50 protein-coding genes (1 of these 50 running past the window's edge) are annotated in these 57,671 nt (G+C 42.5%); 27 read left to right on the top strand and 23 right to left on the bottom strand.

Translation table 11 applies throughout. From position 1 onward, the window contains the following. Positions 1-305: the start of a Ppx/GppA phosphatase family protein gene (locus tag HWQ41_RS18180; protein ID WP_292765612.1), read on the bottom strand. It extends 1,348 nt beyond the left edge of the window; the window shows 305 of its 1,653 coding nt (coding positions 1-305); it begins with the start codon at positions 303-305; its stop codon lies beyond the left edge, outside the window. A gap of 336 nt (positions 306-641) precedes the next feature. On the opposite strand from HWQ41_RS18180, the gene HWQ41_RS18175 reads away from it, so the two are divergent. Together HWQ41_RS18175 and HWQ41_RS18170 are read left to right on the top strand one after the other, a co-directional pair. After that, entirely contained in the window at positions 642-1,523 is an 882-nt protein-coding gene (locus HWQ41_RS18175; RefSeq protein WP_292765643.1) for a 4-hydroxybenzoate solanesyltransferase, read from the top strand. A gap of 189 nt (positions 1,524-1,712) precedes the next feature. Beyond that, positions 1,713-2,477: a thioredoxin domain-containing protein gene (locus tag HWQ41_RS18170; protein WP_292765610.1), complete on the top strand. Its 765-nt coding sequence runs from the start codon at positions 1,713-1,715 to the stop codon at positions 2,475-2,477. Between the two features lie 192 nt (positions 2,478-2,669). Here the strand turns inward: HWQ41_RS18170 and HWQ41_RS18165 are convergent, their stop codons facing one another. The 3 genes from HWQ41_RS18165 to HWQ41_RS18155 form a co-directional block, all read right to left on the bottom strand. Then, entirely contained in the window at positions 2,670-3,335 is a 666-nt protein-coding gene (locus HWQ41_RS18165) for a glutathione S-transferase family protein (RefSeq protein WP_292765608.1), read from the bottom strand. A 68-nt stretch (positions 3,336-3,403) separates the two neighbouring features. After that, complete coding sequence (locus tag HWQ41_RS18160; protein WP_292765606.1) at positions 3,404-3,847, bottom strand: thioesterase family protein; 444 nt, start codon at positions 3,845-3,847, stop codon at positions 3,404-3,406. 59 nt (positions 3,848-3,906) lie between these two features. After that, positions 3,907-4,494: a TetR/AcrR family transcriptional regulator gene (locus HWQ41_RS18155; RefSeq protein ID WP_292765604.1), complete on the bottom strand. Its 588-nt coding sequence runs from the start codon at positions 4,492-4,494 to the stop codon at positions 3,907-3,909. An 827-nt stretch (positions 4,495-5,321) separates the two neighbouring features. Here HWQ41_RS18155 and HWQ41_RS18150 point away from each other — a divergent pair. Beyond that, entirely contained in the window at positions 5,322-6,119 is a 798-nt protein-coding gene (locus tag HWQ41_RS18150) for a sulfite exporter TauE/SafE family protein (RefSeq protein ID WP_292765601.1), read from the top strand. 43 nt (positions 6,120-6,162) lie between these two features. On the opposite strand, the gene HWQ41_RS18145 is transcribed toward HWQ41_RS18150, so the two are convergent. Further along, on the bottom strand, positions 6,163-6,825 hold the full coding sequence (locus tag HWQ41_RS18145) for a cadmium resistance transporter (protein WP_292765599.1): 663 nt from the start codon (positions 6,823-6,825) through the stop codon (positions 6,163-6,165). 349 nt (positions 6,826-7,174) lie between these two features. Between HWQ41_RS18145 and HWQ41_RS18140 the strand changes: the two genes are divergently transcribed. Next, a complete protein-coding gene (locus tag HWQ41_RS18140) occupies positions 7,175-7,885 on the top strand; it encodes a cadmium resistance transporter (RefSeq protein WP_292765597.1) in 711 nt (236 codons plus the stop codon). A 62-nt stretch (positions 7,886-7,947) separates the two neighbouring features. Here the strand turns inward: HWQ41_RS18140 and cysK are convergent, their stop codons facing one another. Together cysK and HWQ41_RS18130 are read right to left on the bottom strand one after the other, a co-directional pair. Next, on the bottom strand, positions 7,948-8,910 hold the full coding sequence (gene cysK, locus HWQ41_RS18135) for a cysteine synthase A (RefSeq protein WP_292765595.1): 963 nt from the start codon (positions 8,908-8,910) through the stop codon (positions 7,948-7,950). Between the two features lie 18 nt (positions 8,911-8,928). Beyond that, a complete protein-coding gene (locus HWQ41_RS18130) occupies positions 8,929-9,411 on the bottom strand; it encodes an Rrf2 family transcriptional regulator (protein ID WP_292765640.1) in 483 nt (160 codons plus the stop codon). Between the two features lie 162 nt (positions 9,412-9,573). On the opposite strand from HWQ41_RS18130, the gene cysE reads away from it, so the two are divergent. Then, positions 9,574-10,353 (top strand): serine O-acetyltransferase, encoded by a 780-nt coding sequence (gene cysE, locus HWQ41_RS18125; RefSeq protein WP_292765637.1) that lies wholly within the window; start codon positions 9,574-9,576, stop codon positions 10,351-10,353. A gap of 155 nt (positions 10,354-10,508) precedes the next feature. After that, positions 10,509-11,099 carry a Crp/Fnr family transcriptional regulator gene (locus tag HWQ41_RS18120; RefSeq protein ID WP_292765593.1) on the top strand — a complete coding sequence of 197 codons (591 nt, stop codon included), beginning with the start codon at positions 10,509-10,511 and terminating at the stop codon, positions 11,097-11,099. Positions 11,100-11,333: 234 nt separating this feature from the next. Here HWQ41_RS18120 and HWQ41_RS18115 read toward each other — a convergent pair whose 3' ends face one another. The 5 genes from HWQ41_RS18115 to lepB form a co-directional block, all read right to left on the bottom strand. Next, entirely contained in the window at positions 11,334-11,978 is a 645-nt protein-coding gene (locus HWQ41_RS18115) for an NIL domain-containing protein (RefSeq protein WP_292765591.1), read from the bottom strand. 316 nt (positions 11,979-12,294) lie between these two features. Beyond that, entirely contained in the window at positions 12,295-13,581 is a 1,287-nt protein-coding gene (locus tag HWQ41_RS18110; RefSeq protein ID WP_292765589.1) for a response regulator, read from the bottom strand. 268 nt (positions 13,582-13,849) lie between these two features. Then, positions 13,850-15,685 carry an EAL domain-containing protein gene (locus HWQ41_RS18105; RefSeq protein WP_292765587.1) on the bottom strand — a complete coding sequence of 612 codons (1,836 nt, stop codon included), beginning with the start codon at positions 15,683-15,685 and terminating at the stop codon, positions 13,850-13,852. After that, a complete protein-coding gene (locus tag HWQ41_RS18100; RefSeq protein WP_292765585.1) occupies positions 15,682-19,161 on the bottom strand; it encodes an ATP-binding protein in 3,480 nt (1,159 codons plus the stop codon). The genes HWQ41_RS18105 and HWQ41_RS18100 overlap by 4 nt, the downstream gene beginning before the upstream one ends. Before the next feature lie 868 nt (positions 19,162-20,029). Beyond that, entirely contained in the window at positions 20,030-20,671 is a 642-nt protein-coding gene (lepB, locus tag HWQ41_RS18095) for a signal peptidase I (RefSeq protein ID WP_292765583.1), read from the bottom strand. 265 nt (positions 20,672-20,936) lie between these two features. Here lepB and HWQ41_RS18090 point away from each other — a divergent pair, with 265 nt between their 5' ends. Both HWQ41_RS18090 and HWQ41_RS18085 read left to right on the top strand, forming a co-directional pair. Continuing rightward, positions 20,937-22,256 (top strand): dihydroorotase, encoded by a 1,320-nt coding sequence (locus HWQ41_RS18090; RefSeq protein ID WP_292765582.1) that lies wholly within the window; start codon positions 20,937-20,939, stop codon positions 22,254-22,256. Positions 22,257-22,703: 447 nt separating this feature from the next. Continuing rightward, positions 22,704-23,879 carry a patatin-like phospholipase family protein gene (locus HWQ41_RS18085; RefSeq protein WP_292765581.1) on the top strand — a complete coding sequence of 392 codons (1,176 nt, stop codon included), beginning with the start codon at positions 22,704-22,706 and terminating at the stop codon, positions 23,877-23,879. A gap of 840 nt (positions 23,880-24,719) precedes the next feature. On the opposite strand, the gene tsaE is transcribed toward HWQ41_RS18085, so the two are convergent. Further along, positions 24,720-25,175, bottom strand: a complete 456-nt coding sequence (tsaE, locus tag HWQ41_RS18080) for a tRNA (adenosine(37)-N6)-threonylcarbamoyltransferase complex ATPase subunit type 1 TsaE (protein ID WP_292765580.1) — start codon at positions 25,173-25,175, stop codon at positions 24,720-24,722. 47 nt (positions 25,176-25,222) lie between these two features. Then, the gene (locus HWQ41_RS18075; RefSeq protein ID WP_292765578.1) at positions 25,223-26,635 is read right to left on the bottom strand and encodes a gluconeogenesis factor YvcK family protein; all 1,413 of its coding nucleotides are present in this window, start codon (positions 26,633-26,635) and stop codon (positions 25,223-25,225) included. Between the two features lie 174 nt (positions 26,636-26,809). Between HWQ41_RS18075 and ruvC the strand changes: the two genes are divergently transcribed. Then, positions 26,810-27,301, top strand: coding sequence for a crossover junction endodeoxyribonuclease RuvC (gene ruvC, locus HWQ41_RS18070; RefSeq protein WP_292765576.1), 492 nt, complete (start codon positions 26,810-26,812; stop codon positions 27,299-27,301). Between the two features lie 92 nt (positions 27,302-27,393). Next, positions 27,394-28,389, top strand: a complete 996-nt coding sequence (locus HWQ41_RS18065) for an ankyrin repeat domain-containing protein (RefSeq protein ID WP_292765574.1) — start codon at positions 27,394-27,396, stop codon at positions 28,387-28,389. Between the two features lie 106 nt (positions 28,390-28,495). Here HWQ41_RS18065 and HWQ41_RS18060 read toward each other — a convergent pair whose 3' ends face one another. From HWQ41_RS18060 to HWQ41_RS18045, 4 genes are all read right to left on the bottom strand, one after another. Further along, entirely contained in the window at positions 28,496-29,755 is a 1,260-nt protein-coding gene (locus HWQ41_RS18060; protein ID WP_292765572.1) for a lactate racemase domain-containing protein, read from the bottom strand. Positions 29,756-29,757: 2 nt separating this feature from the next. Continuing rightward, on the bottom strand, positions 29,758-30,594 hold the full coding sequence (locus tag HWQ41_RS18055) for an SDR family oxidoreductase (RefSeq protein ID WP_292765569.1): 837 nt from the start codon (positions 30,592-30,594) through the stop codon (positions 29,758-29,760). 344 nt (positions 30,595-30,938) lie between these two features. Beyond that, a complete protein-coding gene (uxaC, locus tag HWQ41_RS18050; RefSeq protein ID WP_292765567.1) occupies positions 30,939-32,360 on the bottom strand; it encodes a glucuronate isomerase in 1,422 nt (473 codons plus the stop codon). 55 nt (positions 32,361-32,415) lie between these two features. Then, positions 32,416-33,456 (bottom strand): LacI family DNA-binding transcriptional regulator, encoded by a 1,041-nt coding sequence (locus HWQ41_RS18045; RefSeq protein WP_292765565.1) that lies wholly within the window; start codon positions 33,454-33,456, stop codon positions 32,416-32,418. A 185-nt stretch (positions 33,457-33,641) separates the two neighbouring features. Here HWQ41_RS18045 and HWQ41_RS18040 point away from each other — a divergent pair, with 185 nt between their 5' ends. The 11 genes from HWQ41_RS18040 (at position 33,642) to HWQ41_RS17990 (ending at position 47,285) form a co-directional block, all read left to right on the top strand. After that, on the top strand, positions 33,642-34,151 hold the full coding sequence (locus tag HWQ41_RS18040) for a gluconokinase (RefSeq protein WP_292765635.1): 510 nt from the start codon (positions 33,642-33,644) through the stop codon (positions 34,149-34,151). A 138-nt stretch (positions 34,152-34,289) separates the two neighbouring features. Further along, positions 34,290-34,613 (top strand): DUF1815 family protein, encoded by a 324-nt coding sequence (locus HWQ41_RS18035; RefSeq protein ID WP_292765562.1) that lies wholly within the window; start codon positions 34,290-34,292, stop codon positions 34,611-34,613. Between the two features lie 114 nt (positions 34,614-34,727). Continuing rightward, a complete protein-coding gene (locus HWQ41_RS18030) occupies positions 34,728-35,000 on the top strand; it encodes a hypothetical protein (protein WP_292765559.1) in 273 nt (90 codons plus the stop codon). 161 nt (positions 35,001-35,161) lie between these two features. Continuing rightward, positions 35,162-36,058, top strand: coding sequence for an inositol oxygenase family protein (locus HWQ41_RS18025; protein ID WP_292765556.1), 897 nt, complete (start codon positions 35,162-35,164; stop codon positions 36,056-36,058). A gap of 1,093 nt (positions 36,059-37,151) precedes the next feature. Then, the gene (locus HWQ41_RS18020; RefSeq protein WP_292765554.1) at positions 37,152-38,150 is read left to right on the top strand and encodes a substrate-binding domain-containing protein; all 999 of its coding nucleotides are present in this window, start codon (positions 37,152-37,154) and stop codon (positions 38,148-38,150) included. 211 nt (positions 38,151-38,361) lie between these two features. Next, the gene (locus HWQ41_RS18015; protein WP_292765551.1) at positions 38,362-39,387 is read left to right on the top strand and encodes an ABC transporter substrate-binding protein; all 1,026 of its coding nucleotides are present in this window, start codon (positions 38,362-38,364) and stop codon (positions 39,385-39,387) included. 434 nt (positions 39,388-39,821) lie between these two features. Further along, entirely contained in the window at positions 39,822-41,378 is a 1,557-nt protein-coding gene (locus tag HWQ41_RS18010; protein WP_292765549.1) for a sugar ABC transporter ATP-binding protein, read from the top strand. Continuing rightward, on the top strand, positions 41,375-42,373 hold the full coding sequence (locus HWQ41_RS18005; RefSeq protein WP_292765546.1) for a ribose ABC transporter permease: 999 nt from the start codon (positions 41,375-41,377) through the stop codon (positions 42,371-42,373). Before HWQ41_RS18010 ends, HWQ41_RS18005 begins: the two co-directional genes overlap by 4 nt. A gap of 143 nt (positions 42,374-42,516) precedes the next feature. Continuing rightward, entirely contained in the window at positions 42,517-43,917 is a 1,401-nt protein-coding gene (locus HWQ41_RS18000) for a sugar porter family MFS transporter (protein WP_292765544.1), read from the top strand. A 435-nt stretch (positions 43,918-44,352) separates the two neighbouring features. After that, positions 44,353-45,399 carry a Gfo/Idh/MocA family oxidoreductase gene (locus HWQ41_RS17995; protein ID WP_292765541.1) on the top strand — a complete coding sequence of 349 codons (1,047 nt, stop codon included), beginning with the start codon at positions 44,353-44,355 and terminating at the stop codon, positions 45,397-45,399. A 272-nt stretch (positions 45,400-45,671) separates the two neighbouring features. After that, positions 45,672-47,285 (top strand): iron uptake porin, encoded by a 1,614-nt coding sequence (locus HWQ41_RS17990; RefSeq protein WP_292765539.1) that lies wholly within the window; start codon positions 45,672-45,674, stop codon positions 47,283-47,285. 52 nt (positions 47,286-47,337) lie between these two features. Here HWQ41_RS17990 and HWQ41_RS17985 read toward each other — a convergent pair whose 3' ends face one another. Then, positions 47,338-47,514, bottom strand: a complete 177-nt coding sequence (locus tag HWQ41_RS17985) for a hypothetical protein (RefSeq protein ID WP_292765537.1) — start codon at positions 47,512-47,514, stop codon at positions 47,338-47,340. A gap of 460 nt (positions 47,515-47,974) precedes the next feature. Here HWQ41_RS17985 and modA point away from each other — a divergent pair, with 460 nt between their 5' ends. Then, positions 47,975-48,874 carry a molybdate ABC transporter substrate-binding protein gene (gene modA, locus HWQ41_RS17980; RefSeq protein ID WP_292765535.1) on the top strand — a complete coding sequence of 300 codons (900 nt, stop codon included), beginning with the start codon at positions 47,975-47,977 and terminating at the stop codon, positions 48,872-48,874. Here the strand turns inward: modA and HWQ41_RS17975 are convergent. The 3 genes from HWQ41_RS17975 to HWQ41_RS17965 form a co-directional block, all read right to left on the bottom strand. Beyond that, entirely contained in the window at positions 48,871-49,029 is a 159-nt protein-coding gene (locus tag HWQ41_RS17975; RefSeq protein WP_292765533.1) for a hypothetical protein, read from the bottom strand. The two genes, modA and HWQ41_RS17975, sit on opposite strands and share 4 nt — an antisense overlap. A 177-nt stretch (positions 49,030-49,206) precedes the next feature. Then, the gene (locus HWQ41_RS17970) at positions 49,207-49,986 is read right to left on the bottom strand and encodes an intradiol ring-cleavage dioxygenase (RefSeq protein WP_292765531.1); all 780 of its coding nucleotides are present in this window, start codon (positions 49,984-49,986) and stop codon (positions 49,207-49,209) included. 356 nt (positions 49,987-50,342) lie between these two features. Then, positions 50,343-50,879, bottom strand: a complete 537-nt coding sequence (locus HWQ41_RS17965) for a hypothetical protein (protein WP_292765529.1) — start codon at positions 50,877-50,879, stop codon at positions 50,343-50,345. 43 nt (positions 50,880-50,922) lie between these two features. On the opposite strand from HWQ41_RS17965, the gene HWQ41_RS17960 reads away from it, so the two are divergent. Next, positions 50,923-51,132 (top strand): hypothetical protein, encoded by a 210-nt coding sequence (locus HWQ41_RS17960; RefSeq protein ID WP_292765527.1) that lies wholly within the window; start codon positions 50,923-50,925, stop codon positions 51,130-51,132. Here HWQ41_RS17960 and HWQ41_RS17955 read toward each other — a convergent pair. Continuing rightward, positions 51,121-51,294, bottom strand: coding sequence for a hypothetical protein (locus tag HWQ41_RS17955; protein ID WP_292765525.1), 174 nt, complete (start codon positions 51,292-51,294; stop codon positions 51,121-51,123). The genes HWQ41_RS17960 and HWQ41_RS17955 overlap by 12 nt on opposite strands. A gap of 313 nt (positions 51,295-51,607) precedes the next feature. Here HWQ41_RS17955 and HWQ41_RS17950 point away from each other — a divergent pair, with 313 nt between their 5' ends. The 4 genes from HWQ41_RS17950 to HWQ41_RS17935 all read left to right on the top strand — a co-directional run. Further along, a complete protein-coding gene (locus HWQ41_RS17950) occupies positions 51,608-52,309 on the top strand; it encodes a response regulator transcription factor (protein WP_292765632.1) in 702 nt (233 codons plus the stop codon). Continuing rightward, positions 52,309-54,000 (top strand): ATP-binding protein, encoded by a 1,692-nt coding sequence (locus HWQ41_RS17945; protein ID WP_292765522.1) that lies wholly within the window; start codon positions 52,309-52,311, stop codon positions 53,998-54,000. The genes HWQ41_RS17950 and HWQ41_RS17945 overlap by 1 nt, the downstream gene beginning before the upstream one ends. A gap of 219 nt (positions 54,001-54,219) precedes the next feature. Next, the gene (locus HWQ41_RS17940; protein WP_292765520.1) at positions 54,220-54,693 is read left to right on the top strand and encodes an NADAR domain-containing protein; all 474 of its coding nucleotides are present in this window, start codon (positions 54,220-54,222) and stop codon (positions 54,691-54,693) included. Positions 54,694-55,257: 564 nt separating this feature from the next. Beyond that, a partial coding sequence (locus HWQ41_RS17935; RefSeq protein ID WP_292765518.1) for a GAF domain-containing protein occupies positions 55,258-57,671 on the top strand: 2,414 nt, incomplete at its 3' end.

Below are 57,671 nucleotides of genomic sequence, written 5' to 3'. Positions count from 1 at the left end.
CTAGTTGCCACAGCAATGATTGTTTCAGCATTGATAGTTTTGGCAACTTCTTGGAAGCGTCCTAAAGCAGCGATCGCCTTTTTAATTATCTCCGGTTTGAGTTCCCCTGTAGTTAGATTGCGATCGCCAAGTCTGACGGTTTCTTTTTCTCTAGCGATAATGCTGAAAGCCGGTAGTGTGGGGTCAATTTTGACTACTACCATGTGTAGAGAATTTGTTCCCAGGTCAATGGCAGCAATAATCCGATGTTGGTTAGGTGGTTGAGTTGGAACACTCTCCCAGCTAGCCGAAACTAAATTCAGCATCTAGTTTTCTCTCTTTATAAGAAATGATGGCAAACGGTGATATGTCGGGGTAGCTGGCACTGATATTTGTTGCAACACACTTGCTCTGAGATTGACCGTTGGTCGAGGGTAACTGAGCTAAGTATATTCACCCTAATGTTTATAACCCTAGTGACTATTTAAAGATATTTAAAGTTGCCACTTTAGGTTATGTTTTTACAAATAACAAATAACGTTATTCTATAGATATAAAGATGTGTGAATTAGGGCATGGGGCATGGCGCATAGGGCATAGGAGAAATACTAATTCCCAATGCCCAATGCCCAATGCCCAATGCCCAATGCCCAATTAATACTATGTTAACGACGCCAGAACGCCCCCAGTCACCAATTTGGCTTGTAATTATCCGGCTTTTGCGCTGGCATAAACCAGAAGGACGGTTAATTTTAATGATTCCTGCCCTTTGGGCTGTGTTTTTGGCAGCTTCTGGGAAACCGCCTTTACCTCTGGTTGGTGTGATTATATTGGGTACTCTAGCCACGAGTGCGGCTGGGTGTGTTGTCAACGATTTGTGGGATCGGGATATTGATCCAGAAGTGGAGAGAACACGCGATCGCCCTCTCGCTTCTCGCGCCCTGTCTGTGAAAGTTGGGATTGTAGTTGCGATCGTCTCGCTAGCATGTGCAGCAGTCCTGGCCTTTTATCTTAACCCCCTGAGTTTTTGGTTATGTGTGGCAGCAGTACCTGTAATTCTGCTTTATCCAGGTGCAAAGCGGGTGTTTGCCGTACCGCAACTGGTGCTTTCCATCGCTTGGGGTTTTGGCGTATTGATTAGCTGGAGTGCAGTCACACAAACAATTTCCCAACCAACTTGGTTACTTTGGGGTGCGACTGTATTATGGACATTGGGATTTGATACTCTTTATGCTATGAGCGACAAAGAAGACGATCGCCGCATTGGTATTAATTCTAGCGCTCTATTTTTTGGGAATTATGCCCCTGTAGCCATTGGAATTTTCTTTGCTGGCACAATCTTGTTATTGGCTTGGTTAGGTGTACTCATACATCTGCACTTAGCCTTCTGGATTAGCCTTGCAGTTGCTGCTATCGGATGGGTTTGGCAGTCTCTGCGATTAAGACAGCCAGACTTACCCAACCCTGTTTATGGTGAGATGTTCCGGCAAAACGTGTGGATTGGTTTTATTTTACTTGCTGGGATGATTCTTGGATCTTTTTAACAAGTAAAAAGTAATGTATATAACAATACAGTTCACTTAAGCATTTCTTCTTTTTCTTCCTTCTCTTCCTTTGCGTCCTTTGCGTCCTTGGCGGTTCGTTAAAAAATTGACTTTGATTAAAGAGTTAAGCCTTAACTGAACCGTATTGATGTATAGAATCCCCTTAAAGAAGTATTTATGAGTTTTTGTATGGGTGCATTCTTTGATTGGTTTAGTTGCTTATTTCAGTATCTGCGTACTTGGACAGCAATAGGTCTACTATGTTTGGTTGTCACCTGGTCATTTCCTGCACAAGCTGCCAGCACGATTGATCCGCAGTTGGAACAGCAAGTATTACAAATTATCCGGGAACACCCAGAGGTAATTATTGAATCTGTTCAAGCCTATCAGCAGCAACAACAACAGAAAGTAAACCAAGCACAGCAAGCATTTTTACAGGATTTAAAGACGAATCCTCAAATAGTGATTGGTGACTCTCCCACCATAGGTTCAATTAAATCAAAAACTGTGCTAATAGAATTTTCAGATTTTCAATGTCCCTATTGTGCTGAGGCGCATAAAACCTTGAAACAATTATTAGCAAAGTATCCAGATAAACTAAGATTAGTTTACAAGAATTTACCTCTGATTTCAATTCATGCTGAAGCATTGCCAGCTGCGACAGCAGCTTGGGCAGCATATCAGCAGGGCAAATTTTGGGAATATCATGATGCGCTATTTACTAATCAAAAGCAACTGGGTCAGGGGTTATATTTAGATATTGCTAAAAAACTGAATCTGGATTTGGGTAAATTTAAACGCGACCTGACTCTTGCCACTTCCGCAATTAAGAAAGATATCCAGCTAGCTGAGAAATTGGCTGTTTCTGGCACACCTTTCTTTATAATTAATAGTCCAACTTTTTCAGGAGTGGTGCAGCTAGCAGACATCAAAAGCATATTGGATGCTAAGTAAATTGGTGTAAAGAGTAGCTTATGAGGAGTGATGAGGAGAAATTTTCCTCACTCCTCATGTTCTTAAAGATATGACAAGTTCAGTAGTGATGCCAATTTTGGAGATTGTTATAGAGTGTACTTGATTCGTTAGCGATCGCAATTACTTCTTGATATCCCGCCTCAACACGCACAAACTCGCTAATTCTTCTTGCTATTTGTTCTTATTCGCTTTACTCCTACGCAACCTCACTAAAGCTCTAACTCGCCCTTTAAATGCTTCAAATTCTTCGCTGCTCAATTTGGTTTTCTGCCATACTGGACGTTGCATTAAGCGCTCAGACCATTCATTTAGCCTGGGGTAATCACTGAGATTAACACCTAAATTAGGTAATGAAAGTACACCTATTCCCGCAACGATATCTGCTAAAGTTAACTGTTGACTACCAAAAAAACTGCGATCGCCAAGCACTTGTGTAAAAAATTTCAGTAGCTTATCTATATGCTGCTTTGCTTGTGCAGCTTGTGGTGAATCTTCACTTTCATAAATTAGTGAAATCACTTGTGGAAATAATTCATTAGCAGTGAGTAATTGCACCATCCTCACCTTTGCTAATGCCTGAGGCTCAGAAGGTAACATTACAGGTGTAGGATATTTACTTTCTAAATAGTCCATAATTGCCAGTGATTCTACAACTCGAAAACCCTGATCTACCACAACCGGAATGTGATGAAAGGGATTAATTGTCGAAAACTCTGGTTGTAATTGATCGCCATCCAAATTAATCAAAACTGATTCAAAGGGTATCTCCTTTTCCAGTAAGGTCAGCCACACACGACGAGCATTTGGCGAGAGCGGATTGTAGTAAAATTTCAGCATGGTGAATCCTTGATAAATAAAACCGTTCAGTCTGAAAATAGTTAAAAAAATTTCAGCTTTTATCAAATTCAAATTTCCTGAGTCACTTGCTGACACTGGAAATATTTCTTTTGCAATTCTTCTGGAATTTTAATAGGACGACCATTGTGCAAACTAATAAAAGCACCTTTTTGTGTCGCCACTGCTGCTAACTCATTATTAGATAAAATTTCAGCTTGCACAGTCCACTTCAACCGTCCTAAATTACTCAGCCATAAACGTCCAATCACTTGATCAACAATCTTTATCGGACGTTTATATTCAATTTCCGTTCCAGCTAGAATCGGTGTATATCCTTGCTCAATTTGTTGATTGAGTTGCCAATGTTCATCTAAAAACTTTAAACGTAAATCCTCTAGCCATCTGATATAGACAATATTACTCACGATTCCCATAAAATCAATGTCGTATGTTCTTACAGGAATTGCCAATACTACTTCTAATGGTCTATGCAAGTTGTTATTTACTAGCATTATTTCTCTCGATCAATTATTTTTTAATACTGCTCAGTCTGTAAAATAGGAAAATAAATTTAAAGGTAAGTTTCCAAATATTGATTCAGGTGATTAATTACCCTGTGCATATGAATTGAATCTCCATAAAGCTTGCTCATCATTATGGCTCCTTCCAGCGTTGCAATTATGATGGTAGCGATTTCATCAGCACTTACTTCCGGGCGAATTTCACCCTTTTCAATTCCCGTTTCAATAATTCGACGAATTAGATGCAGCCAAGAGTCCATCGCCTGTTGAGCGTGTTCTCGCAACGCTGGATGAGCATCATCACTCTCCACAGCAGTATTCAGCAGTGGACACCCTCCCTTGATCGGTGGATTTTCTGCGAAGCTACTAAATACCCCAATAATTGCTTGCAGACGTTCTACTGCGTGGCGTTTGCTTCGTAATGCAAATCTAGTATGCTGTTTGATGCGAGCGATCGCAAAGTCAAAAGCCTGTAGTGCCAGATCATCTTTACTTTGGAAGTGATTGTAAATTCCTCCTTTCTGCAATCCAGTCACACGCATGATGTCTGACATTGATGAGCCTGCATACCCCTGTTGGTTAAACAGTTCGGCTGCTTGGTGGAGAATTCTGCTTTTTGTTTCTTCGCCTTTGGACATTACAGCGATTTCTTAGAGTGGGGAGTAGGGAGTTTATTAAATTGAAAATTGCTCTAAATAAAATATTACCGACCGAATGGCCTGATTTAGAGTATAATGATATGTGCTTGAAAGTCAAGGCTTTTTTAGAATTGTAATCACTTTCACGGCGTTGCCAATTGCAGTATAAATCCAGATGTAGAGACGCGATATATCTTTTCTACAAGGTTTTGAATTATCCCTATGGTTATTAACTTGTAGGTAAATTTTTTAACAACTAGTCCTCAGAAGTTTAACCGGCTGCGATGTATTATCCAGAGAATCTAGCGATATACAACGCGAATACGCTGGACGTTTAATCATGCTTACAAGTAAAATACGGTAAGTGCATCGCCTTACGGGCTTTTACATGTAAAACCGCAGAAAAACCCAGTTAGAAGTTGAGTTTAGCAGAGCAACTGACCCATAAGCAGTTATCAAAGTCTGTTTCAGCTAAATGCCAGTTGTCATGCTTCCAAAAACTTCCAGACAGGTTTTAAGTTGTCCAGGAATCCTCTGCCCTAACTTTTAGCTGGATAACCTTTGTGTCACTCATCCCTTGAGAAACACAATAACTTGCCATCACTAGCTCTGTCTACCACAGGGCTATAGTTTGGCTGAATTGCTGCTCTCTAGCAGTGAAGCTTTAGCTGACTTTCAGTTCTAGCTGCTCGTAGTTAAGTCAGTGAACAGTTATCAAGGCTTCGTTTGGGGATTTAAACCCTAACCGACGCTGCTCACTTATAGAAGTGGGAGACTCAACAGGACTCTGATAACTGATAACTGAATTGTTGAAACCCCCGAAGAGTATGCACTATTTATTACTACCGTTCTTAAGCTTTTTTGTTGGCATCATCGTTGGTTTGACAGGAATTGGCGGAGCCTCTCTCATCACCCCAATGTTGATTTTTGTTTTTCAGGTTCCGCCTTCCATCGCTGTGAGTTCTGATGTTGTGGCTGCCACATTGATGAAGATTGTTGGTAGCGTCAAGCATTGGGAACAGAAAACCCTTGATACAGAAGTTGTCAAATGGTTGGCATTTGGGAGTGTTCCAGGCTCACTATTCGGGGTGGGGATTTTGCACTTCATTAAACGTACAGGTGAGTATAACCTGGATAACATCTTACTCCGTTTGCTTGGCGGGATGATTTTGTTAGTCACAGTGTTAGCACTCGTGCAATTGTTGTTATTGACTTTTTTCCCCAAATTTAATTTACCCGAACTGCCAAAGTTAGACTTAGAAACTAATTTTGGTCGCTTCCTAACAATCACTTTGGGAGCAATTTTAGGCTGTTTGGTTGGTCTAACTAGCGTCTCATCAGGTTCAATGTTTGCCCTAGTGCTGATTGGGTTTTTCCGCCTTGATGCACGGAAGTTAGTGGGTACAGATATTTCACACGCAGCGATTTTACTGCTGTTTACAGCCCTGGGCCATCTCAGCCTGGGAACAGTTGATTGGAGTCTGGTATTGCCTATCTGGCTAGGCTCTGTTCCAGGGGTGTTACTAGGCGCTAAAATCTGCCAGGTAGCTCCACAACGCCCACTACGGTTTATCATTTACGCCATCTTGATGATGGTGAGTTGGAAATTAGTTCATCAGGTATGAGCAATTTGAGATTTTAAACCCTAAATCCAGCATCTAACATTGATTAACTTCTCACCCAAGGTAGTAGAGTGAATGTACCTCGTTCATACATAATGAACAGACCCAAGCCAATTAACACAAAAGGTACGACAGCTTGACCGTAGCGACTTAAAATATAAGCAATGGTAGGTTGACGGCTTAAAAAATAAGCGATCGCACACCAAACCCCGACCATGACAAAAAATATACCCAAAATTACTCCCAAGCTGGTAAGATCGTGACCAGCGAATAAAGGAATATATACACTAATATTGTCACCACCATTAGCGATCGTTACTGCTGCCACTTTATAGGTTTGGGGGTGCAAAACACTCAAAATAAAAGACAATATGGGGTTAGTAGGTGTGGACTGACTAAAATCACTGCTGACTGTCTGAACTGTGATAGTTTCTTCTTTTCTATATACTAATTGCTGAAGACCAATTGCTATTGGTAGTAGTCCTAGCAATCCTATCCATTCTCGCTGTACGACCAAGCCACCAAAAAACCCTGGTAAGCTAGCGATGATAATGGCTGTAAAACCCAGATATTGACCGAGTAAGATATGCCTGGGGCGAAAATTAACATTTACCTGTGAAAAAAATATTAACAAGATAATGATGTCATCTATGTTAGTGGCTATGAAGGCAATTATCCCTTCACTGAAGGTTGTCCCTAACTTACTCATGCTGCATTTTTATAACCTACGATTTATCACCATACCAAATTAACCTTATAGCAGTCCTATCTGATTTGTGAAAATCGCAAGGCTCAGATCCCGGACTTCTCTAAGAGGATGTTTAAAAAGTCATGATTGATGTATCAAATATTTTTACCCCACCCTAACCCTCCCCTTGGAAAGGGGAGGGAATTAAGTTTACGGTTTCCCCCCTTTATAAGGGGGGATTAAGGGGGGTAATAATTCGATTAAAATTACAACATACCACTTTTAAAACAACCTCTAAGAAGTCCGGGATCTCATTGTTCAGGAATGATTTAGGATTGCTACAAAACCATATCTATGTTTCTCTTAAAATATGAACGAGTTACTTACTGCAATTACTACAGGGGCGATCGCGTTCATTGCCACTAACATTGATGATATTGTCATTCTATTGTTGTTTTTTTCTCAAATAAATGCTAAATTTCGCCCCAGGCATATCATTGCTGGTCAGTTTCTCGGTTTTACGGTTCTGTTAATCCTTAGTCTTCCGGGTTTATTTGGTGGGTTAGTTTTATCAAAAAGCTGGATTGGATTACTTGGTTTACTACCAATGTCCATAGGTATCAGTAGCTTAGTGAATCGGGAAGAAGATTCATCAAAAGAAGTTGTAGCTGCAACAGAAGAAGGTGAAGCATCAACAATTCCTAGCTTTTTTTCTCCCCAAGTTTATAGTGTGGCAGCTGTTACAATTGCCAATGGTAGCGATAATATTAGTGTCTACGTGCCTTTATTTGCTAGCAGTAACTTAGAGACTTTTTTGGTAATTATTGGATTATTTTTTCTATTATTAGGAGTTTGGTGCTACGTTGCATACAAATTAATTAACAATAGAGTCATAGCTGATGTATTGACTCGCTATGTTAATAATCTTGTGCCTTTTGTTCTGATCGGATTAGGCGCTTTCATTGCATTAAAAAGTGAAGCTTTGAGCTTAATCAAGCTAGCTGCTAGTTGTGTCTGTTTAATTATTTTGGTGAAAAATAATGAAAGTGTCGATGAAATTGGCGAAAATTCTAATAGATAACAAAGCCAATTTTAGATTTTGATTTAGATGAAAAATCCAAAATCTAAAATTGGTATGCGGAATCAAACTTTACTTAACCACTCATTTTCCTCTGGGTCTTTGAATAGTGAGGTACTGAGGTAGCGTTCGCCGAAGCTAGGCTGGATCATCACGATGAGGCGACCGGCATTTTCTGGCCGTTGTGCCACTTGAATAGCCGCGTATAAAGCAGCGCCAGTAGAAATCCCCGATAGCAATCCTTCTTCTTTTGCGAGGCGACGGCTGTAAGCGATCGCTTGCTCATCTGCTACCTGAATCACTTCATCTACCAGTTCTGGACGGTAAATTGCTGGGATAAATCCCGCGCCGATACCTTGGATTTTGTGAGGCCCCGATTTCCCACCTATTAATACCGGACTGTTGCTTGGTTCAACTGCGATCGCTTGAAAACTCGGCTTCCGTCCTTTAATAACTTCTGCAACTCCCGTAATCGTCCCACCAGTACCCACTCCCGCCACGAGAATATCTACTTCTCCATCGGTATCATCCCAAATTTCTTCTGCCGTGGTTTCGGCGTGAACTTTCGGGTTAGCAGGGTTGCGGAACTGCTGCAACATATAAGCATTGGGCGTTTGAGCTAAAATCTGTTCTGCACGACCGATCGCTCCTCGCATCCCTTCTACCCCTGGCGTTAACTCTAGTTGAGCGCCATAAGCTTTGAGCATCAATCGTCTTTCCTGGCTCATTGTGTCAGGCATCGTTAGAATAAGATCATAACCTTTAGCGGCCGCCACCATCGCCAGCGCAATTCCTGTATTCCCAGAAGTCGGCTCTACTAAAACGGTTTTTCCGGGGTGAATCAAGCCTGCTTCTTCTGCCGCTTCCACCATACTCGCGCCAATCCGGTCTTTTACAGAAGATGCTGGGTTCATGCTTTCTAGCTTCACCACAATCCGAGCAACCGCTCCCGAAGCTTGGGGAATCTTATTTAATTGAACTAAAGGAGTTCGTCCGATTAACTCTGTGATATCTTTCGCTATCCGCATGTGAATACTCCGTCGTGTCTAAATATAATACATTGGACTCTGCTGGGCGCGAGTTTCTCTTTCCTCGCACAAGTCTTGGAGTGTATAACGACCCAAAACTTCAATTGAGGCAGCGTTTGCTTGCTCCCAAACTTCATAAACCAGAGTCTTTTCTAGAGTCGGAGAGTTAGAGGTATCTTTCTCTTTCCGCTCGCCTTCAACCAAAGTGACAATTTCAAGTATTGTAATCTGCCAAGGTTCACGAGCTAAAACGAAACCTCCTTTAGAGCCGCGTTGACTCTGCACCACACCAGCACGCCGGAGGTTGGTCAAAATTTGTTCCAGATAGCGCTCAGGTATGGGTTGCTTGGCAGTGATCTCGCTCATGGTTAGAGGAAGTTTTTTTCCGTGGTGGCTTGCCAGTTCTAAGAGTGCCAGCAGCGCGTATTCCACTTTGGAAGACAGATCCAAGAGAGCGTAGTTTTGGCTATTCAAGACTGTACTCAATATACTACGGTGAATTGAGGGACTTATCGCAGTTTATGCGAAATTAATTTTTTCCAAGTGTGGAATGTGATAGCATCCCAGTTATTGCCCACAAAATCACTATACCCTATCGACTTACCGTAGATTATTATCTTACACAATTCCCATGAATGACTTGATCTTTTAGTGGGAATTATCCTGAGTTTCTGTTTTCAGAGCCTCACTTACAAACGAAAATCCCAACAGAGTATGCTACTAACTGATTTGCGAACCATTTTTGAGCGTGACCCGGCAGCCCGTAACTGGCTAGAAGTATTGTTCTGTTACCCTGGACTTCATGCCCTAGTGTTTCATCGATTGGCACACTGGCTGCATAAAATGGGAATTCCCTTTATACCTCGATTTATCTCTCATATTAGTCGCTTTTTAACCGGGATTGAAATCCATCCTGGGGCATTAATTGGTCAGGGTGTTTTTATTGACCACGGTATGGGAGTAGTGATTGGTGAGACAGCGATAGTGGGTGATTATGCCCTAATTTATCAAGGTGTCACCCTTGGCGGGACTGGGAAAGAAACCGGCAAACGCCATCCTACTTTAGGCTCTCATGTAGTTGTAGGAACGGGTGCGAAGGTATTGGGAAATATTCAAATTGGCGATCGCGTCCGTATTGGAGCCGGTTCTGTGGTGCTGCGAGATGTGCCCAGTAACACTACTGTAGTTGGGATTCCAGGGCGCGTGACTCGTCAGAACAACTCGGCTACAAATGTTCTGGATCATGATAAAGTACGCGACGTAGAAGCTGAAGTAATCCGCGCTTTATTTGAACGCGTCAAGGCTCTAGAGAAGCAGTTCGAGCAGTTGCAAGATCAATCAAGTTTGTCTCCAACTGAGCTTGGCGACCAACCAACCGACAAACCTAAGAGCGAAAATTCTGATGGGATGATTGAAGATTTTCTAGATGGTGCCGGAATTTAGGGAATGGGCATTGGGAAAGAGGAGGCAGAAGTTCTTCAATTTTGAATTTTGAATTTTGAATTGATTTCTCCCCTCTTCAAAATACCCATAGGCTCTTAGAACCTGATATAAATATAATACTACGGTTAGTTTATCGGAGAAAAGTGTTACTTAATATGGTGTCTTTGTACACAAGCTTATCTAGCTCAAACAGTAATAATACTAAGCAAATTTTTGCCCGTAGGTCATTTCTGCCAGAGCATAAAAACGGCCTTTGGAAGATTGAAACGGGTTTTGTTCGGACTTTTACCTATCTGGAAGATGGTACAACCGTTGCTCTGGGATTGTGGGGCCCTGGAGATGTCGTTGGTAAGGCTTTGTCAAAATTAGAACCTTATCAGATGGAATGCTTAACTAAAGTGGAGGCGACAGTCTTACCTCTAGAGGAGTGGACTGAACTAACAGAAACTCTACTTGCCCATATCCAACAGGCTCAAGAATTGATGATCATTCGTAGCCATAGAAAAGTGGATACTATGCTCATCAAGCTGTTGGCATGGTTATCCAAAAAGTTTGGTTCGGAAGTTGAGAAGGGACGTTTAATAGATATGCGTTTGACTCATGAAGACCTGGCGGAAATGCTCGGTTCAACTCGTGTTACCATCACTCGTGTTCTTGGGCAGTTTGAGCAAGAAGGCTTGATTGATCGTCTTTCCCTGCACCGAATTGTGCTAAAAGAAGAAGAAATTTGGTACTACGAAATTTAGATTATTTCAGCAAAACTAGCGATCGCCGTTAGCATAATTAATAATTACCCTACAAATAAATTTGATGGGTCAATAAATGATGAATTATGAATGATGAATTATGAATTATCGTAAATTAAAGGGTTTAAGACCCCTACATCTATATGTAGCACCCATTTCAGTCGGGGTTTAAATCCCCGTCTGAAATGTCTTTAATTTTGAATTTTGAATTTTGAATTTTGAATTGTTAATTGGTTAGCGATCGCTATAAACGCTAGACAAATCCAGCCAAATCGGTAGCCCCAGTTTTTCTAAATAACTCAGGCTAGAGTAAAGTTGCTTTGTTCTCCCCCACAAATCCAAGTCAAACCAGCCGTCATCTTCCGTATCGGGTTGAAGTCTAGCACTGGTGATATTGACTGTTAATCCATAACGAGAAACTAACTCGGAAATCACTGGTTCTTCATAATAAGATTTTAAGACGCACAGTTGCAAGCGCAATCGATTGGTTTGACCTAGAGAAATCCATTGCTGGAATTGTTCTTGCCATTGATTTGTCAGCCATGCAGAGTCTTTGGGACTCAGTTTGCTAGCTGGATTTGGGAAAGGTAGAGAGTGCTGGTTGGGTTGAATGTGGTTAGCGATCGCTAGTTGCAGCAAATTCACTCCCAATCCTTGCAAGTAAGATAGGCTATTTGTCAGTTTTTGGGGATTTCCTGAAAGTTCCAAATCAAACCAGCCGTCGCTGTCACTGTCTGATGTCAGGGATGCAGCTTTGATATTGACGGTTAAACCATAACGAGATACCAGTCGGGAAATTACAGGTTGCCTGTGATACCGCTGAGGCACGAGAATTCGGCTGTGGACTGAAGCGGGTTCTACAGATTTTGTAAGAGACATCAGATTAATTCCCAATAGCGATGCCGTTCGCGGAGCGTCTCGTAGAGAAGGCGGGCTGCGCCTACGCAATTTTTGGGTTCGGCAGAGAATCTTGCTGATGCTATGCCCCTACAACTCAACTGTGCCTGGTTGAATGTCAGCCTCATAGAGATTTTCATATTTTTGGCTTTTATTAAACTACGGTAACTCTATCGATTTAAGGCATTTAATTGTTATGTAAAGGAGACTCTCACAAAGCTCGCAAAAAAACAATAAGTAAATTCACGTAAATCCGGCTCAATTTATGTGGAGTACTATGGGAACGAAATATTCTCACTTAAGGCTCAGTCTGCTCTATGGGAATTTCGATCGCAAACTCTGCTCCTTTGCCAACGGATGAGGTGCAGGTAATATTTCCTCGGTGTTTTTGCACGATAATCTGATAGCTAATAGATAATCCTAGCCCACTACCTTTGCCCACAGATTTTGTCGTAAAAAATGGGTCAAATAAACGCGAGCGCAACGACTCTTCTATACCAGGGCCATTATCAGCGATCGCAATTTTGACCATATTCAAGTCTGTCACCTCTGTGTGAATCAAAATTTGGGGAGTAGGAGATTGATTTCCCACTCCCTCTTCTATTGCATCAATAGCATTATTCAACAGATGCATAAATACTTGGTTTAGTTCACTCGTATAACAAGTGACTAGGGGCAAGTGACCATAATCTTTTACTACAACAATTGCGGGACGGTCTGCTGCTTCCCTGAGTCGATGTTGTAACATCACCAAAGTATTTTCGATGTCTTCATGGATATTTACCCGTTTCATCTCTGCTTCATCATGCCGAGAGAAGTGTTGTAGCGCCAGTACAATTTCTCGAATGCGATCAGATCCTCTATACATTGCACCTATCAGGTTTTGCAGATCCTTAATTATAAAATTCAGGTCTATATTTTTGGCTATTTGCTGAATTTTTGGTGTGGGTTTAGGATATTCCTGTTGATAGACCTCAATCATATTCACTAGGTCTTGCACATATTGACCAGCATATTGGAGATTCCCATAAATAAAACTGATCGGGTTATTAATCTCATGAGCCAGCCCAGCTACTAACTGCCCCAGCGCCACCATCTTTTCGTTCTGAATTTGTTTAACTTGAGAGGCTTTCAAGTTGTCAAGAGCTTGTTGGAGTAAAAAGTTTTTTTCTTGCAGTTTAACTTGGAGCAAACGTAAATTAATCTGATTTTCAATTCGCAACACAACCTCTGCCCCATGAAAAGGTTTTGCAATATAATCTACACCACCAACATCAAAGGCTTTTACCTTATCTACAACATCATCCAAGGCGCTAATAAAAATTACTGGGACTTCACAAGTTTTATCATCAGCTTTCAGTTGTTGACAAACTTGATAGCCATCCATATCTGGCATATTGATATCTAACAAAATCACATCGGGCAAAACCATTTGACACGCAGTCAGTGCCATTTTACCGTTTAAGGCTTTGCGAACTTCAAAGCCTTGTGCAGTCAACATTGCCGATAAAAGCCGCAAATTATCTGGGGTATCATCGACCACCAAAATATTTCTTTTATGATGGTTAGTTTGATTAAAATGCATTATTATCAAAAGTTATGCGTATAATTATTGAGGATAGTAAATGCTTCTTTGAAATCACCCTGAAATTTGTTGACCAATTTCACCGAAATACTTGTATTTATAGTTTAACTCTCACGGTGGCTGGAGAGTTTTACAGACTATCAAGGCTATTGGTCAGTTATGAGCTTTGCGAACCTGATAGCCTGCTTACAGCAGTAAAGTAGATAGCACACGCAGATTCTTTAGCCGAGCGTCAACCATGAAATTTTTCCCAGGTGCTATTTGATAGCTACCATTGAGGTGCTGCGGCAAGCAACTTAAGAACCAATTGTTGTTCTATGGGTTTAGAAAACAGATATCCTTGAGCAAAATTACAGTTTAAACTTCTCAATTGGGCTAACTGTTCTTGTGTTTCGACACCTTCAGCGATCGCACTCATCCCCATTGAGTTGGCAATGCCAATCATTGCTGGTACTAACCCCATATTCTCTTTGTTTTCCTGCATACGTTTGACGAAAGATTTATCAATTTTGAGTGCATTCAAAGGAAAGATGTGCAGGTAACTCAAAGAGGAATATCCTGTACCAAAGTCATCCATAATCAACTTGATTTTTCGCTGCTTTAGTTGTTGAAGAATTATTTTAATCGCATTAGTATTTTCCATAAGTACACTTTCTGTAATTTCTAATTCCAAGTATGCAGGATTTATTTTATTTTCATAAATTATTCGGTCAATTTGTTCTACCAAATTGATCTGTGAAAATAACCGTGCACTCAAATTGACACTCATAGTTAGAGGTTCTGGTGTCACTGGATGATGTTGCCAGATGCTTAATTGATGACAAGCTGACTGTAATACCCAAGTATTGATAGCATTAATCAAACCTGTTTCTTCGGCCACAGGAATAAATTCTGTGGGAGAAACCAGACCACGAATCGGATGTTGCCAGCGTACCAAAGCTTCAAATCCAGAAATTCTGCCTGTAGTTAGGGAAACAATTGGCTGATAATAAACGAGGAATTCTTGCCTTTCAACAGCCCTTCGCAGGTCATTTTCTAACTCTAAAAGCTGAATAGCTTCCTGATGCATCAGTGGATTGAAAACGTGATAGTTGGCTCTTCCTTGAGCCTTAGCCCGATACATTGCCGTATCAGCATCCCGCAGCAAATACTCTGGGCGATCATAATCTTTATTGCCCCAACTAATACCAATACTGGCATTCATAAATACTTCATATCTTGACAGTTTAAAAGCAAGTGATAGCTGTTGGATAATTCGTTCGGCAACTTGGATTGCTATGTTGATATCTGTGATATTTTCTAGGATAATTCCAAATTCGTCACCGCCCAATCGTGATAGAGTATCGATAGGTATCAGACATCCTTGCAGGCGACGAGCAATGGCTATCAGCAATTCATCTCCCACGGGATGACCAAGAGAATCATTGATAACCTTGAAGCGATCGCAGTCCAAAAAAAGTACCGCAAACTGATAACTAGATTCTTGCTTCGCCCGATTTAGAGCATTTTCTAGTCGCCTAATAAACAAAACTCGGTTTGGTAATCCAGTCAGTGAATCATGCAACGCTATATCTAGCAGTTTACTTTGCAATTTCTGGCGGGAAGTGATTTCTTGTTGGAGTTTTTGTAGAGTTTTTTCTAGCTCCCCAGTCCTCTGTTTTACGCGATCTTCCAGTTCCACATTTAGTTTCAATATTTCTAATCGCGCCGATCTCAATGCCAGTTGATTTTGCACGCGCACTAAAACTTCTTGAAACTCAAAAGGTTTGGTGATATAGTCTACACCACCTACCCTAAAGGCTTTAACTTTGTCAAAAACATCATCTAAAGCGCTAATAAAAATTACCGGAATATCGGCTGTTAGCTCCCAAGCTTTAAAGGTCTGACAAATTTCATAGCCATCTACTTCTGGCATCATAATATCAAGTAGAATCAAATCCGGTAATACTGTTTGAGTTGCTGTCAGTGCCATTTGCCAGTTCAAGGCTTTACGAACGTTATACCCTTCCCTTGTCAATATGGAGGATAAAACCCGGAGGTTGTCCGCCATATCGTCAATGATCAAAATATCTTTTTTATCAGGGTTTAAATGCTCGTAATTCATTCTAGGTTTGTTATAGTCAATTCCATGATTTTCTCAAACTGGTAGTTATTTGCTAAATCCCGGAGAAGTTGGAAAACTTGACCATTATCTGATGGAATTTGCTTGAGTAACTCTAAAATCAGTTCATCGCTACAGCTGGCTGCGGCATAGTGGATCTGTTGGAGCCACTCAGGTGACATTTGTGATAAATGGCTCAGGAGTTCGGCAACACTGACAAACATTTGTGTAGATTGATCGACAACTGCTGTCTTTGTGATTTCTACTTGGTTGGTATACTTTACACCCAGATGTTGGCTCAGTTTTTCCAATAATACTTCCTGTGTGAATGGCTTGCGAATAAAATCATCGCAGCCAATAGACAAAATTTTCTGGCGTTCTTCCTCAAAGGCGCTAGCAGTTAGGGCAATAATGATCGTGTGTGTATTAGAGCAACCCTGTGTTACCTCAGAGAAGTCGCAAAGGGGAGGCAGGGCTGTTGGCGTCCGCGTTTGCAAAGTGGACGTACCAAATGCATCATTTCCCATGACAGCAGTTGCTTCTCCGTAGGAGTACAACTTCGGGAACCTCCGCAACGTGGCTGCCCCATGCCCTATTTGTTTAGCTTTAATCATTCTTGTGGCTTCGTAACCGTCCATGATCGGCATTCGCATATCCATAAAAATCAAGTGTGGTTGCCAAGATTCCCAATTAGCGATCGCTTCCCTACCATCAGTAGCTTCCCTGACTTCAAAGCCTAGAGGTGTGAGAATTTTAACCAGCAACAGACGGCTTTCTTTGGAGTCGTCAACTACTAAGATGCGGTATGCTTTTTCAGTCGGTGCTAAGGCTAGAATTTGGGATTTAATTTGGTTTGTCGGGATTTCTCTGGGGCAAGTTAGAGCAATCTGAACATCAAAGGCAAATGTACTACCGACACCAGGCAGACTGCTGACAGTAATATCTCCTCCCATCAGTTGCACGTATTTACGGCTAATCGCTAAACCCAGTCCCGTCCCTTGTTGGGATTTTCTGCCGATTTCGGTTTGTTCAAAAGCCTCAAACAGCAAGTCAATTTCTTGTGGAGCAATACCACAGCCAGTGTCTTGTACCTCGAAGAAGAGATAAGGGGGATAAGAAGGATTTTGCTCCCCAGCCCCCAGTCTCACCCGTAACGTCACCCTCCCCGTACCAGTAAATTTGATGGCATTTCCCAAGAGATTGAGCAATATTTGACACAATTTATTTTCGTCCGCTTCTATGTATTTAGGAATGTATTGTGCATATTCAAACAGTAATTCTAAATTTTTAGATGCAGCACGCAAGTGCAACATCTCTTCTAAGTTCTTCAACACATGAATTAAGTCAAAGCTGCTGCGATTTAATCTGATTTTGCCAGCTTCGATTTTAGACATTTCTAGAATGTTGTTAATTAACTTGAGTAGATGTTCGCCAGCACGATTAATAATTGCCAAGTTTTCTTGATGTTCCCCAGATAGCGAATAATCTCGGCTCATGACTTGGCTGAAACCAAGAATGGCATTGAGTGGGGTACGCAGTTCGTGGCTCATATTAGCGAGGAATTCGCTTTTGGCAAGGTTGGCGGCGGCGCTTCGCGCCGCTTCACGAACGGCTGCTTGTTGTTCCTGTGCCGCAATTTTTTGCGATTGAATCAGTTCTTCTTGGGTACTTTGCAGTTGCTCGATAACTTGCTGGAACTCTTCAGTACGTTTTTTTACTTTAGCCTCTAAGGTGCGATTGTATTCTGCTAATAACTTTTCTGTTTGTTTGCGTTGGGTGATATCAAAAAATGTGGCGATCGCAAAAGCCAGATTCCCCGATTCATCATAAATTGGTTTTCCTAAAACTTCAATGGGAGTAATCTTGCCACAATGGCGAATTTCAATATCATCAACCCTGACACTTTCCCCTTGCAATGCTCTCAAAACTGGCAGGCGATCGCTGGGATAAAATTGATCAGTACCGGCAAGGTAAGCTTGATATACATCTGACAATTGTTCAACACTAACTTTTGCAATCGCTCCTTGACCAAGAATTTGCTGCCCAATTTGATTTGTATAATAAGGTTCACCTTCAGCATCTATAATAAATACACCTACCGGCATGGCTTCTAAAAATTGAGTTAGCCGACTCTCACTGTGAGATAGGGCCTCATTTAAGACTTGCATCTGGGCATTCTTTGCTGACAAAGTATTAAAGGATGCTTGGAGTTGCTTTGCCATAGTTTCAAATGACTTGGCTAGTTCCCCAAGCTCATCGGAACGCTGAATTTCTGGTATTTGCTCCCATTCACCTTGAGCAATTTTCTTCGCTGATGTGTTTAATTGTAAAATCGGCTTAATTACCCAGCGAGCAGTCAAAATCCCAATTCTTGTAGCCACTAAAAAAGCAACTATACACAGCAAAAGAGTGATGTGGGTGTTGGCGTTAATTTGCTCCATAAATTCGCCTTCGGGAATCACCGCCACGATTAGCCAATCTAAACCCAGTTCGTCCCTCCAACTTTTTACCTGCACAAAATAACGCATTCCATCGGCGGTAAAATTCAGCTGTTGCTTCCCCACAACAAACTTAAGACTGCCAAAGCGTTTGATCAAGGACTGTGTTGTAAGTCTAATTAAAGAATTTTGACTATCTAATGCTGCTCGACGTTTTCCTTTACCATTAATGATGATATATGGTGGCTCGCTAGAAGAAGCCACTATTAACCCAGAATGCTCTAAAATAAAAGTTTGACCCGACCGTTCGGTATTGAATTTGGCTAAAAAGTTGCTGATTTGTGACAATATCAAATCGATACCAATCACCCCAACCAGTTTGTGAGTTTTATCGTAAACAGGATAGCTGGAAGATATGGATAAAATTTGTGGTTTATCTTCCCATTGATAAATTTGACTCCAGACGGGTTTGCCTATCTTGACTGCATCTGCATACCACGCTTCTAGGCGAGGATCGTAATTTTTGACTTGCTGCAACTGGCGGTGATTACCTTTTCGGTCTGTATTGTAAACATAAAGTTTCCCGATGCCATGTTTTTGGGTAACTTCATTAATTAAAAGTCTGCCATTATCTAAACGTTCAATACCGATAAATTCACCTTTGGGGTTGGCAAAGTTGTTGTAGCCCACATCGAAAACCTGCATTTGTTTCCAAAAGTAATTTCCGGTGGTTTTAAAGTCAGAAAGGTTGAGTAAACCTAGCTCAACTGCATCTAAATTGATTTGATTGATTTGCTTCGGGTTTGTTAAATAGTCATCAAGATGCTGTTCAATGCGATCGCAGATTTCATTTTCTAATTGAGTAGCAAGCTCCTTTACGGCTTTTTGTCCGTTTTGATACGAAAGATAGCCCACAAGTCCCACCGCCCCACAAATTTGCAATATAAAGGGCACAATCAGAACATACCTCAGAGGCATCTTGGCATAAACTTTGCCAACGAAGCGATTAATAGATTTGACGGGCTGAAGTTTGGATAACATTGTTGTTTGATTCTTCCCCAGCATATACTAGGGACTCTTTTGCAATATCAGCTACATTTAATCTTAGTATAATTACGGCGTGCGATCGCTTTGGTTATGACATATATTTTTACGTTTTACTTTAGTATAAAAACATACTTATGTTTTTATACTTGTTTGACTCGCTGAGTTCCTCCAACGCCTAATTTTCAAACAGACATCGCCTACGACGGGTGGGTACGCCATCACATCTGAAATTGCTCAGTTTAATCTGGTAATATGTCAACAGATTTTCTCGGATGAACTGAAATTTAACCGATAAACTACAGTATGCCATTCTAAAATTCAGGTTGCCATTAGCACTCAATCCTAAATTTAATTTTTAATTGCTGATGTCTTGATTTTCCGGTCTCAAAACCTCTGGACTTGTACAAAAACTTATATCCCACATTTCGTACTTCGGATTGTAATATGCGAGTATTACAAATTTTGGGCTAATGGTAGTTGAATAGCGATGTCTACGACGGGCTACGCCTACGCCAAATGCCGAGAAAATAGCAGTGTTAATACTTAATAATATCAACTGTTTTTTGTAAGATTTGTTGAAGCGCGGAATGTGGCTTATATAGCAATCCTATTTGATTTGTGAGAATTACAAGCCGCAGATCCCCGACAACTTTTACGAAGTCGGGGATCTTGTTTCTTACGAATGATTCAGGATTGCTATATTTAATTAACTACAACAATTTTAAAGAAATGTTAATTTTGTTGTGGAAATATGTCAACCTGATCGCCGATTTGTAAAATCTTGGCTAAGTTTTCCTACGGCAGTCCCTCAAGTCGGGAAACCCGCCCAAACGGCTGCCTCCCTGTTGTCTAATATTGTTAATTATGGATATAGTGGCGATTTATCTATTCCGCCAATATGATTTAGAGGCCAGAAGCGAACTACAGCACGTCCAATAATATTCTGGCGGGGGACAAGACCCCAGCAGCGGCCATCATAACTGTTGTTACGATTGTCACCTAGTACTAAATATGAATCGGCTGGTATAGTCTGGGGTTTTGCCAAAAAAGGTGGTTGTGGCCCTGATTGGCAAACATCAATGACTGTACTCTGCCCAGAACTGAGGTAATTGGCTTCTGGGAGGGGTTTGTTGTTGATATAGACTTTGCCATCCTTAAGTTGTACTTTTTCACCAGGTAAGCCAATTACACGTTTAATAAAAGCATCTTGGTATTGTTCTTTTTGTAGCTCTTGTGTAGGTGAGAATACTACAATGTCTCCCCGCTGCGGGTCAGCAAATTTATACTTCAATTTATCGACAATGATTTTGTCTGCCTCCCACTGGTTTGGCGTACCATGCAGAGTGGGTTCCATCGAGCCAGAAGGAATCCAGCGTGCTTCCGCAACAAAGGTACGAATTCCCAGAGCTAGAACAATGCTCAATACAATTGTTCTACCTAGCTCTGCGATCCAGGAATTATCAGGTTGTTGACTAGAGTTGTTATCAGACACTTGATTATGCATGAAATTACTTAACTGAAAGAAAAATGTAGGTAATTAACTCGCCTAGTGAGACTTTATCTGTTAATCTTAACGGGAAAACTTTAATTTCCTAGTCATGTTTGCATCTTGACTACCATTAGTTACTTCGAGCGCGAATAAGTTTAACCTAAAAGCATAGTTCTCTGTAATACATAAGCCGCCCTTGCTTGAATTTACATTGAGTCAATAACCAGGATGCTTGCCAACATTGCATTTCCTAATTTTGAATTTTTAATTCCTTATCCTTATGTCATCTCCACAAATTTTACTGATTCGCCACGCTCGCATAATCCTACCCAATGGGGAACTGATGATTGGGGATGTGTTGACGCGCGATCGCCAAATAGTCGAAGTTGCGCCAGAAATCTCCCAAACAGCACTAGCCACTGAAATTGACGCAGAAGGGTTAACTTTGTTGCCAGGAGTTATTGATCCGCAGGTGCATTTCCGGGAACCTGGACTAGAACATAAGGAAGATTTATTCACCGCCAGTTGTGCCTGTGCTAAAGGCGGAGTTACTTCCTTTTTAGAAATGCCCAATACGCGCCCCCTGACAACGACACAGCAGGCTTTAGACGACAAGCTAGAACGTGCCTCCCAAAAGTGCTTGGTTAATTATGGCTTTTTTATTGGGGCAACAGCAGAGAATTTACCAGATTTGCTTTTGGCAAAGCCAACACCGGGAATTAAGATTTTCATGGGGTCGATGCATGGTCAGTTGCTGATTGATGGCGAAACAGCACTCTCTGCGATATTTGCTAAAGGCGATCGCTTGATTGCCGTTCATGCCGAAGACCAAGCTAGAATCAACCAACGCCGCCAAGAATTTGCCAACATTCACGATCCAGCCGTTCACTCGCAAATTCAAGATAATCAAGCGGCACTGTTGGCAACTCAACTGGCATTAAAACTTTCTCAAAAATATCAGCGTCGTTTGCATATTCTGCATTTGTCAACGGCTGAAGAAGCAGATTTGCTGCGTCAGGAGAAACCTACTTGGGTGACAGCAGAGGTAACACCACAGCATTTGTTGTTAAATACCAGTGCTTATGAAACAATTGGTACCTTAGCACAGATGAATCCACCTTTGCGATCGCCCCACGATAACGAAGTTCTCTGGCAAGCTTTGCGCGATGGCGTGATTGATTTCATCGCCACAGATCACGCACCGCACACCTTAGAAGAAAAAGCTCAAGAATACCCCAATAGTCCTTCGGGAATGCCTGGGGTAGAAACTTCCCTAGCTTTGATGTTAACTGCGGCAATGCAAGGACAGTGTACTGTGGCTCAAGTTGTGAACTGGATGTCTAAAGCTGTAGCTGTAGCTTATGGTATTCCCAATAAAGGAGCGATCGCACCTGGTTATGATGCCGATTTAGTGCTTGTCGATTTAAACACATATCGTCCAGTTCGGCGCGAGGAACTTTTAACCAAATGCCATTGGAGTCCTTTTGAAGGCTGGAACCTCACCGGCTGGGCTACAACCACCATTGTCGGTGGTGAGATAGTTTATGACAAAGGCCAGGTAAATACGCAAGTGCGGGGTCAAGCTTTAACTTTCTTGTAGCAAATATTTATTTCAGCTTACGTAGTAGACAAAGAGTTATACATCAAAGTCATACTTTAACTGGCAAGATTTTCATCTATCCAGAGTCAGAACTAGACCAATGCGGTTTGGTTAAAGCTAAAAGGCGAAAATCCTTGTTTTTCCTCCTTTACCCTTTTAAGCAAAGGGTATTTACTTGTCGCTGTATCAGAAATTGCAACTTCAAACCCTGAATTTATTTATAGTGCAATACAGTTCAGTTAAGTATTTCTTCCTTCTCTTCCTTCTCTACGAGACGCTACGCGTAGCTTGCTTCTCCGTAGGAGTATGCGTTCTTCTCTACCAGACGCTGCGCGTTGGCGTCAGCCTATCGTAGAGATGGCGGTTCCTTAAAAAAATTAGGTATTCTTCCAGCCAGATACCGAATAGGAGTAAACAAGCTAATAGAGATAATCAAGGAGAATTGCTATGTCCTTCAAAATTTTGGCTTTAGACGGTGGTGGTGTTCGTGGAGTCGTTGCAGCCCGAATACTTCAACAAGTAGAACAAGAAATTAGAAATCAGGGGAAAGGAAACTTTTTACACGAATACTTTGACATGGTTGCTGGTACTTCTACTGGTTCAATGTTAGCAGGAGGGATTGCTGTAGGAAAGGAGAGTGATCAACTAATTAAAATGTATAGAGATCGGGGTAAAGATATATTCCCAACCGATAGAAAAGACCGCTACAAAAACTTTCCGCCGATCATAAAATCCATTTTGGATGTACTTTCACCACCTAAATATTCTCATGATGGAATTATTAGCGTCCTCAAAGATGCGTATAAATCCACAAGAATAAAGGATATTGAAAAACCGATTATTTTGATTCTTGCTTACGATACGCTATATCGGAATACAACCTTTTTTACAAATTGTCATCCCGATCTAGGAGACAGATGGTATGATGACTGTTATTTATGGGAGATATGTACCGCTTCTGCCTCAGCTCCCACTTTTTTTCCACCATATAAATTAGAACCTGTAGATAAAGAAAAATTTGGTGATTGGGAATTTCCACACATTGATGGAGGAGTTTCTGCTAATAATCCCTCTCTCGCAGCTTTGAGTCTAGTTATGAGGATCAGTCAGTCTTCAGTCTCTCCAACAATCAAGCAAAAATATAAACTTGATAATCTGCGATTGGAAGATATTTCTATCCTTTCTATTGGCACAGGTCAAACTGGTGAACCATATCAATATAAGCAAATAAGCAAATGGAGAGGCTTCGATTGGGCAAAAAATCTTACTAACATCTTTATAGAACCTACATCGGAAATTGCTAGTACGATTTGCCGACAAATCATGGGTGGATACGATTCTAAACGTTACTTACGTCTTCAGTTTGACTTAAATGAGACATTTGAACCCAAGCCAAAAGAGACTTATAAAGATCCTCGCATTCTATTACCTCCAGAAGATCGAAAAAACCGATTTACAGGAGAAAAAGTCAGTGAAGAAATAGATAACACTAGTGCGGAGGTTGTTCAGCAGTTAATAGATACTACCTCTGCATTCATTGATAAAGGTCTTACGTACTATACCAGAGACGACTCCGGCCCTCAGACAAAAAAGGCGATCGCCTCTTTCATTAGAGATAACTAGTACTTTGTCAAGCTAGTAATGAAGAGTTTCTAGTCAGGACTTTAGTGCTTATTTTCTAAGCACTAAAGTCCTGACTACGAACTTGCTTACCCATCAATTTAAACTTGACAGACTACTATAGGACTCCTATTTGATTTTTGAACAAGACTCAGTACGTATCTATCCCTTTTCCCTGTTCCCTTTCCACGCAAGTAAATTCAGGAATCAAACCGAATTCTTATAGTGCATCCACGTAGGCATATTAATGTCAACTAATATAGTATAAAACATCTCGTATTTCTACATAATTATCGTATAAATACGAGATGTTTTATTTAATATTTGCTTGATATCAGTGCTAATGACAGATGTGAATATAAGAATTATTTGCTAGTTAAAATAATTTGAACTTATTTTAAAAAATCATAAACTAGTTTCTTCTTTTGTATAGATTGTGAACCTAACTTGGGAATACTAAGCGTGAGGAAAGTTAGACGACTTATACAGAACTTGATTGTTGTTTAACTTTCCTCTACTAGCTTTCGCTACTAAATAATCAAGGGTTGGATTCCCGAATGACAGTAGGGAACTAATCTGGTTCAAGCAAGCTGACTAAGTTCTGTAAAAACTCTCATTTAACCCAACAACAGTTTATTTACATTTGCTCTGTTGCAATATATGTGCTGTTGAACAATTCTTTCGTTTATTTTTGGTTGAGATAACAATGTTAGGGACTGACAGTGGTGAACGTGGTAGTGGCAGATAGGACGAGTGTGGAGTTCTCCCTCGATTATTTGCAGAAATTTTCTACTGTTGTGATCAAAAAAGTGAAATCCCTCGTACTTAAGTCGGGAGATGAGCTTAAATCGCGGCAATGACTTCGCTAATGGCACAATTGAATGGTATGAGTTCGACTTGACGAGTGCCCCCATGCCCATAAGTCAAACTCATACTTAGATAACTATCTGGCTTGTAGGGCAATCGTTCCGCCCATTCAACTGCCACAATTCCTGGTATAACCTCAACACCTTCCCAGTAACTTTCTAAATTCAGGGGTGGAACTTCTTGTGGTTCTAAGCGATATAAATCCAGATGGTAAAGGGGGAAGCGTCCTTCCGTGTACTCATTAATCAGGGTGAAAGTGGGACTGACAATGGGTTCAGCGATTCCCAAACCCCTGCCAATACCTTGAACTAGGGTAGTTTTACCAGCACCTAAATCACCTTCTAGTAAAATTACACTGCCAGGGGTCAGAGATTCACCAAGAGTAATACCTAAGCGTAGCGTCGCCTCTGTATCTGCAAGAAAAATTTTCATAATTAATCGTTGGTCATTAGTCATTAGTCTAAACAAATGACTAATGACTATTTTTCATCTTCCTTAATTTTGAATTTTGAATTTTGAATTCCCCGAAGGGGCTGACCTCTACCGTACCACCGCAACAAAACTCGTGCTAGTTTCTGCGGATTGTGACGTACAAAACCCGTTTCATCTTCATACAAAACATTAGCTGGAACAATCCTTCGCCCTAGCTGAGTTACGGCTTCTCTATCTAGGAAAACGGGATGGGAGTTTTGTTGGGCGTAGCGCGTGAGTGATTGCTCCGAGGGGGATTTTTTGTGTATCAGCACAGCATCGAATAGCCGTCTTTGCCCACAAGCAGCATCAATTGCCCTGATGTGATCGGCAACAGTGTAGCCTTCAGTTTCTCCTGGTTGAGTCATGATATTGCAGATATAAATACGGGGGGCATCTGTTTGAGCGATCGCATCGGCAATTTCTGGTACTAATAAGTTAGGAATCAGGCTGGTATAAAGGCTACCTGGGCCAATAATAATGTAATCAGCTTCTTTAAGTGCCTTAATAGCTGCTGGCACCGCCGGAGGATTAGCTGGAATGCAGCCAATTTTGACAATTTTACCGCCAGCTTTGGGAATGCTAGACTCCCCGTCAATGCGGCGACCATCAGCCAATTCTGCCCAGAGGCGAACATCACTGAGAGTTGCTGGTAGTACTTGTCCCCGTACCGCTAGCACTTTGGAACTCGCTGCAACTGCTTGTTCTAAATCTCCAGTAATATCACTCATTGCCGTTAAAAACAAATTGCCAAAACTGTGACCCGTTAACCCATCTCCAGCCCGAAAACGGTATTGAAACAATTCTGTTAATAACTTTTCTTCATCGGCTAGTGCAGCCAAACAATTGCGAATATCCCCCGGTGGTAACACTCCAAATTCTTGGCGCAACCGCCCAGAAGATCCACCATCATCGGCGACAGTGACGATCGCAGTAATATTAGCGCTGTAAGTTTTCAGTCCCCTCAACAACGTAGAAAGTCCCGTACCACCACCAATTACCACTATTTTCGGGCCTCGGTACAATCGACGATGGGCCAGCAAGACATCAATGAGTTCCTCTCCGCCTTCTGCTCTTAGTACCTTAGTAATTGAGCCTACGGTGCGAGTTTGCCCCCAAAGCACTAACAGCAAGCCGCCAAGCAGCACCAAAGGCCCACTGATATAGTTGGGTAACATGTTGCTGATTACTCCCAGGAAACCCCTAACCAACTCGATCATCCAAAAAATTGGGGTCAGCTTAATCCAGATAGCTAATCCCAAACTCGCCAGCAGTACACCCCCAGTACTGATCAACAACCAACGTTTTACCGATAGTCCAGGGGACAACCATTTGAACCACTGGTTAACCCGATAGGAAGTACGAGAACGCGACTGCTTTTGCAGGGCGTTGAGGGCTTGTCTGAGAAAACCAATTGACATACCTGATTTGGAGCAGTGCTACAAACAATAATTAACAGAAAATGTACACCACTTGGTTTAAAACACCAGGCGTGGAACTATTATATTTGTCAATCCTATTAGACTAAGAGCAAGTGGTCAAAATTGCCAGTATTCCTAGTTAAACACTACTCTGGCTTGGTAAAAGTGAATTTAATGGAAAAACGAATTTTAGGATTAGATCCAGGACTGGCAATTTTAGGGTTTGGGGCAATTACCTGCACACAAAGTCCCAACAAGGTACAAGAAACTACAGTAAATATGCTGGATTTTGGAGTAATTAAAACGTCAGCAGGTGTAGAAATGGGACAGCGCCTATGTACATTATTCGATGATTTACACACCGTGATGGAGGAATTTAAACCAGATTTAGTGGCGATCGAGAAACTATTCTTCTATCGTATGTCAAGTACAATCCTGGTTGCACAAGCGCGGGGTGTACTCATTTTGGTGTTGGGCCAGCGTCGTCTTCCCTACGTAGAGTTTACTCCGGCTCAAATTAAGCAAGCTTTAACAGGCTATGGCAATGCTGATAAGTCAGAAGTGCAAGAGGCGGTAGCGCGGGAGTTGGATTTAGATGAAATTCCCAAACCTGATGATGCTGCGGATGCTTTGGCGGTAGCTTTGACGGCTTCTTATCAGCTGTAAGTGTGTACGCAAACAATGTTCATCTGAGCTAAGTTTAGAATCAATGTAGGAGAACCACTTATGAATATGTTTAGCTGTGCTACTTAATTTATATGTTTTACTCTGAAGGAAAACCCTGTTCAGCCCTACTTATTGCTGCTTATCGTGGACATAAAGATATCGTAGAATTGTTGGTGGCTGCTGGTGCAAGCGTTGATGTTGTAGATGGTTCGGGTGAAACACCCTTACACAAGGCATCTTCCGAGGGACATAGGGATGTAGTCGAACTTCTGATTACTAATGGAGCGCAGATCGATGCTGAAACAAAAGATGGTTGCACTTCCTTATACCTAGCAGCTTGGAATCAGCATCGGGAAATTGCTCAATTTCTGTTAGACTGTGGTGCGGTCATGCAGCCAGAGATCGCGGTGATGCTTGGAGATATTGAACTAGTCAAGCACTATCTAGATTCGGGTTTAGATGTTAATTCTTTCCTTGTAAAAGGATTAAACAAAGAAGAGTCATGGTTAATTGCAGCGATCATGGGTAGAAATAAAAATCTTATTGAACTTCTCCTAAACTGTGGAGCAAACGTTAATGAGAAGATGAAATCTAAAAACGTTTCCCCACTACATCGTGCATCTGCTACAGGTTGCCTAGATATTTGTGAGCTTCTAATAGATCATGGTGCAGATGTTAACGCTCTTGGTGAACATGGTAAAACTCCTCTACATTTGGCAACCCAGCTTGGACATCAAAATATCACAGAACTTTTGTTGGACTGTGGGGCTAATGTTAATGCCCTCGATGAATCAAAAAGTAGTCCACTATTTGAAGCTGCCCGACATCATGATCTAAGTGTAGCTGAGTCTCTTTTAGATCACGGTGCAGAAGTTAATTTAATAGACAATGAAAGTTGGACACCTCTGTTGCGTGCTTTTCAGCACTCAGGTAATGATGAGATTGTCAGAGTTCTTGTTGCGTATGGTGCTGATGTTAATGTTCGAGGTTTGAGGGGAGAAAGTCCGCTTCATCTAGCTGTTGCTCAGAGGAACAAAGATATGGTTGAGTTACTGTTAGCTCATGGTGCGCGAGAAGGTTTAGAGTGAGGTAAGCTAGGCAAAATAATCTGAGCAAAGACTCAGATATTTCTCCAAAAACGTAGTTGATGGTAAGCCAAGCGTCATTTAGAAGATAGGTTTGCTATTCTAAAGATTAAGAATTCATCCGGTATAGTATCTCGCCAGCCTTTGGCACAAGCAAGATACCTTCATCCTCATGGTTAGCCCATTCTGTGGGTCGAATGGTAGCGGGGTCACGATAGTTCAAGTTATGAGCAGCACAGCGTTCAGCAGAAATACCAGTAGCTAAAGTGACGCGAATCCGCGCTTGTTCCCCTTGTATAGGATCAAAACTACCCATACCTTTTAAGTGAGTACTATGAGCCAGCACTCCACCGGGATAGGCTTGGAATTTATCCCATTGTTTGAGGAAGTAATCGCGCACATGATAGCCAATTTGGGCTAGGATTTCGCCGTGTGTATAGCTAAACTCAGTAATGTGAGGGGCATATATAATTACTTCACCTGCGTCAGCTACTACTGGCTCTAGCTTGTACATTCCTTTAGCTGCTGTCCAAATGTCGTCATACATTTGGGGCATTACTGAAAGCACTTGTTTAAAGGGCTGATCTACATATTTAATATGCAGTTTGGCCGATAATTTTGCAGCATCTTCCCAGGCTGACTCTGGTTTATCTATATATAGTCCAGCTAGCTGATTAGTTTTTGGTGCAACCACCATCGCCAAACAAAGTTTCGGGGTAGAAATCAAGTTAGCGGCTCGGTTAATCAAGCGTCGAACTGGTGTTATTCCCGGTGTACCAATAATTTCGTAACAGGTGATTAAAGCACCTAACCAGTGTGAGAGATTAATTACCTCCTGACCACCAATGCCGGGAAAAAAGTATTTATTTCCACCAGAGAAACCGACAACTTCGTGGGGAAATACCGGGCCGCAAATCATTATTAGATCGTACTCTGTTACCAGCTTGTTAACACGTACTTCAACTGCTTGATGTAGCATTCCCCGGCTGATCTCTGCTATTTCATCTGCTGAAATTACTCCACAAGAAATAAAGGTATCCGGCTGATTCCAAAGGTGGTTAAAGATGCGAACTTTTTTAAAAGTTGTTTCTCGCTCTTCCGGTGTTACCCCTACCAAGTGATTGATTTGTTCTTCACTCATGGGATTATGTGTACCCAGAGCGATCAAAAAATCCAGAGCCGCTACCCTTTTACTCAACTCATTATGAAGCAATCGAAACATTTGAGGTATGGGGGCAGTGCGGGTACTATCTGGAATTAATACTAGGATGCGCTGTCCATCCAACTTAGGGTCTGCTAAAGCTTGATGAACTAGATCGGAAACTTGCTCATCTGAAAGTGTCCCGTTAGTTACGGCTAATGAATACATTTTTAAACTCCGCTGTAGATACTAAACCCACCGTCTACAGGTACGACTACTCCGTTGACGAAACTAGAACCAGAACTGCATAACCAAATTAAGGTGCTGAGTAATTCATCCGGTTTTCCGAAACGTCCGGCGGGGGTATGCTCAATGATTTTTTGCCCGCGTATAGTCAAGCTTCCATCTGGATTTAACAGTAAATCTCGATTTTGCTCTCCAATAAAAAAACCTGGCGCGATCGCATTTACTCGTAGTCCATCACCATACTTTTGGGCGAGTTCTACCGCTAGCCAGCGAGTAAAGTTATCTATCCCCGCTTTAGCGGCTGAGTAGCCAACCACGCGGCTAATCACCCGAATGGCAGACATAGAAGAAATATTCACAATACAACCGTGGGGCTGATTTCTTTCGACCATTGCTTGACCAAAAACTTGGCTAGGCAGTAAAGTACCGAGTAAGTTGAGGCTAACTACTTCCTCAAAAGCTGCGTGTGGCATATCAAAAATAGTAGCGTCAGCAGTAATTGTGGCAGCAGGAATATTACCACCAGCCATGTTTATCAGGATGTCTATCTGACCCCAACGCTGTATAATAACATCCCTGGCTATTTCTAATTGGGAGCGATCGCCGACATCTGCCAGTACAGCTATGCTTTCTCCACCGTTAGCGGTAATTTCAGCCACTACCGCACCCGCCCGTGCTTCATTACGACCCAAAACGACGACTCGCGCTCCAGCAAGGGCCAAACCCTTTGCCATAGCCCCACCAAGCACACCAGAACCGCCTGTGACTACTGCTACCTGCTCTTTTAGGCTAAAAAGTTTATTTAAAATCAAGTCTGGCATCAATGATTACCCTGCTTATTCCAATTCGTAATTCGTAATTAAAAAAGTCAAATTCCTCCATAACCTCTTATCTCTGTGTTCTCTGCGTCTCTGTGGTTAAATAACTGATAACGACAGAAACGCAGAGAGAAAATAAAGAGATTTTACGAGTTACCTTGAAAGGGCTAGAGACTCTTTTCAAAGTCTTAGATTCTCCCAACCCCCCCCTTAAAAAGGCTTGCTCCAAGTCTCTTAAAGTCCCCCTTTTTAAGGGGGATTTAGGGGGATCTATAAAGTTAGGAGGCTAAACGAGTAGTTTGAAAACACGCCCTAGTTCCTAATAGCTTGATTTGGGAAAATTGGTATTAATCCAATTTGTAAGCAACCTTAGCGAGGTCGTAAGCCAAAGCGCGGGCCATATCATACCCTTCCTCTTCCTCAACCAATCCACGTGTTACCAATCCAGCTAACCAATTACAAGCTACTCGCCGCCAGATATTGTGACGAGCCGGAATAGAAACGAAAGCGCGAGTATCATCATTAAACCCGGCAGTATTATAAAGTCCAGCAGTTTCCATTACCTGATTGAAGTAGCGCTCCATGCCATTAACGCTGTCGTGAAACCACCAAGGCGGCCCGAGCAGTATGGTGGGATAATGACCGGCTAGCGGAGCCATCTCTCGGCTCAGGGTGCTTTCATCCATGCCAAAAATAATTAAGTGGAAGCGTTGATCATTACCGTAGGCTGACAACAATGGGCGCAAATTTTGAGTCCACTCTATTTTTAGCGGAATATCAGCACCTTTATCAGATCCAAATCTCTCAAATAAAGCCGGGTTATGGTTACGCATAACACCACAATGCATTTGCATCACTAAGCCATCTTCCACACTCATCCGCGCCATTTCCATGAACATATGACCAGTAAAATGTTCTACATCACTTGGATTCAGCTTGCCGGTTAATGCTCTAGCAAAGATAGCTTCTGCTTCTTGGTCAGAAAGGCGTGTGGTATAAGGTGTAGCTGCACCTTGATCGGTAGCTGTCGCGCCCATTTTTTTAAAGAAAGCTCGACGTTCTTCTAAAGCTTGCACAAAAGCAGCGTAAGTATTAATTTCTCTACCGATAGTGCTTTCCAATTTAGCAAGATTTTCGCGCCAACCAGGAGCATCCAGGTTAACTACTGCATCTGGTCGAAAAGTTGGTCTGATTTGAGTAAAACCTTCTTCGTGGAGCGATCGCTGATTCTCTAGGGTATCACTGGCTGCATCGGTAGTACAAAGCACTTCGATGTGAAAGCGTTTGAATAAAGCACGGGGGGAGAACTCAGGCAAAGCTAACAGACCTTCCAGGTAATCATAGATATGTCCAGCATTGCGAGAGTTTAAAGGTTCATCTACGCCAAAGACGTTAGTTAGTTCGTCTTTGAGCCACAACCCGGACGGAGTACCCTGGAATAGATAAAAATGTTCGGCGAACAATTGCCAGATTTTGCGGTGGTCAGTTTCTGCTGGTGAACCATCACTAGTAGGTATGCCCAAAGCTTGCAGAGGTATGCCCCGACTATAGAGCATACGCAAAAGGTAGTGGTCAGGGATAATCAGTAATTCGGTCGGTGAACCAAAACGGGCTGCTGGATTAGCTAACAAGGCTGGATCTACGTGGCCGTGTGGGCAGACTAGAGGTAGCGCAGATATACTGTCAAAAAATTCATGGGCTAGTCGTCTTTGAACTGGTTCTGGAGAAAAACAGCGATCGGGAGATAAGCTCGGTTTTTTGGTTAACATAATTTTTGTTTGATTAAAATTTTTTCAAATTACTACTCCCCGTCTCAGTCGTGGTCTAAATACCTGAAAATTGCTGTAATGCTGCACTACTTCCACGCTGTACTAGAAAAGGACATAAAACGCGGTTTTCTACAGTTTTTTCTTCTAATAAATCGAGTAACATTTGCATGGCATAGCCACCAATTTCTAACATTGGCTGGCTGACTGTCGTGAGTGCCGGCGTAACGTAACAGCCCAAAGCAATACCATCAAATCCGACGAGACTTAAATTTCGCGGTACTAAAATACCTAGTTCTTGGCAGACTAGCAGAGCGCCAACCGCAACCATATCGTTGTAACAAAAGATGCCTGTCACCTCAGCAGTCAATAGTTTAGATAGCATCTGTTGTCCGGTGGCAACATCGCTTGTTCTGGTATCATAGTCATCACTAATTGCAACCCAATCAGTATTTTGTGGTATGCCAGCTTCAGCAAGGGCCATTCGATATCCTTCTAGGCGCTGCTGGTTCGACCTACTGCGATCGCTTACACCCAGATAACCAATAGCGGTGTGTCCCAGACTTATGAGATGCTCTACGGCTAATCTAGCACCTAAGCGATCGTCTATTGCCACTGAGTGAAATATTTCGGATTGATCTTCGGTCTGGCTATTAATCAGAACTGTGGGCACAGCAATTTGCGTTAGTTGTTTGATATGCTGTTTACTAATTCGTGAGTCGGCTACTAAGATCCCGTCTACTCTCCGGCGATGAAAAGTATCAATAGCTGCTATTTCCTGCTCAAAATCTCGGTGTGAAGCACTCAACAAAACACTCAAGCCTGCGGGTCTGGCGATCTTCTCGATTCCCTCTACTACCTCAGCGAAAAAGGGATCTGCGATTGAAGTTACTACTACACCAATGGTATTAGTACGTTTATTTTGCAAGCTTTGAGCAATAGCATTCGGCACATAGCTCATCTCCTGCGCCAGTCGCTTAATTTCTTCTCGCACTTTCGGGCTAATTAGAGCGTTATCTCGCAAAGCGCGTGAAACTGTGGAATGAGAAACGCCTGCTCTGCGAGCAATATCTTCAATTGAAATTCTTCGTTTATTCATATTTTATCTGATGCTTTTACATATAATTGCACACGTGTGCAATTATATGTATTATAGAAAATAATCGTTATTTGTCAAGAGATTTAATCCAACTCACATTTCGCATGAAAAGGAGTCAGGAGTCCTGAATTCTGGCTCGGTTTCAATAACTTAACTTTTCTTAAAAAAAAATGATTAAGCAGTCAATGATTATTATCGTAATGGGTGTATCAGGTTCTGGCAAAACTACCATCGGAAAACTGCTAGCAGACTCCTTAGAATGGGAGTTTAGCGACGCTGATGCTTTCCACTCGCCAGAGAATGTTGAGAAAATGCGGCGCGGTATCCCTCTGAGTGAAGCTGACAGGATGCCTTGGTTGCAAGATTTGCAAACAGCTATTAAACACTGGCTGCAAGAAAATAAAAATGTGGTGCTGGCGTGTTCGGCTCTAAAAGATAGCTATCGGCAATTTCTGGTATTGGATAGCAATGGCTCCGCCAACGCCAAGGGCGAACGCATCAAGCTAGTTTACCTCAAAGGGTCTTATGAGTTGATTCAAATGCGGCTGCAAGAGCGTCGCGATCATTACATGAGCGAAAAACTCCTCAACAGTCAGTTTTATACTCTTGAAGAACCATTGGATAGCATATCTATGGATGTTGCACAGTCACCCCAGGTAATTGTCCAAAACATTAGAATGGCTTTGGGAATTTAGCTTATTGGTGACAACCGTAAGATTAAGATTAATCACGTCTCTACGAAAACACGAACTTTTGGTAACTAAATTACATCAGATGTAAGTCTAAAGAAATTTTAAAAGCAACTACATAACTGTAGTTGTAGGAGAAAACTAGTGTTTCTAAGATTAGCGCAACAACATCAGGAATTCGTCCAAGACTTGGTAATCAACCTGCAAGCCCTGACAATTACACTTGAGCGGCGTGGCTATCCTGCGTCTTGTTATACATGCGGTGACCAAATGAAGAGTGCTTCATTTATGGTTAGCCTGAGAGAAAAGCACCTGATTCGGTTTTTAGTGTCTGATTACGGGATTACTTGGACGGAATTGTGGGACGATCGCGAATTAATGAAGTTTGAGGGTGCAGAAGCGATAAACCAGCTACAAGAGTTGGCTAATATTATCAAGTATTATCGTGCCATACAATTGACAAATTGATACTCTCCTGGGTGAAGCCGACAAAAAAATCAACATAGATTTTACACATGTAAAACAAAAGATAAGCTTACATTTAGTACAGCTATACACACCTGTGCATAAAGCTATTTAATTGTGATAGCCAGAGCGATCGCAATGTTGCCACTGATGTTCATCGGACTGCCTTCATTTTACGGTGCCTCGTTGCATCTATTTTTCGCACTGACACAACACGCTGGGTTAGCTGAAGACGTAGTAGATCACCATCTTAATTCGCGTACCGTGTACATGAAAAACTCCACCCACTCTTGGGTTCGAGTTTCCCGCCGACTTTCAATGAATCCAGTGTTTCGCTTTTTGTATTTGCGATCGCTGTGGTATAAGGTCGTCGCTACCGAGAAGGCATAAGCTAAACTAACCTTACCCTGGTATGTAAAGACGAAAAGAAACTTAACATACGTTTTTGCACACGTGTGCAAAAATAAGTTCAATACAGTACTTGCACACCTGTACATAAGATGGAGTGCGAAAGTACCATTTAACAAATCAATATCGACAAGTAAAAAGATATGTCTCAAACTCTAAATAATGTCATCGACCAAGCTCAAAACAATCCTTTACATTCGCTAGAAGAATGGGAAAAAGACTTACTTAATCGCTATCCCGATCCAGACAGCATAGTTAAAGAAGGTAAAACCACCGAAGAGTATAGGAATTACGAAACGACTATTAGAGATACGGTGAAAGAGTTTTATCGGTTAAATCATATCAATCAAACGTATGATTTTGTATTAGATAAAAAAGAACACTTTCTGAAGTTAGATAAGAAAGAAATGTCTGTCTGGGATGCATTGGAATTTTTGAATCAATTGGTTGATGATTCAGATCCTGATACAGACTTAGATCAGTTACAGCACCTATTGCAAACATCAGAAGCCATTCGCGCTGATGGGCACCCAGACTGGATGGTACTTACTGGCTTGTTTCACGATATGGGGAAGGTACTTTGCTTATTTGGTGAACCCCAATGGGCTACAGTAGGCGATACCTATCCTGTGGGTTGTGCATTTTCTGATAAAATTGTTTTCTCGGAATTTTTCAAAGAAAACCCTGATTACAATAACCCTATATATAACTCCGTATATGGTGTTTACGAGCCGAATTGTGGCTTAAGTAATGTACACATGTCATGGGGACATGATGAGTATGTATATTACATGATGAAAAACTATTTGCCCGAATCTGCATTGTACATCCTCCGCTATCACTCCTTTTATCCTCAACATCGCGAAAATGCTTACGAACATTTGATGGATAAACACGATAAAGAAATGTTTAAATGGGTGAAGTTATTCAATCCCTACGATTTGTATTCAAAGAATCCTAATCCTCCAGATTGGCAAAAATTAAAGCCTTACTATGAAGATTTAGTGGCTAAATATTTACCCATAACCTTAAAATTCTAAATCTCCGCTAGTAGCAAAGGCAAAGAATTTAAAAAAACCTACAGATATTATAACTGATTGGGCTTGTGGAGATTGCGATTATTTTTACCTAATGATGAATAACAATTCTTCAGCAAGTCTAAACCGAGTGGAATGTTTTCCAGCGAAAAACAGCACATTGCCACTTATAAAAGTATAAAATATCTGTGCAGATGTCCTGAAGTTTATAGCCACTGGCTCGATTTTTCTTTAATTCTCAGATAGATTGAACAGGCGGGAACTACTCATCGCGTCCGTTCTTTCACATCTTGATAACGGCGGTAATGGGGTAAGAATGACTTTTTGGTGTTCCTTCTCCCTCTATCCAAAGAATTATTCTGGTCGAGATATAACAAGACTAACTCTTGGAACAGCTTATAACAAATAAGCGCACTTGACAAGCATATTTAAGTCAACTCTGAAAATCAGGCAACAGGATTTATAAAAATCGTAATCGCCTACATCTTTCTACCCCTAAAAGATAGATTTAAAAGCAGCGATTTGCCTCCAACGGTATTAACTTTTCTCAATTCAAGTTGAGTGAAATATGTTACGTTTTCTAAACTATGCCTAAGCTGAAAATTGCTTACTTTTCGCAAATGCTCTAGGAGGAAAAGTTTCAACTACATCGAGATGGAATAGTTTTCTTGACTTTGTAAAGTTCGATAAACGGGGATCATATTTGGAATAATGCAGGTTAAACTAAAATTAATGTAAAACAGAATACAAATTCGCAGTTTTGATAACATCAGGTTCTACTAATTTTAGTTTAAAGCTGTTTTTAACCCACGCACTTACAAGTGTAGTTTCACAAAACAAATGTGATTTTTTGACGTAGTGTAGTGCTCATAGTTTTGCTTTAAAAAACAAAACATCTAATTTAGGGAAATTAATAGCGCTAACTCAAATCAGGTAACAATATAAGACCTTTGAGAGGAGTTGAAATTGCCCAAACCAGCAGTACTGCTAGGTTATATCTGAAGTTTTCAGACCTAGCTCATATTGTGATAAATTGGCAAATTTATATTCTACTTACCTTTTTCAAATTTAAATCCGTTCTTAGAAAAAGATGAATATGAACAGAATTGCGCTCATAGTTGGCATATTAGGTTTCGCGGTTGTTGGTTGCACAAATGGCGGTCAAAATCACAACACTGCTACTAATACTACTAACACTGCTACCAATATAAGTGCAGAGAGTCTTAGTACTCCAAATAGAAAATTGCAAACAATCGGCGTTGCTTTGGGTGACTTGGGCAATCCCTTCTATAATGCAGTGCAGAAGGGGGCTGAGACAGAAGCCAAGAAAATCGGGAATATCAGAGTTAATGCGGTTTCTAGTGCCTTTGACCTGAACCAACAAACCAACCAAATCGAAAATTTCACGGCTGCGAATACTGATCTAATTATTCTCAGCGCTGTTGACAAAAAAGGAGTTAAACCAGTTATTGATCAAGCAAGGCTTGCAGGTAGGGTTGTCATTGCATTAGATTCAGCCGTTGATGCAGATGTGGATGCGATGATTAGCTCCAACAATACGCAAGCTGGAGAGATTGCTTGCCAATATATTGCCGATCGCATCAAAGGTCAAGGTAGTGTAGTCATCCTCAACGGTACTCCGATGGATTCAATCAATCAGCGAGTGGGTGGCTGTGAGAAGTCATTGTCCAAATATCCGAATATCAAACTCATCTCTAAAGACCAAAACGCCGAAGGGACTAGGGATGGAGGACTAAGAGTCATGAGCGATTTGCTCACAACCTTTCCCAAAATTGATGCCGTTTTTGCCACTAACGATCAAAGCGGTGTGGGCGCAGATTTAGCAGCTAGACAAGCAAGACGTAAAGAATTTTTTATTGTTGGGGTTGACGGATCGCCAGATGCAACCAAAGCAATGGAAGATAAAGATGGTGTATTTGCTGCAACTGCTGCTCAAAATCCCGCAGGGATGGCCGAAAAAGCGGTTCAGATTGGCAACGATATCATCCAGGGTAAAAAACCTGAGTCACCCAACATTCTGATTCCAGTCAACTTGGTTACTAGAGAGAATCTCAGCAGCTATAAAGGCTGGTAATACTAATTCGTAATTCGTAATCACGCTCTCTACGAGACGCTAAAAGCGTAGCTTGCAACTCTTACAGAGTACGCGGACTCGCTAACGTAATTCGTAATTAGGACACACAGAAAAAGGCTTGATACAGGAGAGTTACAATACTTGACCCTGTTTTTTAAACAATACATCGGTTCCAAATTTGGTGTAAGTAAGAATGAGTTTTAGGAGATATATGAATGTGAAAAAGATTACGATCGCAGCTAGCCTATTAGGTATCATCAGTGGTAGTCTTGTGGGCTGTACAAATAGTTCTCCCGATCGCAACACTGCTACTAACACTGATACAAAATCGGCTACCAATATAAGTGCAGAGAGTAAAACTGCCACTGGGAATACAAAATTACGATCAGTTGCCTTTACCGTTGGTGATTTAAGTAATCCCTTCTTCGTCCTCATGGGGCAAGCAACTGAGGCAGAGGCGAAGAAAATTGGCGGTAAGGATGTCAACGTTAGCGTAGTTTCCAGTGCCTATGACCTCAACCAACAAGCCAATCAAATTGAAAATTTTACTGCTTCCAATACTGATATCATTATCGTAAATGCTGCTGATAAAAGTGGCATTAAGCCAGCAATTGAAAAAGCGAAACTTGCAGGTAGAATTGTCATTGCGGTAGATACAGGTGCTGAAGGAGGTGTGGATGCCACCATTACTACTAATAATGTCCAAGCTGGAGAAGTTAGTTGCAAATATATTGCTGACCGCCTCAAAGGCAAAGGCAATGTTGTAATAGTTAACGGGCCGCCAGTGGACTCGGTGATTCAGCGAGTTAGTGGCTGTGAGAATGTATTGTCTAAATATCCCGATATCAAAATCCTCTCTAAAAACCAGAATGCAGAGGGTAGTCGGGATGGAGGACTCAGAGTTATGACTGATTTGCTCACAACCTTTCCGAAAATTGATGCGGTTTTTGCCATCAATGATCCGAGTGGAGTTGGCGCAGAACTAGCAGCTAACCAAGCACAACGTAAAGATTTCTTTATTGTCGGGGTTGATGGTGCGCCAGAAGCAATCACTGCGATCGCAAATAAAGATGGTTTATATGCGGCGACTGCCACTCAAAATCCGCGAGGTATGGCCGAAAAAGCAGTTCAGGTTGGCAACGACATCTTAAATGGTAAAAAGCCTAGCAATTCTACCATTTTGATTCCAGTTAAGTTGATCACAAAAGATAACGTCAGCACAGAAAAAGGCTGGTAAATAATAAAAATTGTGAATCCTTTGATGCATTTGTAAAGTTTTCGCACATACCTATAATCTCCGGCGGTTTTCGCTTAAGTTAAATACAAAACCTAACCCCCAGCCCCTTCCCTACTAGCGTTGGGGAGTAAGATTCAAAGCCTCTCCCCTTTTAGGGAAGAGGTTTGGAGAGAGGTCAAAACTCTATGTACCGCAACCGAGAACCGCTATGTATGTGCATCAGAGGAAAGTCTGAATGCCCATTTCTAGCATTCAGACTTTCACAGCAGTCTCTAGGAACTAACCTTAACAACGAAGCATGAAAATATCTCTTCCTCACTCCCTATTTTCAAACTAGTAGTCAGCTTTTAAAACATGATTTTGCGATTAAGTATGAGTTTGTTAACTTCTAACTCACAATTGCGAATTTTAAATTTTTTTTACAGGAGATGTCCATGACAACAACTATTGAAACTTCATTTACTGATGCACCAACTACCACCCCGGTGTTAGAAATGCAAGGGATTACGAAACGATTTCATGGTGTATCTGCGCTCCAAAATGTTAATCTCACGATTTATCCGGGAGAAGTTCACGCCCTCATGGGTGAAAACGGAGCAGGTAAAAGCACATTGATGAAAATCCTGGCTGGGGCTTACATTGCCGATGAAGGAGAAATTCGCATCAATGGTCAAACCTTGAAAATTACCGATCCGGGGACAGCACGCAAATCGGGTATTAATCTCATTTATCAAGAACTGAATGTTGCACCTAATTTAACCGTTACCGAAAATATGTTTATGGGTAGCGAGTTGCGGCGAGGTCAGTTTTTAGACCGCAAAGCTATGCAACTGGAAGCAGAAGAAGTGCTGGAAAGCCTTGGAGCCAATTTTACCGCGCAGACTATAGTTGGTACCTTGTCGATCGCCGAACAGCAGCAAGTGGAAATTGCGCGAGCGCTGAAGGACAAAAGCCGCGTTTTGGTGATGGATGAGCCAACAGCAGCCCTATCTGACCGCGAGAGTGAGCATTTGTTTGAGGTAATTCGCAAACTGCGGAGTGATGGCATTGCCATTATTTACATCAGCCATCGCATGGAAGAAATCTATGCCTTAGCTGACCGGATTAGCGTGCTGCGTGATGGTCAATATATTGGCAGTCTCACACGCAGTGAAATTTCTCCACAGCGATTGGTGCAGATGATGGTCGGTCGCTCCATGCAAGACTTTTATGAACATCAACGGCAAATGAATCCTGGCCCAGTCGTGCTGTCAGTCAGAAATATGAGCGACGCCCGCAAGAAGATTGAGCCGACTAGTTTTGAACTTCATGCTGGAGAAATTCTCGGTTTAGCAGGGCTGGTTGGTGCAGGACGCACAGAACTATCGCGGCTGATTTTTGGTGCTGACCGCAAGGCCAGTGGTGAAGTATTTTTGAATGGCAAAAAACTGGAAATTAATACGCCCAGTGATGCCATTGCTGCCGGAATTGGCTACGTCCCAGAAGACCGCAAAGATCAAGGTTTATTTCTGGAGATGAGCGCCCGCAAAAATATTGCCATCAACACACTCAAGCAGGATGCCAAAGTTGGAATTGTTAACTGGGCTTCAGTGAATCGGCTGTCAACAGACGCGGTGGAAAACTTCAATATCCGCCTAGCCAATTTGGAAATTAGAGCGCTCGATCTTTCTGGTGGTAATCAGCAGAAGCTACTGCTAGCACGTTGGTTAGCCATTAAACCCAGAGTCCTGATGTTAGATGAGCCGACACGCGGCGTAGATATTGGTGCCAAAAGCGAAATTTACCGAATTATGAGCGAATTAGCAGCGCAAGGTGTTGCTATTTTAATGGTTTCCAGCGAACTATCGGAGATTGTCGGCATGAGCGATCGCGTCTTAGTGATGCGAGAAGGACAGCTGGTAGGCGAACTGGATGGCAGCCTTGGTAAAGAAATTACCCAAGAAAAGATTATGCACTATGCAACTGGAGCATCGGAGGTATTAGCATCATGAGTCAGACAGTCAGGCCACCTACCAATAAATTAGCCAACAATCCCGTATCCCGCAACCGCAAATCAATTAGCACTCTCCTGGAAGTTGCGGGTATTCTGCCAATCCTAGTAATTATCTGCATCTTATTTGCATTTCTTTCTCCCAACTTCCTCACCGGTGGTAACATCGTTAACATCTTGCGTCAGGCATCAATCAATATTGTGCTGGCGACCGGAATGACCTTTGTAATTCTCACCGGAGGTATTGACCTTTCAGTTGGGTCAATGTTAGCTGTCTCTGCCGTGGTTGCGTTGTTGGTATCGCTACTGCCGGCTTTAAGTTGGGCAGCTGTGCCTGCTGCCTTACTTGCAGGATTATTTTTGGGCTTACTCAACGGCGCTCTCATCACCTTCTTGGATGTGCCACCTTTTATTGTCACCTTGGGTTCACTGACTGCCTTACGGGGTGTAGCCTTTTTGGTTGCCAAGGGTACAACGCTGATTAACCGGGACATCGATTTTGCTTGGGTGGGTAATAGTTATGTCGGCCCGCTACCGTGGCTAGTAATCATTGCCCTATTGACCGTAATCGCTAGCTGGTTTGTGCTGCGACAAACTGTTTTAGGAGTGCAGATATATGCCGTTGGTGGTAACGAGCGGGCAGCAAGATTAACTGGGATTAAAGTTAATCAGGTGTTGCTATTCGTCTATGGTATTAGTGGATTACTGGCAGGTTTAGCCGGAATCATGAGTGCTAGCCGTCTCTATAGTGCTAGTGGCATATTAGGTCAGGGTTATGAACTAGATGCGATCGCTGCTGTTATTCTTGGTGGAACCAGCTTTACAGGCGGTATTGGCACCATTGGCGGCACCCTTCTAGGTGCATTGATCATTGCTATTCTCAACAATGGTTTGACCTTGTTGAACCTCTCTTACTTCTGGCAACTAGTCGTCAAAGGACTAGTAATTATTTTGGCGGTAATGATTGATCGGTTACGCAGACGTTCCAGACGTTGAAGTATGAAAGGGACTGGAGACTGGGGACTGGGGACTGGGGGGACGCGGAGAATAAATAACTAATGCCCCATCCCCAATTCCCAATGCCCAATGCCCAATGCCCAATGCCCAATGCCCAATGCCCCATGCCCAATATATAAACTATGTCTTCCACTACTATTCGTCGTAAATCCAACACGTTTTATGTCATTTTGATTGCAGGTGCTGCGGCACTCGGCGGGTTTTTATTCGGTTTTGACACCGCAGTTATCAACGGCGCGGTTTTATCTATAGCAAAAGCTTTTAACATCAGTAGTTGGCTAACAGGGCTGGCAGTCTCCCTAGCGTTGCTGGGTTCTGCGGTAGGAGCCTTCTTTGCCGGACAAATTGCAGACCGTTATGGTCGAGTCAAAGCAATGGTGGTCGCTTCGGTGTTATTTACTATCAGTGCCATTGGCTCTGGGCTTGCCTTCACTATCTGGGATTTTATCTTTTGGCGAGTATTGGGTGGGATTGGAATCGGCGTTGCTAGCGTCATCGCCCCAGCTTACATTGCCGAATGTTCTCCCACCCATTTGCGGGGAAGGTTAGGATCTCTGCAACAATTAGCGATTGTCGTGGGAATTTTCGTCGCCTTATTGACCGACTACTTTATTGCTGTGTCAGCAGGTTCAGCAGACTCGCCATTTTTGTTTGGGGTTGCAGCCTGGCGCTGGATGTTTTGGACAGCAGTCCCGCCAGCGGTATTCTACGGGATGGTGGCTTTTACAATTCCTGAATCCCCCCGTTACTTAGTTGCCAAAGGACGCGAGCCAGAAGCTGCTAACGTTCTGACCAAGATTTTGGGGGGTGACGTGCTGCCAAAAATTGAAGAAATTCGGCAGACAGTGCTTCAAGAACGCCAGCCTAGCTTTTCTGACCTGTTGGGTAGAAGTGGCGGACTCCTCCCCATTGTTTGGATAGGAATAGGCTTATCTGTATTACAGCAATTTGTTGGAATTAATGTAATCTTTTACTACAGCAGCGTTTTGTGGCGGGCAGTCGGGTTTTCCGAAAAAGATTCCCTAACAATCACGGTGATTACAGGAGCCGTAAATATTATTACAACACTGATTGCGATCGCCTTCGTAGATAAATTTGGTCGCAAGCCTTTACTGATAGTAGGGTCGATTGGCATGACCTTGACCTTGGGGACGATGGCTTATCTTTTTGGCAATGCTCCCCTTGATGCTACTGGGAACCCCAATCTCACCGGAAGCGTAGGTACTGTAGCTCTCATTGCAGCCAACCTCTATGTATTTTGCTTCGGTTTCTCCTGGGGGCCAGTGGTTTGGGTGCTGTTGGGAGAAATGTTTAATAACAAAATTCGAGCAGCTGCACTTTCAGTTGCTGCTGCCATCCAATGGGTTGCGAATTTCGTGATTTCCACAACATTTCCTCCCATACTGCAATATTTCGGTCTAGGTTCTGCCTATGGACTCTATACAATTGCGGCGGCTACCTCGTTCTTTTTCATTCTCTTTTTTATTAAAGAAACCAAAGGAATTGAGTTAGAAGACATGTAATTGGTATCCATCTAGTACCGCTGTGCGTAATTCGGATCTCTGTGTCCTCTGCGCCTCTGCGGTTCCTTAAAAAAAATGACTTTGACAAATAGTTTTAGCCTTATACCGATTACTTGTGAGGTTGTATAGAACAAGGGGCTTAAGGGGAGAATCTCACTTTTGTAGAAAGCTCTTTAAACCTCACCCCAACCCTCTCCTTACTAAGGAGAGGGAGCAAAAATCTTGTTTCCCCCCTTAGTAAGGGGGGACTAAGGGGGGTCAATTTAGGATACATTTGCAAAAGCGAGCTTAAGCCACTTGTCTCACCAAGCCTGATTTTGTGCATTTCCTAATTCGTCTAATGAGTCTGTATTCCCATTTATCATCCTCCATCGCGGGGAAAAATATCAGACAACAATTAAATACAAACTTTCGCTTCAGTCAATCAATAAAAAAATGGAAACTATCAATACGGCTCTTTGTTCTTCTGGTTTGTCCGGCATGGTATTTCATGCGCCGTTTATTGATTTGCATCCCGGATTTAAATTAGCCGGTTCTTGGGAAAGAAGTAAAAAGCTCATACAGGAAGATTATCCTGATGTAAAAAGCTATCCTTCTTTGGAAGCATTACTAGCAGATGAGCAAGTAATCTTGGTGGTAGTAAATACACCCACATATACTCATTACGATTATACTAAACAGGCATTACTTGCAGATAAACATGTAGTGGTAGAAAAAGCATTTACCACAACGGTAGCAGAAGCCGAAAAACTGAAAGAATTGGCACAAAAACAGGGGAAAAAATTATCTGTATATCAAAACCGGAGGTGGGATAGTGATTTTAAAACAGTCAAAAAAATTGTCCAAGAAGGCTTATTAGGTGATATAGTTGAAGCAGAATTTCAATTTCAAAAATATAAACCAACCCTCAGCCATAAACAACACGTAGAAGTTCCAAGTCCGGGGGCAGGAACATTAAACAATTTAGGGCCGCACTTAATAGACCAAGCTTTGCATTTATTTGGAATGCCTGATGCTATTTTTGCAGACATCCGCCTAACTAGGCTGCGATCGCAGGTAGATGATAATTTTGAGTTGATATTATACTACGACAAACTGCGCGTCAAATTAAAAGCAAGTTTCCTTGTGCGTGAGCCTGCGCCTGCCTATATCATACATGGCACTAAAGGTTCTTTTCTCAAAAGCAGAGCCGATAAACAAGAAGAGTATTTAGTGGCGGGTATGAAGCCTAACACACTTGATTGGTATACAGAGCCGGAAAGTGAATATGGCTTGCTTCATACACAAAAAGACACAAAAGTAATTCGGGAAAAAGTAAAAAGTTCACAGGGCAGTTATTTAGGTTATTACGATGCAGTGTACAAATCAATTGTTGATAATCAGCCAATTGCTGTTACCGCCGAAGACGGAATTAATGTAATGAGAATTATAGAAGCGGCGACTAAAAGCAGCAATGAGCAAAAAGTCATAGCGTTACTTTAAGTAAGCTAAAACCTCAACTTAAAATATGTAACTTTCATGCTGATTAGCTCATAACCTAATACAGTTGAGTTAAGCGTTTCTTCCTTCTCTTCCTTTTCTTCCTTTTCTTCCTTTGCGTTCTTTGCGTCCTTAGCGGTTCGTTAAAAAAATTTACTTCGACAAAGAGTTAAGCCTTAACCAAAGCGTATTGGCTCATAATCTCGAAGCTTTTGTTCGAGTCTAATCTCTTTAGTTACAAAATCAGAATTCAACCATTTTCAAGTAATAAGTCAATGATCAAAATTCTTTTTCATAGTTTTTTTGTCTTATTTTTGGCAATTCCAGCAGTTTGGGCAGCACCTCCAGAAGATGATTCTAATGCAGCAGATGCTAATAGAAATTTGGAGGGACAAGTCAATTCTGTTTCCCAGCTTTCCGATATTAAACCGAGTGATTGGGCATTCCAAGCACTGCAATCGCTAGTGGAACGTTATGGCTGTATTGCAGGTTATCCTGACGCAACCTATCGCGGCAACCGTGCTTTGAGTCGTTATGAGTTTGCAGCTGGTTTAAATGCCTGCTTAGACCGGGTGAATGAATTAATTGCTGCGGGTACTAGCGATTTAGTCAAGAAAGAAGATTTGGCAGTGCTGCAAAATTTGCAAACAGAGTTTGCGGCAGAATTGACAACTCTGCGTGGGCGGGTGGATACGCTAGAAGCACACACAGCAACGCTGGAGAAGCAGCAATTTTCCACCACTACCAGGCTGAATGCTCAAATTATTACCGCTATTAGTGATACCTTTGGTAATAGAGTAGGTGGCGAACGCGATGAATCCGGTATCTACTTTGCAAACCGGGGTCGTCTCAACTTTGAGAGCAGTTTCACCGGCAAAGATTTGTTGCGAGTCCGCCTAGAATTTGGCAACTTTGCGAATTCCAATGGTGCAAGCCAAATTGCCGCAGCCACAGGCACAGGGATGACACGCCTCAACTTCGATTATGACAGCAACGATACACTTTTTGTTCCCCACATCCGTTACTACTTCCCAGTCAGTGATTCTCTTAACTTCGTTGTTGGACCCACAGGCATTGGTTACACCGACATTTCAACCACCGTCACTCCCGCCACAATCGCTGACGACGGCAATGGGGTTCCCTCACTATTTGGGTCATACAGTCCCTTATTCCGGCGAGGTGGCGGCGGTGGTGCCGCTAACTGGAACATTACCAAAGACTTGGTTCTCACCTTGGGCTATTTAGCAAGCAGTCCCAATGTCCCATCGGCTAGCAACGGCTTGTTTGATGGTGGCTACAACGCCCTGGCGCACTTAGCCTATTACGGTAAGCAAGGAGCTATTGGTGTTGCCTACTCTCATGGCTATAGCCCTGCTGGAGCAGTCGATCTCGCAGCTGGGACAGGTAGCGCCCTGTCAAACGCTCCCTTTGGCAACAACATTGCTACTTCCAACGATATTGTAGGCGCACAGGGATTCTATCGCTTCTCCCCGAATTTCCAAATCCACGCTTGGGGTGGATATATTTGGGCAAATGCCAAGAACTCTGGTTTGAGTGATATTTCCAATGGTAGGGGTGGAACAAATTCTCTATTTGTGAACAGTGGTGATAATGCCAATGTCTGGTTTGGGGCGATTGGTATGTCGTTTCCCGATGTGGGGGGTAGGGGCAACCTGCCGGGAATTCTCTTTGGTATACCGCCGCGTGTCTCTAACAGTGATGTCCGTCAAGACCGAGACAACGCTTACCATATCGAAGCATTCTATCGTTATCGCCTAAATGACAACATCTCAGTGACTCCTGGTTTTTGGGTGATTCTCAACCCGGAAAACGACAGCAGAAATGATACCCAGTATGTGGGTGTTATTCGCACAACCTTCGATTTTTAACTGAATGTGAATCGTTTGCTTGACCAACAGAGTGCTGAGTACTCAGCACTCTTCATGCAATCTGCAATCGATCATAGATATCCCAATATTGAATATTGCACTTCCTGAAAATTGTTTCAGTAATTCGGATATCGTCGTCTGTGCCTTCTAGCATGAGTAAATATTCACAGCACTGGATGCGATCGCCCAGTTGACAGAAAGCAAAATTTTTTGGACACCAGTCCGACATTGTTCGTTTCCTTGAACACCCGATTTTACCTACTGTACTATCAGTGATGTACTTTATCTAGAATCCGTTTGAGAGATCGCTTTTGAAAAGTTGCCGTGAAAAGTCAGATCCATATACTTCTTTAAATAGAAAAATTGTATTTTTAAAATAACTTTATACAAAGTTTTCCATATAGTACAGATGCATTAACCTACTTTCCTGGTATTGGAAGCGGTTTTATGGCAGTATAAGTACATAGACTACTGTATTTTTTATATAAAGATGCTTTTTAAATAGTTGTAATTTAGTGGACATAAAGATACCTTATAAATACTGAAGTACCAAAGATTGCTTCCCAGCTACGACTTCTTGTTACCCTATTTTCTGGCAGGAGTGAAAAGCAAACTTTCAATGCTGGGTGCAATATTTGGAATTTCAAAAATTGTAGTAACTCACACATTAACTCTACCGGAAATATTTCATGAAGAAAAGGTACAAATTAGCACTGGCTACCGCTAGCATTGCTTTGGGTTTTGGTGTAATCCAAGCTAAACCAGCACAAGCTGCCACACTTAGTAGTCCGATTAACATTAACATCTATGCTGCTGCCAGCTTAACTGACACCCTACTCCAGGTTCAGACACTTTACCAGCAAAGCAACCCCGACGTCACCTTTACGGATAAGTTTGCGGGTTCTATTGGTCTCGCTAATGAAATCATAATGGGAAAAAATCCAAATCCAGTAGATATCTTCTTCTCAGTATCCCAAGCACCGTTAGATAATCTGCAAAGCGCTAACCAACTAAAAGAAGGAACCAGGCAAGACATACTAAACAACACCTTGGCTATAATCACGCCGATAAATTCAACCATATCTATATCAAGCGTTAAAGACCTATTACCGCTGAATAAAGTGGCTATTGGTAATCCTGCGTCTGTTCCAGCAGGAGTATTCGCCCAGCAATTATTTGCCAATTTCGGGATATCGGGGCAACTCAATCTTGTCTTGGGCACAGATGTGCGTGATGTACTATCATTAGTGTCAAACAACACTGTAGATGCAGGCATTGTTTACACCACAGACGCTCTAACAGCACTTGATAAAGTCAAAATTGCATACACTCCGCCTATCAACCTTTACTCTCCGATTGTTTATGGCTCTGCTGTACTCACACAAACTCAAAACCTAGATGCAGCTAAGAATTTCAACTCCTTTCTGCGCAGCCCTCAAGCATTATCTGTGTTTCAGGTATCTGGATTCACGCCTATCCCCGAACCTATGACTACTGGTGGCTCAATAGCAGTAGGTATAGTCGGCCTGATGATGAAGCGAAAGGTAGCGGCAAAAGCCAAAGCCAAAACTAAAGCAGCAGTGGATTAAAGGTTTTGAGCTAACACATAGTCCAGCACCATTACAAGCCAGATAGCCTTTTTGACTGCTGACTGGAGACGGAGCGTCTCCGGCTCCGCTCCTGGCTCCTGAATTGTGCTGTAATAAGCTGTTCCACATTTAACTTGCATAATTAGGGCGCTCATGTTGCCCACCCCACAAAAGTTATGCTTAATTTGGTTATGCAAATTAGATATTTTTCAGCTTACCAAGTTGCCAAAGTTAGTATTGTTTAGAATCTAAGCGCTGCTGGACTAGGTTTCAAGCAAATAATACTATGTATCACAACTTGGTATAAGTGCAAGTATTACGGAGAATTACTATTAAGCCATTTGAAGCCCAATATCAAAGGTTGCTGCGTAACCAAGGCTTGTTTTGGTGAGCTTGAGCAACATTTGGTCGCCACCATCTTGAAAAATTCCGTCTCCAGCGTTCTTCAACTTGCGTTGTCCCTTGCTGGCGTATGGTGTCTGGGTGTGTACTTGATCTGTGATCGAGTCATCAAAGTATAGCTGTGACGTAAACTCATAACTCTGCGTTGATGGCGTATCTGTGCGAACCTTAAAGTGGATATGAACGGTTCTGCCTTGGTACCAACCAGGATAAATAGTTGTGAACTGGACGGTTCCATTCGCGTCCGTCACTTGATAGCCGCGCAGGAACTTTTTGCCAACGGTACTAAAACCTGGGTCTGCCACATCCGAATAAATGCCTAGCGCATCACAGTGCCAAATATCTACGATCGCACCTGCGCGTGGCGTACACCCAGTACTACCGACCTGAGAAACCCGCAGTGTCAATTGGAGTGCTACGCCGTCTTTCATTGAACCGGCCGCCGGATCGGAGCGGATGTCGGAGCGGTTGAGCTTTTCGTCTACGAAATAGGGCCCTTCGGTCTGCTCTGGAGTCACCACACACGCAGGTAATGTACCAGAGTTGGCTAAAGATGATGCTGGGACGGCTACACTCGATTCCGCCTGTGTGGATCTGGCCTTTCTAGGTATGCATCCAACTACAAGTATTGCAGCTCCGGCTGCCCTAAATATAGCAAGTGCCTTTCTCCGACTCAGAATATGACTTATTTGACAATCATCTTTTTTCATGCTGTGTCCACCATGCTTTGTGAAGGTGATATTAAATACTTTCTGAGGAGTTCTAATCACGAAGGAACGTGGATTAAATAATCTGCCAGTCTTCTAAGGGATTTCTAACAAATAAATTATTCAATGTTGTGGGGTGGGCATCTTGCCCGCCTTTGGCTACGCCCACCCCAGAAGAAGTAGTTGAGTATTTTTTTATTTGTAAATCCCTAAGTATAGAAGGGTGCAGGCAAACTTAAGGCACTAATATACCGGAAAAGGTGCGTTAGGCGACTGGCGTGGCACAGTTAAAGTAATGCATTATTTTAAACTTGCCACGCTACTACGATTATTTTTTCCTTGATCTAGATAATGTTGAGCTATTGTGGTGGATTAGGGGGATTTTCCTGAGGAGAGGCTCCGCCACCGCCTGGAGGATGAGGTGGAATACCTAGTGCGTCGATCAACTGTTGTTCAGTGACACCCAGCTTTGCCGCAGCGGCTTTAAAATCAGGTCTGGGTGGACGCTGATTGCGATCGCCTGAATTTGGAGGATTGGCAGGGACTCCTAACGCCGCCTTTAACTGTGCTTCTGTAACTCCTAACTTTGCCGCCGCGGCCTTAAAATCAGGTCTGGGTGGACGCTGATTGCGATCGCCTGAATTTGGAAAATTGGCAGGGACTCCCAACGCCGCCTTTAACTGTGCTTCTGTAACTCCTAACTTTGCCGCCGCTGCTGCAAAATCAGGTCGAGGGGGTCGCGGCTGTCCTCCCTGTGGTTGGTTGGGCGGTAGTTGCGCCTGTGCAATTTGATCGAATTGATTAGCGGCATTTGCTTGATTGAGTGAAATAAAACCAAATGTGCCAACCAGAACCGGAATCGCTGTCACGACTAGTACTCGACGAATATTCATCATTAAAATCTCCAAAAGTTTATATTTCTAATTAAGTCATCTCAAAATGACAGCTTGCCCTGTTTCTAAATTACAGTTTTGTAATTTGAGTCGGGAATCCTCTGGCAATATCATGGCTGAGGGCGAGGCGAAATACAAGGGTGCTTCAATTAACGATTATTGTGTTCTAATCGGTTTTGAACCGCGCCCTGATTATGCGGTTGGGGATGTTGGTGAGAACGCTTTTTCTGATTTAGATGGTGTTTTAAATGCCTGACCTGTGGTTTTGATCAGATATTTGCAGTCTATTGGGTTGTTGTGAAATCTGTGCGTTCCGATGAGATGGATTAGCGGCATTTGCCTGATTGGGTGCAATGAAACCGAATGTACCAATCACAAAAGGAATTGCTGCTACGGCTAACACTCGACGAATATTCATAAAAATTAACCTTCAAAAGGTAGGGTGTTCATATTTCTAATTGAGCCACCTCAAAATTACAGCTTGCCTATCTTCTAAATTACAGTTTTGTAATTTGAACAAAAAATATTAAAGAGGGAACTCTTAACGGGCAACTCTTAACAGGGGGGTAACAGAAAGGGGGATTTATATCCCACCTGAAACATGCCACAAAAAGAAGTGGGGGTCTCTTACTCCCGGATAAAGAACAGGAAATAGGAAAAACTGTTCCCTGTTCCCTATTCCCTTCTTCGATGAATTTAGAATGGAACAATATGTGAAGTCATAAATGCTTGTGAACGTTTTGTTTGTCGAAGATGAAGCGAAAATTGCTAACTTTGTCCGGGCTGGACTCAAGGAGCAGGGATTTGTTGTAGACTACTGCGATAACGGTGATGAAGGATATTTGCGGGCATTAGACAACGAATATGATGTGATTGTACTCGACATTATGCTGCCGGGAAAGGATGGACTATCGATACTGAAACTATTGCGGCGGCAAGGTCGGAATGCTCCGGTGATTTTGTTGACGGCTCGGAATGAACTAGACGATCGCTTGGAAGGGCTGAATTTGGGAGCCGATGACTATATCGCTAAACCATTTTTTGTGGAAGAGTTAGCAGCTCGAATCCATGCGGTTGTGCGTCGGAGTGTGAGCGATGTCTACGACGGGCTACGCCTACGCCAAAATCTGCTTGGCGTTGGGCCGATCAAACTCGATCGCATCACCAGGGAAGTCACTTGCAATCACCAGGCGATAGAACTCACCAGCCGCGAGTTTAATCTTCTGGAGTATCTCATGCGCTCTCCCGGACGGGTTTTCACCCGTACCCAAATCCTGGAACACGTTTGGGGCTACGATTTTAACCCCAACACCAACGTCGTGGATGTTTGTATCCAGCGAATTCGTAAAAAGATAGACCCCATTGATGAAGCAGTCTGGATTGAAAGCATTCGAGGGGTTGGATACCGGTTTCGCAAGCCAGACCCTTGCTGATGAAACTCCCTTCATTTCGACTCCGCATTGCCCTGTTGTCTGCGTCTCTAGCTGGAAGCGCATTAGTCGGATTTGGCGCAGTTTCCTGGTTTCAGATTTACAATGCTAAGATTAGCCGTCTTGATGCAGAACTGTTAAATAACTTAATGCGGGCAACTCCGAACTTGCCTCCACGGGGGGAACCTCCGGTTCGCGCAGCGTCTCTGAGAAGAGAAGTTCTGAGCAAAGGAAGCCGACCCTCAGACAATTCTATGCACGGCAGTTCTTTGCGCTCACGCGATCGCTCGCAATGGCAGTTTTACGAAGATTCATTATCCTATGCCTTCGGAACCAATACAAAAACCCCCGTCGTCCTGCTGGTGCTTGACGCAAACAGCAACATACTTTATCAATCCAACTCCCTCGATCTTGAGGTGAATCGTCTGCTGGTTGGGCGTCTCCAGTTGGCACCTCTGCCACCGCCACCTTTACCTGATTTTTCACGGGATCTGGAAAACCTCTCTCCTTTTAGGAGAGAGGCTTTGAATTCTCCCCCTTCCCTTGCAGGGAAGGGGGCTGGGGGGTTAGGTTTTCCAGATAACGTGAAAAGTCAGCCACCTTTACCTTCCAATACAAATCCATCCTTCCAGCGGCCGCCCTTTCTTCATCCCCGCTCACCTCAATTTATCACTGAGCAGACGGCAACAGCAGCCTGGCGGATTGGGGCAGCTAAATTTCCCAATCTTCAGGTTGCCATTGCCGTTAGCCTGCAAGCTGTCAATCAAGAGATGGCTACCATTCGCAATATCTTCCTGGTTTCAATTCCGGGAGCGCTCCTGCTGGTTGCAGTCGGAGCATGGTTGGTTTCTGGTGGTGCTTTGCGTCCCATCCGTCAATTAACGGGCGTTATTCAACAGGTGACTGTCAAAGGGCTAGATCAGCGGATTCCGATTGGGACAACTGATGTGGAATTTGTCGAACTGATTCAGGTGTTTAACCAAATGCTGGAACGCTTGGAACGCAGTTTTACCCAGGCTTCCCGCTTTAGTGGTGACGCCGCTCATGAACTGAAAACCCCACTGACTATTTTGCAAGGCGAACTAGAACGAACATTGCAACAGGTTGATCCCGGAAGTGAAGTGCAACAGCGCTTAAGCAACCTGTTGGATGAGGTGCGCCGCCTGAGTGGAATTATGCGAAAACTCTTGTTGCTATCTCTAGCAGATGCGGGAAAAATGAGCTTGTATCTGGTTGAGGTGGATATGTCTGAGTTGCTCATGGAGATGTTAGAAGATGTGGAAATGCTGGCTCCTCAGTTGAGTGTGCAAACCGACTTCACTGATGGGCTGCGCTTACAGGGCGATCGCGATCTTCTGATTCAAGTTTTGCAAAACCTGTTTAGTAATGCCATCAAATATAATCTCGCCAACGGCTGGATACAGATTCGCGCTCATCAAACTCAAACAACTCTCCACGTCACCATTGCCAATGCATCCCAAGATATTCCTGTGAGCGATGCCTACGGCGATCGCATTTTTGACCGCTTCTATCGCGGTGATCCTGCGCGAACCCGCAAGATCGAAGGAATCGGACTAGGACTCAGCCTAGCCCGTGAAATTGCCAGGGCACATCATGGCGACCTCACCCTTGACTCAACATCTTTTGGTCAAACAGCGTTCACCCTGACTTTACCGATGAAGTTACAGAATTGAGCGATCGCTCGATAGAAGTGTGAGAATTTTTATAAGTCCTTGGAAAGAATCCTCAGTTACATGAACCGAGAGACAATCTGTTTAATAACTTTCGGGGCGGGAACAGGGAAGTGAAGAAAACGGAGCGCGTAGGCGTAGGTCGTTGTAGACAAATGAAGGGTTTTGAAATCTAAAACTTTCAGCTACCCTGAAATTGATATATAAAAGAGCAATTTTCAAATGACCATTTACTTTTATAAGGTTTGGCAGCCTTATGGCTGTTTTTCTAACTTTTCTCCCCACGGAATCCACATTCAGGGTACTTACTGGCCAACGGTTGAGCATTATTATCAAGCGCACAAATTTGTTGGTAGCACAGATGCGGCAACAATGATACCCCTCATCCATGCCGCCGCCTCCCCAGAAGAAGCTGCCGCTTTGGGAAGATGTAGCGATCGCCAACTCCGTCGAGACTGGGATTTGGTCAAAACTCAAATTATGCGAGAAGCTGTACTCAAAAAGTTTCTCACTCATGCTGATATTAGAGAAGTTCTCTTGAAGACAGGCGATGATATTTTGGTTGAAAACTCGCCAACCGATTCTTTTTGGGGCTGTGGTGCTAATCAAGCCGGTCAAAACCATCTCGGTAAAACTCTCATGAGTGTGCGTGAAGAAATCCGTAATTTACGATCTTTAACGGTAATTTACGAATAGTTTCATCAAAATAGTTACATTCAACATAAAATCAGCAATTACACGGGGAATAGTAAAATTCCCCAGCCAGAAATATTGGAAAAAGTTGCCAATCATTTAGTTATTTTTTTGAAAAAATCTTAATTAATTGAATTCATGGGCAAAAATATTTTTAGTTTAAAGCAATTATGAAGAAATTAGTTGAGTGATATCACTGAAATAGTTTGATGATTGAGAATATAAAATTAATAGGTGTCTAGGATTAATATTTTCTCAACTTTAAACTTGAGAGGATGTTTTGAAACTATTTGGTGATCTAGCTATCAAAGCGTTTTAGATTCTCTTAAATCAATTTTTTCAAGCTACGGAGATCAAGCAAATATCTGATACTTCTCAAATATCCTCTGATCCATTTCCAAAAATATTTGCACAAAAAATTTGCCACAGATGTACGCCACTAGCAACGCATTTGTAGCAGCCAGCAATTTTGTGAAATGGGATGAAAATCAAAGTATTGTAAGTTGAAAATTCCGATCAGGGACAATTATAAAAAAAATTAGACTTCAGTCATACTGTATATAAACAATGACAATTACCGATAAACCCAATGAGTTACAGCAAAGCTTAGACCAAGAAAGTTTACTGCACCGGATGATCAAAGAGATCAGGCGATCGCTCGACCTCCCAGAAATATTAACGACTACCGTTAGCCAAGTGCGTTTATTTTTGGATGTAGATCGGGTGAAAGTGTATCGCTTTAATGCTAGTGGTAGTGGTGAAGTCATTGCTGAATCTATCTATGAGCAACGTCTGCCATCCTTATTGGGGTTAAACTTCCCAGTTGATGATATTCCCCAACCCGCCAGAGAGATGTTTGTGTTACTGGGGCAACGTTCGATTGTGGATGTGCCAAATGGGAAGATCGGGCTATCGCCTGTACAGTCAATAGAATCTCGCAAACATCTAGAAACTAATATCTACTATCGGCACGTAGACTCGTGCCATATTCAATACCTAAAGGCAATGGGCGTGCAGTCTTCCTTGGTAATGCCAATTTTACATTCCGACCTCCAAGAACAATCGGCAAAGCCTAAATTGTGGGGATTGTTGGTAGCTCACCACAGTGAACCGCGAGAGATTTTGAAGTGGGAACTAAAAGTATTGCAGGAAGTTATTGACGAAGTAGGGATCGCGATCGCTCAAAGTAATCTACTCACCCAAGCCCTCGCCAAGCAAGAGCGAGAAGCTACTATTAACCGAGTTACCACCCTATTACATAAACTACCGACAATCCAATTGCAGAAAGCGTTAGAAGAAGTTATTACTGGCTTCGGTGGAGTAGGTGGCAGGCTTCACATTGAACAGAATGGGGAACTATACACCTGGGGCGACCAGCCGAAACTCCCCTATCAGTTAGATAACAGTATTATCGAACAGCATCTCGTATGGCAAGACTGGATGGCTGAGTGTAAACCAGGTAATGTTTGGGCAAGCGATGACCTCTACAAAGAACCACGTTTGCGAGTTTTGGCTTTAGGGTTCGGTTCTACTAAAATTCGCGGACTTATGGTGATTCCTTTACATTACCGCGAAAAATTTATTGGTGTATTAAGCATTTTTCGCTCTGAATTTGAAACAGAAGTCTTGTGGGCGGGACGATGCGAAGAAAATCGGCGACAAGTGTTACCCCAGCTTTCCTTTGAGCTTTGGCGAGAGCAAAAAAAGGGGCAATCATCTGAGTGGAAACCGGAAGAAATCTTGTTGGCGCAAGCCTTATCGGAGCATTTCTCAATGGCAATTGAGCAGCATCAAATGTATAAACAGGTACAAATGCTCAATGTCAACCTAGAATTGAAAGTGCAAGAGCAAACTGCTGAACTCGAAAAATCATTACTGCTTGCCAAAGTCCTCAAGCAAGTCACAGAGCATATTCGCCGCACATTAGACTTGCAGACAACCCTGCAATCTATCGTTCGGGAAGTCCGGCCCCTGCTAAATTCAGACCGAGTGCTGATTTTTCAAATGAAGAGTAAATCAGTGATTGTGGAAGAGATTAATGGCAATTGGCAGTCAGTTTTGGGATTGAATGCACCATCGGAATGCTTTCCTGATGAGTATGGGCGTCTATCCTTTGAGGGCAGGGTAACGGCAATTAACAACGTTTCAACTGCTGATTTAAGTGATTGTCATCGAGAGTTTTTGCAAAGTCTGCAAGTGCAAGCAAACTTAATAGTTCCGATTAAGATCGGTATAGAACTATGGGGCTTACTAATTGCCCATGAGTGTGAGGCTCCCAGAGATTGGCAGAATGCAGAAATTGATTTATTGCAACAGCTAGGAGATCAGGCTGCGATCGCTATTCAACAAGCACAACTTTACGAACAAACCTGTAATGCCGAAACTGAATCCAGAAATCAAGCTGCCCAGTTAAAGCATTCCCTACATCAACTCAAAGAAACACAGACAAAATTGATTCAGATCGAAAAAATGTCCGGCTTAGGACAGTTGGTGGCGGGTGTCGCCCACGAAATCAACAACCCCGTTAACTTTATCTACGGGAACCTGTGCCACGCCAGTGACTACACCGAACAACTGCTAGAAATTTTACGCCTCTATCAGCTACACTATGCCCATCCTCATAGTGAAATTAGCACCGCGATCAAAGCAATGGACTTTGACTTTTTGCTAGAAGACTTCCCGAAAATCATCAACTCAATGCAAGTAGGAACCGATCGCATCCGCTCAATAGTGCTGTCATTACGCAATTTTTCTCGCTTGGATGAAGCTGAAAACAAGCGCGTTGATCTGCATGAAGGCATTGACAGCACCTTATTAATTTTGCAACATCGACTCAAAGGAAATGCTGAATTTCCCCGCATTGAGGTAATCAAAGACTATGGCAACATCCCACTGGTGGAATGCTATGCCGGCCAAATGAATCAGGTATTCATGAATATTTTCAGCAATGCCATAGATGCCTTGGGAATGGGGAATGGGGA

Source organism: Nostoc sp. NOS(2021) (assembly GCF_017115025.1).
Lineage (GTDB): Bacteria > Cyanobacteriota > Cyanobacteriia > Cyanobacteriales > Nostocaceae > Nostoc.
Note: the sequence above shows the minus strand (reverse complement) of the source record. Positions and strands in the feature narration are given on the sequence as shown.

What these genes read in the sequence shown, in the direction of transcription:
- HWQ41_RS18085 (WP_292765581.1), top strand. Translation starts at nt 22,704, where the DNA reads ATGTCCTTCAAAATTTTGGCTTTAGACGGTGGTGGTGTTCGTGGAGTC.
- modA (WP_292765535.1), top strand. Translation starts at nt 47,975, where the DNA reads ATGAAGAAAAGGTACAAATTAGCACTGGCTACCGCTAGCATTGCTTTG.
- HWQ41_RS18000 (WP_292765544.1), top strand. Translation starts at nt 42,517, where the DNA reads ATGTCTTCCACTACTATTCGTCGTAAATCCAACACGTTTTATGTCATT.
- HWQ41_RS18150 (WP_292765601.1), top strand. Translation starts at nt 5,322, where the DNA reads ATGCACTATTTATTACTACCGTTCTTAAGCTTTTTTGTTGGCATCATC.
- HWQ41_RS18145 (WP_292765599.1), bottom strand. Translation starts at nt 6,825, where the DNA reads ATGAGTAAGTTAGGGACAACCTTCAGTGAAGGGATAATTGCCTTCATA.
- HWQ41_RS18165 (WP_292765608.1), bottom strand. Translation starts at nt 3,335, where the DNA reads ATGCTGAAATTTTACTACAATCCGCTCTCGCCAAATGCTCGTCGTGTG.
- HWQ41_RS17970 (WP_292765531.1), bottom strand. Translation starts at nt 49,986, where the DNA reads ATGAAAAAAGATGATTGTCAAATAAGTCATATTCTGAGTCGGAGAAAG.
- uxaC (WP_292765567.1), bottom strand. Translation starts at nt 32,360, where the DNA reads ATGTTAACCAAAAAACCGAGCTTATCTCCCGATCGCTGTTTTTCTCCA.
- HWQ41_RS18055 (WP_292765569.1), bottom strand. Translation starts at nt 30,594, where the DNA reads ATGCCAGACTTGATTTTAAATAAACTTTTTAGCCTAAAAGAGCAGGTA.
- lepB (WP_292765583.1), bottom strand. Translation starts at nt 20,671, where the DNA reads ATGCATAATCAAGTGTCTGATAACAACTCTAGTCAACAACCTGATAAT.
- HWQ41_RS18100 (WP_292765585.1), bottom strand. Translation starts at nt 19,161, where the DNA reads ATGTTATCCAAACTTCAGCCCGTCAAATCTATTAATCGCTTCGTTGGC.
- HWQ41_RS18015 (WP_292765551.1), top strand. Translation starts at nt 38,362, where the DNA reads ATGAATGTGAAAAAGATTACGATCGCAGCTAGCCTATTAGGTATCATC.
- HWQ41_RS17960 (WP_292765527.1), top strand. Translation starts at nt 50,923, where the DNA reads ATGACAGCTTGCCCTGTTTCTAAATTACAGTTTTGTAATTTGAGTCGG.
- HWQ41_RS18115 (WP_292765591.1), bottom strand. Translation starts at nt 11,978, where the DNA reads ATGTCTCTTACAAAATCTGTAGAACCCGCTTCAGTCCACAGCCGAATT.
- HWQ41_RS17955 (WP_292765525.1), bottom strand. Translation starts at nt 51,294, where the DNA reads ATGAATATTCGTCGAGTGTTAGCCGTAGCAGCAATTCCTTTTGTGATT.
- HWQ41_RS18175 (WP_292765643.1), top strand. Translation starts at nt 642, where the DNA reads ATGTTAACGACGCCAGAACGCCCCCAGTCACCAATTTGGCTTGTAATT.
- HWQ41_RS17965 (WP_292765529.1), bottom strand. Translation starts at nt 50,879, where the DNA reads ATGATGAATATTCGTCGAGTACTAGTCGTGACAGCGATTCCGGTTCTG.
- HWQ41_RS18025 (WP_292765556.1), top strand. Translation starts at nt 35,162, where the DNA reads ATGTCTCAAACTCTAAATAATGTCATCGACCAAGCTCAAAACAATCCT.
- HWQ41_RS18155 (WP_292765604.1), bottom strand. Translation starts at nt 4,494, where the DNA reads ATGTCCAAAGGCGAAGAAACAAAAAGCAGAATTCTCCACCAAGCAGCC.
- HWQ41_RS18010 (WP_292765549.1), top strand. Translation starts at nt 39,822, where the DNA reads ATGACAACAACTATTGAAACTTCATTTACTGATGCACCAACTACCACC.
- HWQ41_RS18045 (WP_292765565.1), bottom strand. Translation starts at nt 33,456, where the DNA reads ATGAATAAACGAAGAATTTCAATTGAAGATATTGCTCGCAGAGCAGGC.
- HWQ41_RS18040 (WP_292765635.1), top strand. Translation starts at nt 33,642, where the DNA reads ATGATTATTATCGTAATGGGTGTATCAGGTTCTGGCAAAACTACCATC.
- HWQ41_RS17940 (WP_292765520.1), top strand. Translation starts at nt 54,220, where the DNA reads ATGACCATTTACTTTTATAAGGTTTGGCAGCCTTATGGCTGTTTTTCT.
- HWQ41_RS17985 (WP_292765537.1), bottom strand. Translation starts at nt 47,514, where the DNA reads ATGTCGGACTGGTGTCCAAAAAATTTTGCTTTCTGTCAACTGGGCGAT.
- HWQ41_RS18065 (WP_292765574.1), top strand. Translation starts at nt 27,394, where the DNA reads ATGTTTTACTCTGAAGGAAAACCCTGTTCAGCCCTACTTATTGCTGCT.
- HWQ41_RS18090 (WP_292765582.1), top strand. Translation starts at nt 20,937, where the DNA reads ATGTCATCTCCACAAATTTTACTGATTCGCCACGCTCGCATAATCCTA.
- HWQ41_RS18005 (WP_292765546.1), top strand. Translation starts at nt 41,375, where the DNA reads ATGAGTCAGACAGTCAGGCCACCTACCAATAAATTAGCCAACAATCCC.
- HWQ41_RS17945 (WP_292765522.1), top strand. Translation starts at nt 52,309, where the DNA reads ATGAAACTCCCTTCATTTCGACTCCGCATTGCCCTGTTGTCTGCGTCT.
- HWQ41_RS18020 (WP_292765554.1), top strand. Translation starts at nt 37,152, where the DNA reads ATGAACAGAATTGCGCTCATAGTTGGCATATTAGGTTTCGCGGTTGTT.
- HWQ41_RS18110 (WP_292765589.1), bottom strand. Translation starts at nt 13,581, where the DNA reads ATGCATTTTAATCAAACTAACCATCATAAAAGAAATATTTTGGTGGTC.
- HWQ41_RS18060 (WP_292765572.1), bottom strand. Translation starts at nt 29,755, where the DNA reads ATGTATTCATTAGCCGTAACTAACGGGACACTTTCAGATGAGCAAGTT.
- HWQ41_RS17975 (WP_292765533.1), bottom strand. Translation starts at nt 49,029, where the DNA reads ATGAGCGCCCTAATTATGCAAGTTAAATGTGGAACAGCTTATTACAGC.
- tsaE (WP_292765580.1), bottom strand. Translation starts at nt 25,175, where the DNA reads ATGAAAATTTTTCTTGCAGATACAGAGGCGACGCTACGCTTAGGTATT.
- HWQ41_RS17990 (WP_292765539.1), top strand. Translation starts at nt 45,672, where the DNA reads ATGATCAAAATTCTTTTTCATAGTTTTTTTGTCTTATTTTTGGCAATT.
- HWQ41_RS18075 (WP_292765578.1), bottom strand. Translation starts at nt 26,635, where the DNA reads ATGTCAATTGGTTTTCTCAGACAAGCCCTCAACGCCCTGCAAAAGCAG.
- HWQ41_RS18170 (WP_292765610.1), top strand. Translation starts at nt 1,713, where the DNA reads ATGGGTGCATTCTTTGATTGGTTTAGTTGCTTATTTCAGTATCTGCGT.
- cysK (WP_292765595.1), bottom strand. Translation starts at nt 8,910, where the DNA reads ATGCGGATAGCGAAAGATATCACAGAGTTAATCGGACGAACTCCTTTA.
- HWQ41_RS18140 (WP_292765597.1), top strand. Translation starts at nt 7,175, where the DNA reads ATGAACGAGTTACTTACTGCAATTACTACAGGGGCGATCGCGTTCATT.
- HWQ41_RS18160 (WP_292765606.1), bottom strand. Translation starts at nt 3,847, where the DNA reads ATGCTAGTAAATAACAACTTGCATAGACCATTAGAAGTAGTATTGGCA.
- ruvC (WP_292765576.1), top strand. Translation starts at nt 26,810, where the DNA reads ATGGAAAAACGAATTTTAGGATTAGATCCAGGACTGGCAATTTTAGGG.
- HWQ41_RS17995 (WP_292765541.1), top strand. Translation starts at nt 44,353, where the DNA reads ATGGAAACTATCAATACGGCTCTTTGTTCTTCTGGTTTGTCCGGCATG.
- HWQ41_RS18105 (WP_292765587.1), bottom strand. Translation starts at nt 15,685, where the DNA reads ATGAATTACGAGCATTTAAACCCTGATAAAAAAGATATTTTGATCATT.
- HWQ41_RS18120 (WP_292765593.1), top strand. Translation starts at nt 10,509, where the DNA reads ATGGTGTCTTTGTACACAAGCTTATCTAGCTCAAACAGTAATAATACT.